This is a genomic window from Rhizobium sp. 05N430 (assembly GCF_056396985.1).
In genome coordinates this window covers 1-56,331 of record NZ_JBFTMO010000013.1, presented here as the reverse complement: position 1 = coordinate 56,331, position 56,331 = coordinate 1, and the positions used below count along the sequence as shown (strand labels likewise).

Here is a 56,331-nt window from a genome sequence, read left to right as displayed (position 1 = left end):
CTATGCCTTCTGGACCTATCTCGCCCGCTTCTACCCACATGTGACGACGGTGGCGGCGCGCACCGCCCTGCTCTGCATCATGGCGCTCGGCTGCGCGATGATCATCGCCATGGCGAGCTGGCTGAACGCGGCGGCGCTTGCAGGCTCGGCAGCGCTCGAACAGCATCTGGCCGAAACGCTGGAGGACTACACCGGCGATCTCGACCGGGCGCACCAGAATGCGCTGGCAGCACAAAGCCTGCTACCCGATATCCAGCGCACGCAGGAACGCTTCCAGCGGCTTGCCGACCAGGAGCGCGAGACCGGCGCGCTGACCGGCACCACGGGTGCGGGCAGCGTCGTACAGCTGCTGTCGCAGATGGCCTCGCAGCTGACCGAGCTGCAGAACAACATCAATGCCTCGCGTGAACGCGTCACCACCCTTTTCGATGACGGGCGCAAGCATCTGGAAACGATGCGCACGCTGGTTTCGGCGCCGGGTGCCATCGACCAGCGCGCCGACCAGTTCGCAGCCGAGGTCGTGACGCTGACCGGCGTCATCACCTCCCTGGAGCAGACCTCGATCGCGCCATCAGTCAAGCGTGCCGCCGAAGATCTGTCGCTCGGCTTCATCGCCCCTGTCGCCGATGGCCGCGAGGTCGATCTCGCCAACCGGCAGGACCAGGTGATGGAGACGATCCGCTCCTCGGTCGCGGCGCAATCGAAAGTGCTGTCGCAGGCAGCCGACCAGATTCTGGCGCGCGAACCTGTTGGCGAGCGGCGCTTCGTGCCGCTGTCTTCGGCCGAGGCGGTGCTGCGCTACGCCTCGGACTTCATCCCCAGTTGGGCGGGCGCAATCTCGATCGACCTTCTGCCCGGCGTGCTGGTGCTGATGCTGTCGGTCGCCCACGGTGCCCTGCGGCGGCAGGAGCAGAGCATGCCTTTCGCCGAGCGGATCACCGCCGCCGAGCTTCTTGAGGCAATTGAGGTGCAGCGGGCACTGCAGGCGCGCGGCATCGATATCGAGGCGGTCGTTGCCCGGGCGGACGCCAAGGCCGCGGCGAAGGCGGATGGGCATGCCGAAGCGGCGTCCGAGGTGCAGGCCGCCGGGGAACATGAGCCCGAACCCTCCAACGTCACCAGCCTCGATTTGCCCGGTAAGCCGCCGCGCAAGGGACCGCAGACATGAAGATCGAAGCGGCAGGCGAGCATCTGAAGCGACGATTGCTGCAAGTCGATGACTCGACGCTGCCGCGGCTGGTGCTGCATGCGCTGATCGCCGCCGCCGTCGCCTTTCTGGTGATCGATTTCCGCGATCTCAGCATCGCCAATGCCAAGCTGCCGGTCTTCGATCCGGCCACGCCCGACAGCATGCCCGTTCTGCCGCCAGCGCTGACCGATGGCGAGCCTGAAAACCCGCCTGCCGAGATCACCACCAGCGCCGAGCTGCTGAAGCAGCCGATGACATTCGAGCTTCAACCAGGCGGCATTCTGCTGGCGCGCGGCGCGATCGAATACGGCGCCGCCGGCCGTTTCCAGAAGGAGATCGAGGCGCGCGGCGAATATGTGAAGACGGTATCGCTGGATTCGCCAGGCGGCGCGGTCGGCGATGCGCTCGCCATGTCGAAACTGATCCGGGAAAGGAAGATCGGCACCACGGTGGCGAAAGGCGCGCTCTGCGCCTCTTCCTGCCCGATCATTCTTTCCGGTGGCGTCAGCCGCAGCGCCGATGACGGCGCGGTGATCGGCGTGCATCAGGTCTTCAACGGCACGAAAGAAAAGCTGTCGCCCGAGCGCGCCATGTCGGATGCACAGCGCACCACCGCCGATGTCACCCGCCATCTCGACGCCATGGGCATCAAGCCCGGCCTCTGGATCCACGCGATGGAAACCCCGCCGGACCGGCTCTATTACCTGAAGCCCGCCGAGATGAAGGAATTCGCGCTGGTGACAACACCTGAAAAGGTCAGCGCGGCGGCCGCGAAGGTGAAGTGACGTCGAGGCCGCGGCCCGCCGGAATATCCCGGCGCTAGTAGAGCGTCCTCTTGTAGTCGGCTTCGAGATCGTCATCGATCTTGCGCATTGCCGATGCGTCGGCAGGAGCCCCGGTCGTTTCGTCCAGAATGATCTTCACCAGCGACGGCATTCCGCTGCGGTCCTGGAAGTTTTCAGGGTTCCACAGATGGGATCGCCGGAACGCCTTTGCGCAATGCATGAAGGCTTCGCTGACGGTGACCACGATTGCGAGTTTCGGCGCACGATCGTTGACGCGCATGCTCTCGAGCAGGCCGGGGTCCCGCGCCAGAGTGGCAGTCCCGTTCACCCGCAAAGTGTCGTCAAACCCCGGGATGATGAACAGCAATCCGACATTTGGATTGGCCAGAATGTTGACCAGCGTATCGAGGCGATTGTTGCCCGGACGGTCCGGTATCGCCAAGGTGCGCTCATCCAGGATCTTGACGAAACCGGCAGGGTCGCCGCGCGGGCTGACATCGGCGCTGCCATTCGAACTCTGTGTGCCGATGCAGAGGAACGGCGAGCGGCGGATAAATTCCTGCGCGTGCCTGCCCAGCGTGTTCTGGCACTTCTGTATGGCGAGAGCATGGGTCGGCTCGAACAGGCCCCGAAGTGCCTCCTCGTCTCTGATGGCAAATTCCGGCTTTGGATTGAATGCTTCCACTGTCCTGCCTCCCCACGTTCCAGTTGATGCCCGAAATGATGTACGTACCTCATTCATGAGATACACCAAACGCCGGTTGTCATCAACAGAGATCAATCGCCGAAGCGTCGCTGAGCTACGAAAACAAAAAACCGGGGCCTCTGCCCCGGTTTGCTATTCGCTTTACTATCGCTCAGTAGCGGTCGTAACGGCCGCCGCCATCCCAGCCGCGATCACGGTCGCGGTAATAGGGACGCGGGCGTTCCCAGCCGCCGCCCCAGCCCCAGCGCGGTGGCGGAGGACGGTGCCAGTAGCGGACCGGCGGTGCATAGCGGCGATAGTCGTTGCGGCGGCATTCGCCCCAGCGGGTCATGTGCCAGCCGCGGCCGCAGGCGTAATCCACCTTGGTCACATCGGATGCGGCGGCGTTGTCCACGGCAAGCGGCGCAACCGGCATCGCTTCGGCTGACAGTGCCGAAAGGCCTCCGATAACGAGCGCTGCTGCCAGCGTGATGATCTTCATCGCGGTTCTCCAAAAATCCAGCCAGGCGAGAGATTTAGCCCCCTGCCCTGAACCGGCGATGAACCCGCCGTTCATGCAAAATGTGGCGGATCAGGGCCGGTGCGCCTGCACCAGTCTGGAGGTCTTTTCCGGGTGGATTTCCGGCCACTTGCTGTTTGGCGCCGGCGCCGTGCCGATCGCCGAAATCGACACCACGATCGCCGTCACGGCCGAGAAGAGCACAAGTGCATAGGTCATAGCTTCCGATCCTTCGAGGTTGGTTCCCAGCCACCCCGGCCGCAAACTGCTCTGGGAGGATGAATCAAAGGCTAAGCAACATGGTTAAACCCACGTATTTTTCCCGTTAATGGACAGGATGAGGATGGCACGGCGGCCCTGGCGCTTTCGGAACCGGTCCTGGCCGCCGTGAATTGTCCCCAGGCAAGATCTGAAAAGCGGCCGGCGATCGCAGCATTCGTCGTCATCGATCATTGGCCTCACGCCCGAAATAAACATCGACCGAGACGATCTTCCCGCCCTTGAAGCGGAAGCTTTCCATGTTGCGGAAGGCGGAGCCGTCGTTTTTGACGGCGCGATAGCGGATGGCGGCTTCGTCGCCGGAGATGGTGAGGTACTCGATCTCGATACTGCGGAAGGGTGGCGGCTCTGGCCAGCAGCGGTCGAAATAGGCCTCACGGCCGATGTGGTCGTCTCGCGGGCTGGAAAAGGTGAAATCATCCGACAGCATTGCGCTGACGATATCCTTGCGGCCTTCGAGATAGGCGGCGAACAGGGCGCGGATCATCTGCTCTCGATCGTCCGTCACACTCATCGCAAACCTCCTCCTCTTTTCCGATTGCGATTTGCAATCAGTCATACCGGAAACCACTGAAAGCCGCAAATGAGCCGACGGTTCGGGCGCTATCCGTCCTTGGCACCGGGATAAGCCAGGCGTAGGCTGCCCGCTCCCCAAGGCTCCCGAAGACGCATAGAGAACCCCTGATATGGCCGACACCCCGATGAACGCAGCCGACGCCGCGGCCGGGTCCGTTTACTGGAAACGCAACCTCGCCGTCTCGCTGATCGGCTCGTTCACGACGATCGTGGCGATGACGCTGCTGCTTCCCTTCCTGCCGCTCTATGTCGAGGAGCTTGGCGTCCGCGATCATGCGGCGATCGTCCAATGGTCGGGTATTGCCTATGGCGCGACCTTCTTTGCCGCCGCTTTCGTGGCGCCGCTGTGGGGCAGGCTCGGCGATATCTATGGGCGCAAGCTGATGCTGGTGCGCGCCAGCCTTGGCATGACGATCGCCATTTCGCTGATGGGCATGGCGGGAGACGTCTGGCAGCTGGTGGCGCTCAGGCTGTTCGTCGGCCTGGCCGGCGGCTATTCCTCCGGTTCGATGGTGCTGGTGGCGACGCAGACGCCGAAGGACCGTTCGGCCTGGGCGCTCGGCATGCTGTCATCCGGCATCATGGCCGGCAATCTCGTCGGCCCACTGATCGGCGGGGCGCTGCCGCCGCTGATCGGCATCCGCGGCACGTTTCTGGCCGCTGGCGCCTTCATCTTCCTGGCGTTCCTCGGCACCGCTTTTCTGATCAAGGAGGAAAAGTCTCCCGCCCGAAAGCAGGCCGCCAAGGCCAGCGGCGGCTGGCGCTCGATCCCGGACAAGGGGCCTGTCATCGCCATGCTTTTGACCGGCATGCTGCTGATGCTCGCCAACATGTCGATCGAGCCGATCATCACCGTCTATGTCGCCGATGTCGTCACGGATCAGGCAAGCGTGACGATGATCGCCGGTGTGGTCATGTCGGCAGCGGCGCTCGGCAGCATTCTCTCTGCCTCGCGGCTCGGAAAGCTTGCCGACCGCATCGGCCACTGGCCTGTGATTGCAGGCGCGCTGGCGGTGGCCGCGGTTCTGCTGATCCCGCAGGCATTCGTCACCAGCGCCTGGCAGCTGATCATCCTGCGATTCCTGATGGGGATCGCGCTCGGCGGGCTGCTACCCTGCATCTCGGCGGTGATCCGCCACAGCGTGCCCGACAGCGCGGCAGGCAGCATTCTCGGCCTCTCGGTCTCATCGCAATATGTCGGCCAGGTGGCCGGGCCGGTGCTCGGCGGTTTCGTCGGCGGCCATATCGGCATGCCTTCGGTGTTCCTGGGAACCTGTGTCCTGCTTGCCGCTGGTGCGGTCTTCACGTGGATTGTAAAGCCAAAAGACCAAGAGCTGCACTAGAAGCAAAAGGTGTGCTGCCCTCGCTTTTGGCGTGTATTTCTTGATCCGGAATTTCCCTCGCCGGGATCGCCCCCCCTGACCAAACCATCCCGAATCATGGAACTGACGCTTCGATATTTGCTGGTTTTCTGACCGGTCACGTTCGCCGATATTTGACAGACAGCTCGTTGAAGCGCGCCAGATATCGAGGAATAGCTCCAATGCCTATTTTCACCGTCACAATGAAATCAAGCCGGTCAGCCCATGAGAAAGATCGGCTTTCCAGAGCCATCCATGCCGCGTCCATCGCCGCCGGGTATCCGGAAGACGATTTCTTTCAGCGCTTTCTTGCTCTCGACCCTGGTGATTTGAGAGTCGATCCACATTATCCAGATCTGCCCAAACCACGCACCAATCAGCTGCTGTTGATCGAGGTTCTCCTGTCGACGGGAACGCAGATCTCCAGAAAAAAGAAGCTGGTGGGGGACTTGGTTGAGAAACTCGCGGAAGCAGGCGTCGATGCCAACGATGTCATGGTGTTCTTCGTCGAGACCGACCGGACGAGGGGGTCGTTTGGCGGGGGACTGTTCGCGCCACCCATTGCTTTCGATGCTCACTAGTAGCGCGCCTCGCAACAACCCAATTAAGACTATCGCCGATCGTGAGTGTCGATTGGCCCTAGCCCTCGCAACTTCTGCCGCTATGATTGCGTTTACGTGAGAGTACCGAGCGACAGGGAGAAGCGCTTGCAGCAGATATTCGTCACCGACCGTCTCATTTTGCGTCCGCGGACGCTGGCCGATCTCGATGACTGTATGGCGATGGACCGCGACCCCGAGGTGACGCGCTATATTCCCGGCCCCTGGGCCGATCCGGAGGCGCACCGGCGCTTCGTCATCAACCGCATGGAAAGCGATTTCGGCGAAGGCCTCGGCTACTGGTCGATCTTTGCCAAGACCGCGCCCAAGCAGTTTCTCGGCTGGGTGATGCTGATCCCCTACGACACGATCGGCCCCGACATCGAAATCGGCTGGCGGCTGAACCGCCACGCCTGGGGCCAGGGCTACGCGACGGAGGCCGCCCGCCCCGTGCTCGACCATGGCTTCGAAACGCTGAATCTGCCACGCATCGTCGCTAACATCTTTGCGGGCAACGATGCATCGATCAAGGTGGCCGAAAAACTCGGGATGACGTTTCTGAGCGACGAGGTGTCGGACGGCCTGCCCTGCAAGGATTATGGAATCACGCAGGACGAGCGTGCACGGATGCTGACGGTGTGACAGAGCGCCGTTGAGGGTGGAGCGGGCTTACTCCCCGCTCGCCGTCCGCCCATAGGCCCAGTTCATATACAGCTCCAGCGCCTTGCGCGTGACCGGGCCTTCCTGGAAATCGCGGCCATCGAGCCTGACGACACCGACGACCTTCGAGTAGTTGCCCGAGGTGAATATCTCGTCGGCATTCATGAAGTCTTCGACCGAGAGCGTTGCCTCGCGGACGTCGAAACCCGCCTGGCGGAGCAGGCCGATGACGCGGGCGCGGGTGATGCCGGCGAGGAAGGTGCGGTTAGCGACCGGGGTGAAGACCACGCCATCCTTGACCATGAAGACGTTCGAGGAAGCCGTCTCGACGACATTGCCGTTTGTGTCGCGCATCAGCGCGTTGTCGAAGCCGCGCGAGCGGGCTTCGGCGATGGCGCGGCCGGAATTCGGGTAGAGCGAGCCAGCCTTGGCCTCGGTCATCGCCGTCTCCGGCGTCGGGCGGCGGAAGGGCGAGACGGTGATCGACGAGCCGCCATGGCCGCCCATCGGCGCTTCGAAGAGGCAGAGCACGAAACGGGTCGATTCGGGATCGGCGGTGACGACGCTGAAGGGCGCGCCGTGCTCGGCCCAGTACATCGGCTTGATATAGATCGGCGTCTTGCCGTCGAACTTCTTGATGCCTTCCCAGGCGAGCGCCTCGATTTCCTCGGGCGTCTTGGTCGGCTTGAGGCCCATGTTGACGGCCGAGCGGTTGATGCGCTGGCAGTGCTGGTCGAGATCGGGCGCGATGCCATCAAACCAGCGGGCGCCGTCGAAGACGGTGGAGCCGAGCCACATGGCATGCGAGGTCGGGCCGATCAGCGGCGGATTTCCGGTCAGCCACTCGCCATCGACATAGGTCCAGGTGGTGGAACGGGGCGCTGTGTTGACGGCCATTTTTCTTCTCCTCAAACAAGTTGCAGAAGCAAAATCCTTCCAAACTGGCGGGGTCAAGGAGAAACTATCGCTCAAAAACCGGACGCAAGAAAATGGCGCGTGCGCTTTCCCCGCCGCAACAATCCGTCTTCGCCCTTCACGCCGATGCGATGGATCGATCAGCAAAAATGATGGAAAGCGAGGCGCGCGCCGTGCCATCATAGGGCCGGATTCGAACGCGGGAGAGCACCATGAAAGCCATGTATTACGACGCCTTCGGCAAGCTGCCGGAGATCCGCACCGTGGCCGATCCCTCGCCCTCGGAAGACGGCGTCGTCATCGCCGTCGGCGCCACCGGGCTTTGCCGCAGCGACTGGCATGGGTGGATGGGGCACGACCCCGATATCCGCCTGCCGCATGTGCCGGGACACGAACTGGCTGGCAAGATCGTCGCCACAGGCAAGGGCGTGATGCGTTTCAAGGTCGGCGACCGGGTGACCGTGCCCTTCGTCTCGGGCTGCGGCCATTGCGGCGAGTGCCATTCCGGCAACCAGCAGGTCTGCCCCAACCAGTTCCAGCCGGGCTTTACCCATTGGGGCTCGTTCGCCGAATATGTGGCGATCGACTATGCCGAGACCAACCTCGTGCATCTGCCTGAAACGATCGACGATGCGACGGCCGCCAGCCTCGGCTGCCGCTTCGCCACCTCCTTCCGCGCCGTGGCCGATCAGGCCCGCACCGGACCCGGCGAGTGGATCGCCATCCACGGCTGCGGCGGCGTCGGCCTTTCGGCCATCATGATCGCGGCGGCCCTCGGCGCCAATCCGATCGCTATCGATATCTCGGACGAGAAGCTCGCCTTTGCGCGCGAATGCGGCGCGGTGGCGACGGTCAATGCGGCCACGGTGGGCGACGTGCCCGAGGCGGTGCGCGAGATCACAAAAGGCGGCGCGCATGTCTCCATCGATGCGCTTGGCCATCCTGTCACCTGCTTCAACTCAATCAAGAACCTTCGGCGGCGCGGGCGGCATGTGCAGATCGGCCTGATGCTCGGCGACCATTCGACGCCTCAAATCCCGATGGCGCAGGTGATCGGCCACGAGCTGGAGATCTACGGCAGCCACGGCATGCAGGCCTGGCGGTACGACGCGATGCTGGCGATGCTTTCGGCCGGCAAGATCGCACCGCAGAAGCTGATCGGCAAGCGGATCAGCCTGGCCGATGCCGTGCCCGCCCTTGCCGCGATGGAACGATCTGAGGGGCTCGGTATCAGCGTGATCACGCAATTCTAGGCGTGCCGCAACGGCACAGTCGAAGCGCAATCGTTAACTATTTATTGGTGTATTTAGTCGAGTTGCAATTTATAATACATGAAGCATAATCCCTTCCGCCCGGAATGATTTCGGAGCGGAGGGGAACATGACGGTTCGTTTTATTCTATCGATCGATGGCGGCGGTATCCGCGGCCTCATTCCTGCACTTGTGATCGCCGAGCTTGCCAAGCGCCTGAAGGACCTTGCCATGCACGAGGCCTTCGACCTGATCGGCGGCACCTCGACCGGCGCCATCATCGCCGCCGGGCTGACCTGCCCGAACCCCAAGAACAAGAAGATCGCCGCCTGCACGCCTGCCGATCTCGTCAAGCTCTATGCCGACGAAGGCCAGGATATCTTCTATTCCAAGATCATCGCCCGCATCCTCAATATCGGCGGATGGCAGGAGGAGCGTTACGATGCGACGGCGCTGGAGGAGAAGCTCCAGGCCCGTCTCGGTGACAACACGCTGATTGCCGACGGACTGACGAAGGTGCTGATCACCGGCTATGACATTCACCAGCGCGAAGCCGTGTTCATGACCAATTGCGATATGGAGAACGCCAAGTTCCGTTTCTGGGAAGCGGCGCGCGGCTCCTCTGCCGCACCCACCTATTTCGAGCCGGCGCTGGTCGAGAACCTCGGCAAGCCGGCCGGCGACGCGCAAAGAAAGATCCCGCTGATCGATGGCGGCGTGTTTGCCAACGATCCGGTGCTGGCAGCCTATGTCGAAGCGCGAAAACTCTGGCAGGCAGCGGATGACAGCTTCGTCGTGCTGTCGCTCGGCACCGGGCGGCAGAACCGCAAGATCCCCTATCAGCAGGCCAAGAACTGGGGTGCCTTCGGCTGGATCAACCCGCAGAACGGCACGCCGCTGATCTCTGTGCTGATGCAGGGACAGGCAAGTACGGCAGCCTATCAGGCGAACAAGCTGCTGAACCCCAAGGGCGCCAGGCTGAATACCGAAGGCTCGACAGACATGAGCTTTGCGAAACCCGAGACGCTCGCCTATTTCCGCATCGACGGCGCGCTTCAAGGCGCCAACGACGATCTGGACGATGCCAGCACGACGAATATCGAGCAGCTGAAGGTGGTGGCCGAGCGGTTCATTGCCGGCAACAGTGCGGTGCTGGATATGGTGGTGAAGCGGATCAAGGCAGAGAAGAAGCGCTAGAGATCGCCAAGGCCCGCAAACAGGATGGCCAGACGCTCCCAGATGGCGCTGACCCTTGGCACGCCCATGAGGCCCGATGGCGCCAGCATCCAGAGTTCGCGGCCCGGCATGACAGCGCCGAAATCAATCTCGGCGAGCGACGGATATTCCCTAGCCTGAAAGCGTTGCAGCATGACGACGCCCATGCCGTTTGCGGCGGCAACCGCCTGTGTGATTGTGCTGCCGGAGCGCACAGAATAGGAATGATGCGCATAGTGCGTTTCGAGAAAACGCGCCTCGGCGATCAACTGCTCGCTGTCGAGATCGAAGCCAATCAAGGGCACGGCCTCGCCTGCCCGCCAGCGGGCAGCCATCGCCGCACTGGCGTAGAAGCCGTGCGTGATGGTGGCAACGCGCTTGCCGGTCAGGTCGCTGTCCTTCGGGCGGCCGAGACGCAACGCGATATCGGCCTCGCGATGCGCCAGACTGTGGATACGGACATCCGTCAGGATTTCGAGCTCGATGCCGGGAAGGCCATCGAGGATCTGGCCGAGATGTGGCGCGAGAAGCAGATCGGCAACCGAACGGATGGTCGTCAGCCGCACGCGTCCGCCCGGCCCCTCCGGCGAGACGACGCGGTCACGGATCGCAGAGGCGGCCGACGCCATCGCCGCAGCCTCCGCCGCTATCGATTGCCCCTGCGCCGTCAGCACATATCCATCGGGGCGGCGTTCGAAGAGCTGCGCGCCGAGGCTGAACTCGAGCGCCGATATCCGGCGCGCAACGGTAGCATGGTTGACCTTCAGTGCACGGGCCGCCGCAGACAGGCTGCGATATCTGGCGAGCGCCGCGAAGAAGCGGAGATCTTCCCAATCGATATCTGTGCGTTTTTGCTCAGCCATTGCGAGTAATTAGCGAATATTCGATCACACGGAAAGGCGTTACATCATTCTCCATCTGTAAAACAGGAGATGAACGCATGGCTCCCTTCACCCTTCTTCAGCGCTCCGGCGTCACCGCGAAAGCCGCCGACTGGACGAAAGCGGTTCTCGTCATCATCGATGCGCAAAATGACTATGCAGACGGCAGCCTGCCGCTTTCAGGGGTTGCCGGTGCCACCAAGGAAATCCAGAGCCTGCTTGGCAAGGCCCGCGCTGACGGCGTTCCGGTTGTCCATGTCATCCACCTGTCAGGAGCCGACAGCTGGCTGTTTGCGGCCGGTTCGCATGGCGCCGGTATCATGCCTGCGCTGACGCCTGCCGGCGGTGAGCCGATCATTTCGAAGACGCTGCCCAACGCCTTTGCCGGAACCGAACTCCAGGCGACCCTAGCCGCGATTGCTGCGGATACCGGCCGAACGGAACTGATCCTCGTGGGCTTCATGACGCATATGTGCATCGGGGCCACCGCACGGGCTGCCCTCGACCTCGGGCTGCAGGCGACCGTCGTCGCATCGGCCACGGCGACCCGCGATCTGCCGGATCCGCTGGGCGGCGTCATCCCGGCCGAAACGGTTCAGCGCACAGCGCTGGCAGAGATCGCCGATCGCTTCGCGACTGTTGTCCGCGACATCTCGGAGGTTGCCAAACCGGCTGCGAAGGTCTAACGGGCTGCCGCAAGAAAAAGAATGAAAGGGACGTTAATGTCCAACTCCAGTGTCAAAACCTTTGCCCAGACGGGCTCCAAGGTGTTTTTCGTCGCTGCCGAGCGCATCGAGCGCACGGTGCGCCTGCAGGGCGCATGGCTGAGCATCGTCGATGTCAGCCTGCCCGCAGGTGTTTCCGGCACCGCGCAAACGATCGGCAGCGAACAGGTGCTGCGCATCATTGAGGGCCGGTTGACGGTTTGGCGGATGACGGATCAGGGCCGCGAGGAGATCGTGGTTTCTGCAGGCGACATCCTGCATATTTCGGCCGGCCAGGCGCATGGCTATTGCAACGACGGGGCCACGGCAGCGGCGTTTTCGGCGATCATCGACAGCGATGCGGCAAGTCAGCTTGCGGCTCCGGCCGAAGCCTCCGGCTCGCCGGTGGCAGCACAGCGGATGGGCGCTGCAGCCAATAGCGGAAGCACGCGGATCCGGGCTGCCTGAGCATTTCGAAAGGCGCCGGTAAAGGGCGCCTTTTTTGACTGATGTTCACTGGTTTGTCATCGCAGCGCGCGTATAAGCGGCTCCGGATTGCTGATAGAGATGGCCCGCGGCGCACTGATCGGCGCTCCGAGCACAGGACATATCAGCAGGAGGTTCCGCCATGGCATGGTCTGCCAGCCAATACGTCAAATTCGAGGATGAACGGACGCGCCCGGCGCGCGATCTCCTGGCGCAGGTGCCGCTGGCATCCGTCAAAAACGCCATCGACCTCGGCTGCGGACCCGGCAATTCCACCGAACTGATCGTCGATCGTTATGGTGCGAACAACGTCTCCGGCCTCGACAGCGACGACAACATGCTGGAGGCGGCGCGCAAGCGCCTGCCGCAGACGCACTTTGAAAAGGCAGATCTGTCCACCTGGCAGCCTTCGGCCGAGACCGATCTGCTGTTTGCCAATGCTGTCTTCCAGTGGCTGCCCGACCATCTCGACATCTTCGACCGGCTGATGGACGGCCTGGCGCCGGGCGGCGTGCTGGCCGTACAGATGCCCGACAATCTATCCGAGCCGACGCATCTGGCAATGGAAGAAACCGCCCATGCCGGGCCGTGGAAGGCTAATTTCGAGAAGAAGAGCGTGCGCCGCAAGCCGCTGCCGCCGGCTTCGACCTATTACAGCCGGCTTTCGGCCAAGGCTGCTCGCGTTGATATCTGGCACACGATCTACAACCACCCGATGGCGGATGCGGCTGCGATCGTCGAATGGCTGAAGGGCACCGGACTGATGCCCTATCTCGCCCAGGCCGGCGAAGATAACCGCGAGGCGTTTCTGGCCGATTACCTGGAACGCATCGAAAAGGCCCATCCGAAAATGGCCGATGGCCGGGTGCTGTTGCGCTTCCCGCGGATTTTCATGGTGGCGGTGAAGGGCTAACGGCTGCTTGCCCGGCGGCTGGTCTCGTCTATACTCGGAACCAGCCGGCAGGAGAAGTCGATGGCGAAGCGCAACGTATTTCAATTCGAGCTGGATACGGATCTTTCCGATGCATTTCTGCATGCCGCAAAGTCGGCCCGGCGAGAGCCGGAAGAGCTGATCGCGGCGCTGGTGCGCGACTTCGTCGACCAGCAGGGCGAGGAAGCCGGCTACGGCGATTTCGTGAAGAGGAAGGTCGAGGCCGCACGGAAATCCGTAACGGCTGGCCAGGGAAGGCCGTCCACCGAAGTTGACGCCGTCTTCGAAGACATGCGCAAGGCCATTCAAAAAGCCGGGCGATGAAAATCCTTTGGACGCCGCAGGCGGAACTCGATCGCCTGACGATTTTCCAGCATCTTGCGGCCGAACATATGGACGCCGCCGTCGCCATCGATGAACGGTTCGCCGAGGCGATCGCGCGGCTCGCGGACTTCCCGCACTCAGGAAAACCCGGCCTTGTCGGCGGGACACGGGAACTCATTCCTCATCGGAGCTACCGTATCGTCTACGAAGTCTCGCGGGACAGCGTGTGGATTCTTGCATTGGTCCATACCGCCAGACAGTGGCCGCCTCTGACTGGCGAATAGCCCCTACCCCCGCCGCGCGGCCTCGATCGCCGCAATGTCGATCTTCCGCATGGTCATCATCGCGTCGAAGGCGCGCTTGGCTTCGGCGGGAGAGGCTTTCAGAGCCTCGCTCAGCACGCGTGGGGTGATCTGCCAGGAGAGGCCCCACTTGTCCTTGCACCAGCCGCATTCGCTTTCCTTGCCGCCATTACCGACGATCGCGTTCCAGTAGCGGTCGGTTTCTTCCTGGGTTTCGGTCGAGATCTGGAAGGAAAAGGCTTCGCTCTGCGGGAAGGCCGGGCCGCCGTTGAGGCCGATGCAGGCGACGCCAGCGACGGTGAATTCGACCACCAGCACATCGCCCTGCTTGCCATCGGGATAATCGCCCGGCGCCCGGACGACAGCGGTCACGGCGCTGTCGGGAAAGGTCGCGGCGTAGAAGCCTGCGGCCTCCTCGGCATCGCCGTTATACCAGAGGCAGATGGTGTTCTTGGCCATGTTGCGTTTCCTCCCCGCTTGTTGCCGTCGGGAATGACATAAGGAGCGCTGCGGATTTCTCCAGTCCTGACATCGCGATATGGCGCTTGCCGGGGTTCGATGCTACGCCACCGGCGGCCTGGGCTACTGGCTTTGCCGTCTCGCAGCATGAGGAGTTTGACATGCGCCAACAGATCACCGCCGATTATCTCGAAGGCTTTCTCGGCAATCGCCGTCTGATGGAGCAACTGGCCTTCATTCTTGAGGTCGAGAAGCTGAAGACGGTGCTGCGCAGGACGCCGCTTCTGGATCGCTCGCGGGTCGAGAACGATGCCGAGCACACCTGGCAGCTGGCGCTGATGGCCATGGTGCTTTCGGAGCATTCGCGCGAGAAGGTCGAGCTTCTGCGCGTCCTGAAGATGCTGCTGATCCACGATATCGTCGAGATCGATGCGGGCGATACCTTTGCTTATGACACGGTGCTTGCCGCCAGCCAGACGGAGCGGGAGCTGAAGGCCGCCGAGCGTATTTTTGCGCTGTTGCCGGATGATCAGGCGAAGGAATTCCGGGCGCTCTGGGACGAATTCGAGGCGAAGGCCACAGCGGAGTCGCGCTTTGCCAATGCCATGGACCGGCTGCAGCCGCTGCTGCACAATTTCTTCACCGAGGGCGGCACCTGGGGTTCGGCCGGGGTGACGGCCGCAAGCGTCGAACGGCGGATGCAGCCGATCGGCGTGGCATCCGATACGCTGGGCGAACTCAGCGCCCGGCTGATCACGCTGGCTGTCGAGCAGGGCATCCTGGCGCCGGCGCCGCAGGACACCTGACATGCCAGGCGGCCGGCGCACTCTGCGTCGCGCCGTCCCGCTTGCTCCCGGCGCCCCCTCGCTTATATTCGCTGCCATATGCAAGGAGCGAGACCGCCATGACCGATGCCGTGCCCACCCCGCCCGCCACGCTTGTGATCTTCGGCGCCACGGGCGACCTCACGCGGCGCCTGCTCATCCCGGCGATCATCAACCTGACGCGCAGCCGCCTGGTCGGCGACGATCTCCATATTCTCGGCATCGGCATCGATCCCGGCGATGACGAGATGCTGCGCGGCAAGCTGGACGAATTTCTGTCCGGCCTCGGCGGCGACCAGCCGCTGTCGAAGGACGAGGCCTGGCTGAAGCTGCGCGGCCGCATTTCCTATCTGGCGGGCGATTTCACCAAGGATGAAATCTATGGCGAAATCGGCAAGCGGCTTGGTGGCAATGCCGCCTTCTATCTGGCGGTGCCGCCGCGTTTCTTCGGCGAGATCGTCGAGCGTCTTGCCGCCAACAAGCTGACCACGGAAGGCGACAACAGCTTCCGGCGCATCGCCATCGAAAAGCCCTTCGGCACCGACCTTGCCTCGGCGAAGGCGCTGAATGCGCAGATCCTTGCCAAGGTCTCGGAAAACCAGGTTTACCGGCTCGACCATTTCCTCGGCAAGGAAACGGTGCAGAACCTGATGACGGCGCGCTTTGCCAACATGATGATCGAGGCGCTGTGGAACAACCGCTATATCGACAATGTGCAGATCACCGCCGCCGAGATCGTCGATGTCGGCAGCCGCGGCGCCTTCTACGACGCGACGGGCGCGCTGCGCGACATGGTGCCGAACCATCTCTTCCAGCTGCTCGCGATGATCGCCATGGAGCCGCCGAACAGCTTTGACGCCGAGGCGATCCGTAACGAAAAGAGCAAGGTCTTGAAGGCGCTGCGGGTCTATACGCCGGAGGAAGCCAAGACCCATGGCGTGCGCGGTGTCTATACCGCGGGCAAGCTCAACGGTGCCGATGTCACCGCCTATCACGACACGCCGCAGGTGGCGCCAGACAGCAAGACCGAGACCTTCGTGGCGCTGAAACTCTATGCCGATACCTGGCGCTGGGCGGGCGTGCCCTTCTATCTTCGCACCGGCAAGGCGATGACGGCGCGCGATACCGAGATCGTCGTCACCTTCCAGCCGGTTCCCTTCGCGCAGTTCCGCGAGACCGACGTGACGCGCCGCCTGCCGCCGAACCGGCTTGTCATCCAGGTGCAGCCGGATGAGGGCATGAGCATGGAAATCTCCATCAAGTCCCCCGGCCTTTCGGTCGATACCGTGCCCGTCTCACTCGATTTCCGCTACGCCGACAAGTTCGATATCGGCAAGATGACCGGCTATGAATCGCTGATCTACGACCTGATGATCGGCGACCAGACGCTGTTCCAGCGCGCCGACGGCATCGAGGCCGGATGGGCGGCCGTCCAGCCCTTCCTCGACCTCTGGGCCAAGGAGGGCGCGCCGGAAGCCTATGCGCCGGGAACGATGGGGCCTGCCTGCGCCGACGAGCTGATCGAGCGCGATAACCGCCACTGGCACCAGATCGGCGCCGTGGCGAAGCCTTCATAACCGGATGGTTCAACGGCGGCCGTAAAAATGCTAGGTTGTGCCCGGCCACAGGGCCGGGAGTTCGGCTGACGCCCCCTCTGCACGATCTCCGCAAGGCGCATCCACGCGCATAAGGGAGGCTCTCGCATGGAAAAATCCGTCCTGTTCTGGCGCCGTACCGATATCGAAGGTTTCGAGCGGCTCACCCTGTCGATCGGCGCCGAAAGCGTCACGGCATCCTCCGCTGTCCTCTGTCTCGAAGACGGCGGCTTCCGGCTCGACCATCACTGGCGGCTGGACGCCAGCTGGAGCGCGCAATCGGTGGCCGTCGAGCGCTGGAACGGCCGCGACCACCGGAGGCTGACGCTGGAGCGCGTGCCCGGCGGCTGGACGGTAGACGGCCTGCGCCGCCCCGATCTCGACGGCGCCGACGAACCCGACCTCTCCGTCACCCCCTTCTGCAACACCTTCCCGATCCGCCGCACCCCGGAAACCTCAGGCGCCAGCCTGACCCTCGACACCGCCTTCATCGACGGCCCGGCGATGATGGTGCACCGCTCCAGGCAGCGATACGACCGGCAGGGGCCGGGGCGGGTTCGCTATGTCGATCTTGGCAATTCGATCGGGTTCGAGGCGGATCTCAGGGTGGATGAGCGGGGGCTGGTGGTGGTGTATGAGCACTTGTTTGAGAGGGTGACGGGGTGACGGCTGGCTGGTCCCAAGGAGGATGACCTGTCGGCTCAAATCACAACGACGAGCCGCCGCGCCGCTGATTTAACCCGTAAATTTACCGTAACGTACTTACGCCTCTGCATTCCCGCGTGTCATCTCGACGGGTCCGGCGGTTCACCGATCTGCAGAGGTTTCCCATGCACGCAATGCGCAAATTCGTCCTCGCCTCACTCTTGGCAGGGACCATCGTTGCGCCAGCCGCGAACGTGGTTGCGCAATCTTCCGACAACGACGAGCTTCTAAACCTCCCAACGACCAAGGAGAACATAGAGGCCGGTCTTGCGGCAGACGCCTACCAGACGGGACTTGCGGCCTATGTCTGGGGTTACCCGCTTGTCCGGATGGAACGCGTTGCGCGGCAATATAGCGATGTACCCGATCCCAAACCCGCGACCAGTTACAGAGCACCGCTCAACCAGATTGGCTGGGCGACGCTGCTGGCAACGCCGGATGCGAAGGACATGCCGACTGCGAACAACGACACGCTGTATCTCAGTGCGGTCGTTGATCTCGGCAAAGAGCCGTCGATCCTGCACGTCCCCGATACTAACGACCGCTACTATGTCGTCGATGTTTTCGATATGTGGCAGAACCTCGAACACTACATCGGCCGCAGGACGACCGGCACAAAGGCGGGAGATTTCGCGATCGTGCCGCCGGGATGGAAGGGCAAGCTGCCGAAAGGCGTCACGCGACTGGACGTTGCGACCGACAAAGTCTGGCTGTGGGGCCGCCTCAGGGTGAACCAGGGCGAGGCGATGGAACCGCTGGTCAAGCTGCAGCAGCAGTTCACGCTTCGTCCGTTGAGCGAATGGAAGAATTCCAAATACGTCGCCGCTGCAGCCAAGCTGCCGGATATGCCCGACACTGGCTCCGATCCTTTGGGTTTTTACAAGCAGCTGGCGTTCGCCCTGAAGTCGAACGCGGTGCCGCCGCAAGACAAGGCGCTGTTCGGGCAATTCGCGCGTTTCGGGCTCACCAAGGACGGCTTCGATGACTCAAAGCTCACCCAGCAGCAACGTGATGCTCTCGTCCGCGCTCTGAAGGACGGTCCGAAAGTGGCTGTTTCTGCGCTGTCGAGTTCGGGTACAGAACGCAACGGCTGGAGTTGGGTGCGTGGCCTTGACGACTTCGGCTACATGTACCCGCTGCGTGCACTCATCGCAGGGCCTTATCTCGGCGGCCAAGGCGAGAAGGAAGCGATGTATCCGCTACGCGCCACGGATTCCAAGGGCGGGCAGCTCGACGGCAGCAAGAAATACGTTATTCACTTCAGCAAAGCGCCGCCGGTCAATGCCTTCTGGTCCCTGACCGTCTACAACGCAGCCGACAAGATGCTCGTTGACAACCCGATCCAGCGGTACAAGCTCGGCACGGATACCAAGGGCTTGAAGGTCAACGCCGACGGTACCTTCGATGTACCGCTGCAGTCGGCAAAGCCCGACGGGGAGTTCGCCGCCAACTGGCTTCCGACGCCATCGGGACCGTTTTACATGATCCTCCGCCTCTACCAGCCTAAGGATGAGGTGCTCGCCGGGAAGTACGAGCTTCCTCAAGTTGATCCGGTCCAGTGAGTGGAGTTTTTCGATGCACGACAACGAACTCGGCGCGGCATGGCTCGTCAACCGGCGTGGTCTTTTGATTCAAGGGGCGGCCACAGTCTCGGTCGCCGCAATGGCCGTCGCGGTTCCAGCATTGAGCGTGCCGACACAAGCCGTCGCGCAAGATGGACAGGACCCGCTCGGCGGACAGCCCGCGAAAGGAGCGACGCCGTCGATCAAGGATTTCGACTATCAGATCAAATATCAGCGGGCGTTCGAGGCAGTCCTCTGGAATATGCCCGCGATTGCTATCTATTCGTTCCGTCGCGCTGCCTTCACGGACCTCGGGATGAAGGACAACGACATCATCGCCTATTCAGCGGTGGCGACGCCAAAGCTTGAGGCCATCACCGCCAACAGCACGACGCCCTACATTTCCGCGTTCACGGACCTGAAGAAGGGGCCCGTGGTATTGGAAGTGCCCGTTGCTGGGGCTGAGGGCAGTCTCTACGGCCAGGTTGTCGACGCATGGCAATTCACCATCGCCGATGTCGGACCGGCCGGAGTCGATCATGGCAAGGGCGGGAAGCTGCTCTTTACGCCACCTGGCTACAGTGGCAAGATTCCGAAAGGCTACATCCACATCCCGTCACCGAACTATCGCATCGCCTTCGCTTTCCGTTCGGTGCCCGCTGCGGGCAAGTCCACAGCCGACGCCTATGCCTATGCCAAGCGGTTGCGGATGTACTATCTCAGCGAGGCGAAAAATCCGCCGGAACAGAAGTTCGTCGATCCGATCAATCAGCGTTACCCGACCTTGCCGTTCTACGATGAGCGCCATTTCGAGGACATGCACGAGATCATGAGCGTCGAGCCTGTCAGGGAGCATGACAAGGTCATGATGGGCATGTTGAAGTCGCTTGGCATCGAGAAGGGCAAACCATTTGCCCCGGATGAAACAGCCAAGCGCGCGATGCATCAGGCGGCGATTGACGTGTGGTTTTATCTTCAGGACTGGTTTGACCACGTTCCGGAATCGATGCGTTACTGGCCGGATCGGCACTACGCCTCACTTCTACAGGCCGATGACAACAAGACCTTCTCGTTCATTTACGACGACTACATTGACCTGATCCCGCGCGCAGCTGAATACTTCTGGTGCACCTACATGCCGAAGGTTCTAAGCGATACGCCCGCCACTCAATATATGATGGCCATGGCCGACAAAGCCGGTCACCTGCTTGAGGCGGGGAAGCTTTACAAGGTCGATCTGCCCGCCAAGATGCCGGTCAAACAGTTCTGGGCGCTTACCGTCTATGACCGCGCCACTATGTCGTTTATCTATAGCGATCTGGATCGGACAACGCTCTCGACCTACGACCTCGATAAGATGACGAAGAATGCCGATGGCGGCGTGACCCTTTACGTCGGACCGAAAGCGCCTGAGGGGCTGGAGGCGAACTGGATACCGACGGCGGGGAAGCGGCCGCTGCCAGCAGTTCGCTTCTACGGACCGACCGAGGCATTCAACAGCAAGACGTTCAAACTGCCGGACTTCGAGCTGGTTGGATGACCGAACAGCGCCAGGCAGCCAACCGACGACGATGGGTTCCGGGGGAGGCCTTGCGCGCGCCAGCAGCGCCTAGCTTGGCGTCTTACATCCGCCTCATATCCTTCACCGGCGGTTCATCTCCGGCGGTTCATCTCCGCCGCCCCAAAACCCCCAGCCCTAAAAATCACGCAGTTTATTCAACCCATCCTTTACGTATCGATGGCTACCTCATGGGGCACCGCGACCGCCATGAGGATACATGTTGTTTAAATTCGCTCGGGCAGGCACCCTGTTTGTAATTTTACTCGGCTCACTGGTCTTCCTGCCGCCATTCAGCGGCTATGTGCGCGACGCCGCCGATGTCTTTGATAAGCGGCCGCAGGAGACGGCGCTGTTCATCGGCAACAGCCGGACCTTTTATCACCACATGCCTGACATGGTGCGTTCGATCGCCGATTCCGCGGGCTATCCCAACAAGCTCGAGATCGTCATGGATGCCGAGCCCGGCGTCAGCCTCAAGACCCATATGGACGACCCGAATACCCAGGCTCTGCTGGCGCAGCGCTGGGATCATGTCGTGTTGCAGGTGCTGAGCAGCGATCAATACAGCGCCGAGCGCGCCGGCGACACCTGGGATGTCGCCGCCGATCTGATCCGGGAAGCGCAGGGCAAAGGGTCCAGGCCTGCGATGTTCGTGACTTGGCGCTACACCGATCAGTGCAAGGAAAACGAGGGCATGCCGAAATCGGCAACCGGGATTTCGCCTGCCGGCTATGCCAACATGCACCGCAATATTCAGGAACAGCATGCCCGCCTTGCGGCATCGACCGGGGTCGATCTGGTGAATGTCGGGCTCGTATGGGAAGACCTGCAGAGCCGCCCTCAGCCTTTCACCCTTTACGACGACTGCAACCATCCATCGATCTATGGCAGCTATCTCTCGGCGCTGATGTTCTACGGCTATTTTTCGAAACGCGACGTGGCCGATGTCACCTACGAACCGCATGGAATTTCAGCTGACGATGCCAGGGTACTGCGTCTGACGGTTTCCCAGTATTTCAAGGAAGCGGCGCGAAATACCACGCCATCCACCGATGGTGTCAGCGGGAAGTCTGGATCGACCTGAAGCGATGACGGCTGCCCTATAGAACGATCGCGAAGTTCGGATGACTGGCGAAGCCGAATTTCGGGTGCACATATCTCAGGTTGCCGCAAAAAATTGCGATTTGCGGGCGCTCGATGCAACCTGAGAAGAAAAATTAAGATCTAATAAACAGTCCTATGATTGCATTGCCTGGGTTGGGGCAAACAATCATGACGGACATCAAATCGGGCGGGCGGCGCCACGATCTCGACGCGTTGCGCGTCCTGTGTTTCGGCACGCTGATTATCTATCATACAAGTCTCGCCTATGGGACGAGAACATGGCTGCTCAATTCTATCGACGGCAGCCGGCTGGTCGATCTGATTGCTGCCGCCTCTCATCCGTGGCGGATGAGCCTGCTTTTCTTCATCTCGGGGCTTGTCACACGGTCGCTTCTGCGCAGCCGATCTGTCAGTGACATCCGCGGGACGCGAACGCGGCAATTGCTGCTGCCCTTCACGCTCGGCGTTCTGCTCGTTGTCCCACCGCAGATCTATCTTTCGGAGTTCAATCCTTTTCCCGGCCTATCCTATTGGGAATTCTGGAAAGCTTTCATGGTGTCCGGGCTAACGCTCGAGCACCTCTGGTTCCTGGCCTATCTCTGGATCTACGTCTTCGCCTGGTCGTTTCTCTGGCCATATCTGCAGAGGGTCTGGCCGAACCTCCCGTCTGCACTCGCAAATTCGCTCCGGGGCGTAAACCTCTTCCTGATCCCGATCATTCTGCTTTCCGCCTCGAGACTCTGGCTATACCCGATCTTCGGCGAGACGCGGGCGATACACACCGACGTCTATGCCCATCTCGTCTATTTCTCGATGTTCATGGCCGGCTCGCTGCTGATGGAGGAGTCGCCGTTCTGGCGTGAAGTCGACCGGCAGAGATGGCTTGGCGGCGCTCTTGCCATCATCTCTTTTCTGGTCGTCGCGGCAGCCGTCGTTGCCGTTCCGCGGGAAGATTGGCCGGATACCGTCGTGGTCCTGGTGCGGATTGCCAGATCGATATTCCAATGGTGCGCCATCATCGCATTGCTGGGCTTTGCCGGCAGGATCGCCAACCGCCCCAACCGGGTGATCGCATTCCTGAACAGATCGATGATGACCTACTATGTGGCCCACCAGACCGTCATCATCATCGTTGCCCATCAGATTTCGAAAATGGGCCCGTTGGATATTCGCTCGTTTATCCCGGTGGTCCTTTTGAGCACACTCGGCTGCGGACTGATCGGCGAGGCGCAGAGGCTGATAAAGTCCTTCCTTTCGCCTCTTATCGCAAGGGTGATGGCCTTGATAAAACCGCCTCTGAAAACAGCGCCATCGGGGGCCACGGCGGATTGACCCTCAATCCCATCTGACTTCCCTGACCAGTTCGACAAACGCCCTGAGCTTGGCCGGAATATGCCGCCGTCCGGGATAATAGAGGCACAGCCCCGGATAGGGCGCCGTCCAGTCTTCCAGCACGCGGACCAGGCGGCCGGCCGCCAGGTCTTCGCCGACCTGCCATTCGTTGAGGTACGCAAGGCCTGCGCCTTCGCGCGCGGCGCGCAGGATGAGGTCGCTTTCGTCGAGCATCAGCGTGCCGGGCACATCCATGGTGAATGCCTCGCCGCGCCGCTCGAACTCCCAGCGGTAGATGGTGCCGCTTGCCATGCGGGCGCGGATGCAGCGGTGGGTTTCGAGGTCGGCGGGGGTCTTGGGGATGCCCTTCTCTTTGAAATAGCCGGGTGAGCCGGCGATGACAGGGCGGATGAAGCGGTTTATCGGCACGGAGATCATATCCGGCGGCACGGATTCCAGGATGCGGATGCCGGCGTCGAAGCCCTGGGCGTTGATATCGACAAGCGCGCCTTCGGTGACGATTTCCAGCTGCATGGCCGGGTAGCGCCTAAGATATTCGACGGCGAGCGGCGCGAGGATCATCCGGGCGGCGCCGATGGAGGTGTTGATCCTCAGTGTGCCCGAAGGCTCGGAGCGGTGCTCGTCGGCCTGGTCGATGGCGCGGCGGATGGCCGATAGCGCCGGGGTCACCTCGGCCACGAACTGCTCGCCCGCCGAGGAGAGCGTAACGCTGCGGGTGGTGCGGTTGAAGAGGCGGACGCCCAGCCTTGCTTCCAGCGTGGCGATCTGCTGGCTGAGGGCCGAGGAGGAAATCGAGAGGTCGCGGGCAGCAGCGCGGAATCCGCCTTTGGCAGCGACGGCGATGACCGCTTCCAGTTCCGCCAGCGTGCCGCGCATCATTGTCCTGCTCTCCTTATCAGCTCGTCCGTTATTGAGCAGCTTATCAGATCAATCGGCCGGTGCCAGATACGGCGTATCGCACAAAGGAGAAAAGCGATGCGCAACATTACTCAGGTCTATATCGACGGCGCCTTCGTGACGCCTCAGGGCGAGGAAACCGCCGAACTCTTCAATCCCTCGACCGAGGAGAAGATCGGCACCGTCAGGCTCGGCAACCGCGAGGATGCGCGCGCCGCGATCGCCGCCGCCAAGCGCGCCTTCCCAGCTTTCTCGCGCACCAGCAAGGAAGAGCGGATCGAGATGCTGCAGCGTCTGGCCGCTGCGGTTTCGGCCCGCGCCGAGGAAATGACCGCGGCGATGGCCGAAGAATACGGCGCCCCGCAATATTTCACCGGGTTTTCGGTGCCCTACGCTGCCTCGGCATTCCTGAAGATGGCGGAAGTGCTGGAGACTTACGACTTCACCCGCACGATCGGCCGCGCCGCGGTGACCATGCAGCCGTTGGGCGTCGTGGCGGCGATCACGCCGTGGAACAGCAATTATGGCTTCATCTGCGCCAAGCTGGCCACCGCGCTGGCTGCGGGCTCCACCGTCGTCATCAAGCCGAGCGAGATGAGCGCTATCCAGACGCAGCTGATCACCGAATGCCTGCATGAGGCAGGGCTGCCCAAAGGCGTGTTCAACATCGTCAACGGCCGCGGCGATGTCGTCGGCGCCGAGTTCAGCAGCCATCCGGATATCGCCAAGGTGAGCTTCACCGGCTCGACCGCCGTCGGCAAACAGATCCTGCGTTCCGGCGCCGAGACGATGAAGCGGGTGACGCTGGAACTCGGCGGCAAGGGACCGAACATCATTCTCGATGATGCCGACCTCGATACCGCCATTCCGGCCGTGCTGATGATGGGGCTCATGAACAGCGGCCAGGCCTGCGTCGCCGGTACCCGCATTCTTGTCCCGGAAAGCCTGATGCCCGAGATCCTGCCGCGGCTGAAATCGGGCATCGAAGCGATCAAGACTGGCAACCCCGATGATCCCACAGTCCAGATCGGGCCGATGGTGAGCCAGAAGCAATATGACCGGGTGCAATCCTATATCCGGCTTGGCGAGGAGGAAGGTGCCGAGATCCTCACCGGCGGCAGCGGGCGGCCTGAAGGCATCGAGCGCGGCTGGTTCGTGCGCCCGACGATCTTTGCCAATGTGCATAACGGCATGCGCATCGCCCGGGAGGAAATCTTCGGGCCGGTGCTCTCGGTCATCCCCTACAAGGACGAGGCGGATGCCATCCGCATTGCCAACGACACGAGCTATGGGCTGCAGGCCTATATCCATTCCAGCGACATCGATCGCGCCAGGCGGGTCGCCGAGCAGATGGAATCAGGCCGCGTGGTGATCAACGGCGCGCCGCACGAGCCGCTTGCGCCCTTCGGCGGCTTCAAGCAATCGGGCATGGGCCGCGAGTTCGGAACCTTCGGGCTTGAGGCGTTCCTGGAGCCACGGGCGATTTTGGCTTAGGCGCAAACGCAATCATTCAGCCCGCAAAGCTGCGGGCGGGTGCTGAACAATCGGGCCGCCAGCCTTAGTTTGTACGGTCCGGGCAGGCCGCGTTGACTGTGCCGTCGCCGCGCGTCTGATGCGTGCTGTCGCGCTCGCACGGCGCTCTCCAGCTCGACGGGCGCAGGATGGTGATGCCGCCGGTTTCGATCGGGTCGAGCGGTATTTCCAGGCCGCTCTGCTGCGCGTCATAGGCCGGCGACGTGCCGGGAGGCGGGCTGCCGTCGAAACGGCCGTTGGTATCGACACCCATGCTCGACTGGGCAAAGGCCGGGGCTGCAATGAGAAGCACTATGGATGTGATTGAAATGAGCCTGCGCATGATCGTTATCCTTCCGGTGTGATCATCGCGGCTGAAACAGCCGACGGGGCGGTTTTGTTCCCGGCGTCAGCGGCGTCTGGCGATCAATATTTGGCGATTGGAAATGCGGGGTTAAGCGAGCCTGCACCTGTGTCATTCCGAGGCTTGGCGCGGGCGGATGCGGGTGTTGTGAAGAAAGTGATTCAACACGTTTGAGCCGGATGCGATGAAGAGCAGGGATGCGCTTGAAAATACATTGCTTTCTCTGAGCGTTGACGGTGGAAGCTGCGGCCCGTGGCCCCTCATCCGGCCCTACCGGGCCACCTTCTCCCCGTTGGGGCGAAGGGAAGGTTGGCGCGACCTCTGCGATCCCCTTCTCCTCTCGGGGAGAAGGTGGCCTGACAAGGCCGGATAAGGGGGCTACGGATACAGGCTGTCACCATCCAAAAGCCTGCCGCTGCACACCACGCTGCGCTCCCTCAAAACGGCACCGTTCGCCAAACGCTTGCGCCGCCCACGGAAAACGGTATGCGATACCCCCGACCTGCCGCAAATCCCACCACATGGAGACGCCTTGACCTCACCTCTCAAAATTGCCGTCGGCGGCGCGCAGGGCCGGATGGGCCAGGCGATCGTTTCGGCGCTCTCTGGTGATCCCGCATTCCTGCATGCCGGCAGTTTCGGGCGTCAGGGCAGCAGCGGCGGCGGCCTGATCGACCGGTCGGCGGCGATCGAAGCGGCCGATGTGATCCTGGATTTCTCGACGGCAGCTGCTGCCGCCGAACTGGCGGAGCTGTGTGCCGCAAGAAACGGGCCGGCCCTGGTGATCGGGGCGACGGGCTTCGAAGCGGAGGAGCTTGCGCGGATCCGCAAGGCGGCAGACCGGATTGCGATCGTCCGCTCGGGCAATTTCTCGATCGGCCTCAACATGCTTCTCGGCCTCGTCGCACAGGCGGCCGCTGCCCTGCCTGCCGAAACCTGGGACATCGAGATTCTGGAAGCCCATCACCGGCGGAAGATCGACGCACCGTCAGGCACGGCGCTGATGCTGGGGGATGCTGCCGCAGAGGGTCGTGGCGTGCCGCTGGCATCGGTCGAGCGCCGCGGCCGGGACGGCATCACCGGCGAGCGTCCGGTTGGCGAGATCGGCTTTTCGGTCGTGAGAGGTGGTGGAATCGTCGGGGAACACAGCGTTCTCTTTGCCGCCGCCGAGGAAGTGGTGACGATCTCGCATTCCGCACTTGATCGCGGCATGTTTGCGCGCGGTGCGCTGGCTGCCGCCCGCTTTGCCGCCGGCCGGGCGCAGGGTGAATATGACATGCAGGACGTGCTGGGATTGCCGCGGCGATCCTGAGGCTGCAGCGCCAAACAAAAAGCCCCGCGCCAAGGCGCGAGGCTTCGATCTCCAGAATGACCTTCGTCTCAGACGAACTGGCTCAGGCCCGGAACGGAAGCGACGACCTGATCGACGACTTCCTCGCCGGCATATTGCTTGGCGATGGCGATCGTTTCCTTGGCGAGCGCGGTGATTTCGCCCATGCCGAGGCCCTCGCTCATCAGCTGCTGTCCGAGGCCCATGATGCCGCCACCGCCGCCGAGCGCGCTCATCAGCCCGCCGAGCAGACCGCCGCCGCTGGCACCTTCGCCGTTGAACTGGGCCACGAGATCGGACCCGCCGGGGATCGCTTCGATCATCTTGGCAACCGGCCCGTCATCGGCCTCGCGCTGCAGGAAACCGAGCATCATGCCGAGCGCCTTTTCGGCGAGGTCGGGCGAGATGCCCACGCGGTCAGCGATCTGGGTCACAACTTCATTCATCGTCAGGCCTCCTTTTATTTGACGTTAACGTCAACGTTAATCGACTTTCTCCGCCAACTCAAGCGGCCTTTCGCAAGGCGGCACTTTGTCCAGAATTGCTTTTAATGCAAACAGTTGCCGGTATCACACTCCCTGCTTATAACAGGTACACTATAGGAGAATGAATGCGGCTGATCTTCGCATTCCAGCTCTAGCGGCGGCCTTGGCCCAAGGGAGAATTCGCAATGCTCGAAGACGGCAAGATTTTCATCGGCGCCAGCCGCAATCCTGACGATAGCATCAACAAGCCGGAATATCTCGACCTGAAATTCGGCAACCGCCACGGCCTCGTCACCGGCGCCACCGGCACCGGCAAGACGGTGACGCTGCAGGTGCTGGCCGAAGGCTTCTCGAAGGCCGGCGTTCCCGTTTTCTGCGGCGACATCAAGGGCGACCTTTCGGGGATTGCCGCCAGGGGCGAGGCGAAGGACTTCCTCACCAAACGCGCCGAGCAGATCGGCTTTACCGATTACGAATACGACCTCTTCCCTGTCATCTTCTGGGATCTCTTCGGCGAGAAGGGCCATCGCGTCCGCACCACGATCGCCGAGATGGGGCCGCTGCTGCTGGCCCGCCTGATGGATGCCTCGGAGCCGCAGGAAGGCGTCATCAATATCGCCTTCAAGATCGCCGACAAGGCCGGGCTGCCGCTGCTCGACCTCAAGGATTTCTCGGCGCTGCTGAACTACATGGCCGAAAATGCCAGCGAGCTGTCCAATCAGTTCGGGCTGATTTCCAAGACCTCCGTCGGCTCGATCCAGCGCGCCATGCTGGTTCTCGAGCAGCAGGGTGCGGAGCATTTCTTCGGCGAACCGGCGCTGAAGATCTCCGATATCATGCGCACCGATAATCGCGGCTACGGCCAGATTTCGGTGCTTGCCGCCGACAAGCTGATGATGAACCCCAGGCTTTACGCCACCTTCCTGCTCTGGCTGCTCTCCGAGCTCTTCGAGGAGCTTCCTGAAGTCGGCGACCCCGACAAGCCGAAGCTGGTGTTCTTCTTCGACGAGGCGCATCTGCTCTTCAACGACGCACCGAAGGTGCTGACCGAGCGTGTCGAGCAGGTGGTCCGCCTGATCCGCTCCAAGGGCGTCGGCGTCTATTTCGTGACGCAGAACCCGCTCGACGTGCCGGAAACCGTGCTCGCCCAGCTCGGCAACCGCGTGCAGCATGCGCTGCGTGCCTATTCGCCGCGCGAGCAGAAGGCGGTGAAGACGGCGGCCGACACGTTCCGCCCCAACCCGGCCTTTGATTGCGCCACCGTGATCACCACGCTCGGCACCGGCGAGGCGCTGGTCTCGACGCTGGAGGCCAAGGGCGCGCCGTCGATCGTCGAACGCACGCTGATCCGCCCGCCCTCCGGCCGCGTCGGCCCGCTGACCGATGCCGAGCGTCAGCAGGTGATGGATCGCAGCCCGGTTCTCGGCGTCTATGACGAAGACCTCGACCGCGAATCCGCCTTCGAAATCCTCGCCGCCCGCGCCAAGAAGGCGGCCGAATCCGAGGCTGCCAAGCAGGCGCAGGAGGCACAGCCGACGGAAGCCGGCACCACCTCCGGCTGGAGCCTGCCGGGCTTCGGCGGCGGCGATGACGACAACAAGCAGAGCGGTCAGGGTCGTGGGCGCTCGGGATACCAGCGCGAGACGGTGGTGGAAGCGGCGATGAAGAGCGTGGCTCGGACGGTTGCAACGCAGGTCGGCCGGGCGCTGGTGCGGGGGATCTTGGGGAGTTTGAAGCGGTAGCTTCTTCGGCGTCTGCGGGTGGGGTTTACCCCCCTCTGCCCTGCCGGGCATCTCCCCCTCAAGGGGGGAGATCGGCTGGGGGCGGCCGCTCGCTTACAATGGCAAGGTTGGGCAATCGGATCCCACATTCTCCCTCATTCCTGTGGCCTTAGGGCTTTGCCCACGGGATGTCATAGGAATCCAGTGCGCCCCAGTCCTGGGGCGCGGGAGACTTCTTCAAGAGGCAAACGAGTCATTCACCGCGCGGACGCGCGGTGGCTGGATTCCCGTGACAGGCACAGGAATGAGGGATACGTGGTGGAAATCGCGCCTCTGAAGTCTCCGAGCATGAGCGCGGCTCCAGCCAATCTCCCCCCCTGAGGGGGAGATGTCCGGCAGGACAGAGGGGGGTGCCCACGCACTCCGTCGACAGCCCCTCACCGCTTCCGCACAAACTCCGTCCGCAGCACCAACCCCTTGATCGCATCATACTTGCAGTCAATCTCTTCTGGATTGTCCGTCAACCGGATCGAGCGGATCACCGTGCCCTGCTTCAGCGTCTGCCCGGCGCCCTTGACCTTCAGGTCCTTGATCAGCGTGACGCTGTCGCCATCCTGCAGCAGGTTACCGGCTGCGTCGCGGACCTCGGCAGCTTTTGCGGCAGCGGCGGCCATCTCGGATGCCGGGCGCCATTCGCCTGTAGCTTCGTCATAAAGGTAGTCGTCGTCGGCAGCCATCGGCGCGTCTCCTCAAAGGAATTTCAATATGAGACCGGCGCTTATAGCAGCAGGCCCGCCGCGGCAAGACCGGGGCCGCAGCGTGCGGTTGCGCCGCAGCCCGCTCGATGCTATCCAGTAAGCGTTCGCTCAAAGAGAAAGGAGGGTCACGTGCAGAATTTCTATTTCCGGTATTACCGGCAGCGTGGCCCCGTCAACGCCCTGCAGATGCGTTTGCAGGGCTGACCAGAGACCGTTTCTCGCGACACCTCTTCCTGGTCTGCCCTTCGTGGCCCGCAGCACCTGTCCCATGTGATCTGTGCTGCCGATATTCCTATCCGCTGCTACAGTGCGTTCATCGATGATGGCCGATGCCCACGATGAATGCGCTGTGCGGCAAAGACCAGAGACCGACCATGACACTGATCAATATCCGCAATCTCGGCATCGTCCTGTCGCAGCCGCTGTTTTCAAAGCTGAACCTCGTCGTCAATGCCGGCGACCGCATCGGCCTGGTGGCCGCCAACGGGCGCGGGAAATCGACGCTGTTCCGCTGCATCGCCGGTGCCCTGGAGGCGACCGAAGGCGAGATCACCAAGGCGCGCGGGCTGACCGTCGGCTATGTCGAGCAGAACGTGCCACCCGCCCTCTTCGGCCACAGCTTCTACGACGCCGTGCTCGATGCTCTCCCAGCCGAACAGGCGGAGAGCGAAAGCTGGCGCGTCGATGTGGTGCTTGAATCGCTCGACGTGCCGGAGGAATTCCGGCAGCGACCGCTCAACGCACTCAGCGGCGGCTGGCAGCGGCTGGCGATGCTAGCGCGCGTTTGGGTGACGGAACCCGACGTGCTGATGCTCGACGAGCCGACCAACCATCTCGATCTCGGCAAGATCGCGCTGATGGAAAACTGGCTGAACGCCCTGCCCCGCGACGTGCCCGTCATTCTGGCGAGCCACGACCGCGCCTTTCTGGATGCCGTCGCCAACCGGACGCTGTTTCTGCGGCCGGAGAATTCGCAGCTCTTCTCGCTCCCCTATTCGCAGGCGCGCGCCGCACTCGACGAGGCGGATGCCGCCGATGCGAAGCGCTACGAGCGCGACATGAAGACGGCCGAGCAGCTGCGCAAGCAGGCGGCCAAGCTCAACAATATCGGCATCAACTCCGGCAGCGACCTGCTGGTCGTCAAGACCAAGCAATTGAAGCAGCGGGCCGACAAGCTGGAGGATGCGGCAAAGCCTGCGCATCTGGAGCGCTCGGCCGGCGCCATCAAGCTCGGCAATCGCGGCACCCATGCCAAGGTGCTCGTTAGCCTCGATGATGCCGAGGTGCGCACGCCGGATGGCACGATGCTGTTCAAGACCGGCAAGCAGTTCATCTGCCAAGGCGACAGGATCGTGCTGCTTGGCGAAAACGGGGCCGGAAAATCACGGTTCATCGCCATGCTGCGCAAGGCGATCGGCAATCCGGATGCGACGCAAGACGGCATCAAGGCAACGCCTTCGCTGGTGCTGGGCTATGCCGATCAGGCGCTCGCCGATCTCCGGGATGCCGATACGCCGATGGAGACGATCATCCGCCGCTTCGATGTCGGCGACCAGCGCGCGCGCGCGCTGCTCGCCGGAGCCGGGATGACGATCGACATGCAGGCAAAGCCCGTCGGACGCCTTTCAGGCGGCCAGAAGGCGCGGCTCGGCATGCTGGTGCTGAGGCTGACCGAGCCGAATTTCTACCTCTTGGACGAGCCGACCAACCATTTGGATATCGACGGCCAGGAGGCGCTGGAAACAGAGCTGATGGCGCATCAGGCAAGCTGCCTGCTGGTCTCCCACGACCGCAGCTTCGTACGCGCCACCGGCAACCGCTTCTGGCAGATCGAGCGGAAGCGGCTGGTCGAGGTGGAGAGCCCCGAAGGGTTCTTTGCCGCTGCCGCGGAAGGCAGGAGCTAAGAGACAGCGCAGCCGCGGCGTATCGATGCCGCGGCTGTGCCAACTTCTACGTCAGCGCTTTGGCGCCCGGGCCGAAATACGGCTGGCGCTCCGTTTCGCTTGCCCGCAGCGAATGGCGCAGGCGCAGCAGATCCTTGCGGGCGATGAGGCCGACGAGCTGACCGCTCTCGGGATCGACGATCGGGATGCGGCCGGCATCGGTTGCCAGCATCAGATCGGCAACATAGCCGGCCGTGTCATCGGGGTGAGCGAGCGGCACGGAGCTGTCGGAGACCAGATCGGCGAGCGGCTGGCTGCGCTCGACGCGTTCCTGCTGCCAGCGCAGCGCATCGCCGCGCGACATCAGACCCTTGAGGATGCCGAGGTCATCGATGACAGGATAGACCCGGTGCGTCTTCGGCTGCGTGGTGAAGAGGTCGATCGCCTCCCCCGCGGTCATGCCGGCGTTCAGGCTATCGACCTTGGAGATCATGATGTCGCGGGCGCGGGCGAATTCGAAGGGATCGATGCCATATTCGCGGGTGATATGCTGGCCGCGGCGAGCGATCTTCTCGGTGAGGATCGAGCGGCGTAACAGAAGAACAGTCACCGCATAGGCCGCTACGGTTGCCGCGAGCAGCGGCAGCAGCGCCTGGACATCCCCCGTCAGCTCGACGGCGAAGAAGGTGCCGGTCAGCGGCGCGCGCATCGTGCCGCCCATCATCGCCGCCATGCCGAGCAGCGCCCAGAAGCCGGGATCGCCGGGCAGGACGAGTCCGACAAGCCAGCCGAGCGCGCCGCCGAAGATCAACAGCGGCGCCAGCACGCCGCCCGATGTACCCGATGACAGCGCCACGAGCCAGATGGCCGCCTTGACCAGCAGGACGGTCAGCACCGCCTGCGGCAGCAGGCTGCTGTTCAGGAGGCCATCGATGATGTCGTAGCCGACGCCGAGGACGCGCGGTTCGATCAAACCGCCCAGGCCGATGATCAGCCCACCGAGTGCCGGGCACCACATCCAGTGGATTGGCAGCGCTTCGAAGAGCTCCTCGATCTTGTAAAGCAGCGTCGTCAGGATGCCGGACTGCAGGCCGGAGAGAATGCCCATGCCGGCGCAGAGCAGGATGCCCCACCAGGGGAGATCCATGTGGAACTGCTTCGGAAACAACGGCCCTGCCTCGAACAGGAACGGGCGCCAGCAGACCGACACGCAGGCGGCGACGGCAACGGGAATGAAGCTGCGCGGCTTCCATTCGAACAGCAGCAGTTCGACGGCGAGCATGATGGCGGCGATCGGCGAACCGAAGATCGCGGTCATCCCCGCCGCGGCACCGGCCACCAGCAGCGTCTTGCGCTCGGCCGAACTCAGGTGAAAGCATTGGGCAAACAGCGAACCGATCGCCCCGCCGGTCATGATGATCGGGCCTTCGGCGCCAAACGGGCCGCCGGTTCCGATCGAGATCGCCGAGGAAATCGGCTTCAGGATCGCCACTTTCGGCGACATCCGGCTGCCGCCGATCAGGATCGCCTCGATCGCTTCGGGAATGCCGTGGCCGCGGATTTTCTCCGAGCCGAAACGGGCCATCAGGCCGATGACGAGACCACCGAGAACCGGGATCACGACCATCCAGACAGAGCGCGGGGCGGCGGCCAACGAGACGGCATGGATGCTGAAGCGGCCGAACCAGACGAGATTGGTGACCAGCGAGATGAGACTGACCAGCACCCAGGCCGCAAGGGCGCCGCCGGTGCCAACGATCAGCGCCATGCCGATCAGGGCGATGACGCGCTTGTCGGTGGTGAAGTCTCCGGCCTCGCGCCGGGAAAGGCCGCCCATGAAATCATGCGGCCGGTGGGTGTTTTGTGAGGACATAGGGGTTCCTGTTGACAGGCTGGCAATGAAGCGCGAAATATATCGTATTACGATATAAATCAAGTCGTGCTTTGAGGAGCAGGCCGATGCCCAAGGAAAGCCTTTCGGAGATCGAATATGAGGCGCTTGCCAACCTGAGATACCGGATCCGCAAATTCCGCCAGTTCAGCGCCGATGCGGCCACCCGTCTCGGTCTGGCGCCGCCGGAACACCAGGCGCTTCTCGCCATCAAGGGGCTGGGGATCGATGGCGAAATGAGCGTTTCCAGTCTGGCAGAGACGCTGTTTCTGGCGCCTGCCGCAGCCACGGAGCTGACCGAAGGATTGAGAGACCGCGGCTTTCTGACGATCGCCACCAAGCCGAAGCGCCGCACCGTTGTCCGATTGACAGATCAGGCGGAAGAGCTATTGCGTCGGCTGACGCCTGCCCATCTTTATGAGATCCGGGAAATGGCGCCGGAGCTGATGCAGGCGCTGCGGGCGCTGCAGGATCACCGGCGGATGGAGATGGCGGCATGGATGCAATGATCTTGCCGACGGCAAGCGAATGACGGCAGGGGATTGATGGCCAGGAAGCCGATAGATGATCTGACGGAAGCCGATTACGAGGCGCTGTCGAACCTGCGCTATACGCTGCGCCAGTTCATGGATTTCAGCGCCTCGGCTGCCCACGAGGAAGGATTGCCGGCACAGCAGCATCAGGCCCTGCTGGCCATCAAGGGCCACCGCGGCGAAGAGGCGATGTCGGTCGGCCTGCTTGCCGAGCGTCTGCTGATCGCGCCGCATTCGGCAACTGAACTGGTCGGCAGGCTGGTCGCCGCTGGCTATGTGTCGCGAAACGCCGACCCGAATGACAAGCGGCGCCAGACCCTGGCGCTGAGCGCAAAGGCGGAATCGGCGCTGAAGCGGCTGACCGCCATCCACCTGAGCGAGATCCGCGAACTGGCCCCACGGCTGATCGCCATCCTGCACAGCCTGCAGGACGGCGTGGCGCTGCAGGACGATCCCTGGGCGGATTAAGGGCAAGGGCCCGGGCGCTTCAAGCGTCTTCGCCAATCTCCTTCGCCACCTCCGATATCAGCGACCGCAGCCAGCGGTGGGCAGGGTCGTGACGGTAGCGGACATGCCAGGCGATCTCGACGGGGAAAGTGCCGAGATCGGCGGGTGCGGGCAAGATTTTCAGGCGGGGGTCGCGGGCGAGCCGCCGGCAGATCTGGCGCGGCAGCGTGGTGCAATAGTCGGCCGCCGCGATCATTTCGGGCACGGCGAGGAAATGAGTGACGGAGACGGCCACCTCGCGGCGCAGGCCGCGCTGTTCCAGCGCCTGGAAAAGGCCGGCGCGCAGGCGGCCGGGCGGCAGAACGTTGACGTGTTTCAGCCGCTCGTATTGTTCTTTCGAGATGCTGTCGCCGATATCGGGATGACCGGCGCGGACGACGCAGGCGAGGCCATCGTCCATCAGGTGCTGAACGACGATATTGTCGGGCGGATCGGTGATGCGGCCGATTACCATCTCGGTCGATCCTGATACCGCGCCGGTTTCGGCGAGATCGCTACCGAAGGGGATGAGGCGGAGCTTGATGCCGTCGGCGCGCTGGCGCAGGCGGGCAACCACCTCCGGCATCAGCACGAATTCGGCATAGCTGTTCGGCGCAAGCGTGAAGAGCCTTGAGGCTTCTGCCGGATCGAACTGCTGCTGGCCGAGGATCAGCTCGTCGAACTGGGCCAGCGCGGTGCGCACCACCGGCGCCATCTCTTCGGCAAGCTGCGTCGGGCGCATGCCGTAGCGCTCGCGGATGAACAGCGGATCGCGCAGCGTGTCACGCAGGCGGTTCAGCGCATTGGACAGCGCCGGCTGGGTGATGCCCAGCCGCTCGGCGGCGCGGGTGACGTTGCGCTCATCCATGAGCGCTAGGAACACCGGCATCAGGTTCAGGTCATATCGCATTCAGTTATAATGCCATGTGAATATCTGAAATAGAACAAATAAATTTCCGAAATACATTGCCAGAGAGCATCATCCAGTCATCGAAACGAGGCCAGAGGCCAAGGAGATGACAATGAGCAAGGGTAAAGTTCTCGTCGTGGGTTCGAACGCAACACGCATCGAAACCAAGGGCGGCCGCAGCGGCGCAACCGGTCAGTATCTGAATGAGACCGTGATCCCGGTGATGGCGGTGATCGCTGCAGGTTACGATGTCGTGCTTGCCACCCCCAACGGCACCAAGCCGCATATCGATGAGGTCTCCGACAAGGTGGATCACTTCGGTGGCGACGAGGCGGCATACCGCAAGGCCAAGACCTTCTATGCCGAGGATCGGTCGATGAACGAGGTGAAGACCTTGGCAGCGGTCATCGCCGAGGGTCTGGACGGCTATGCCGGCGTTTTCGTGCCCGGCGGCCAGGCACCTGGGGTCGATCTGATGCAGGATGCCGATCTCGGCGAAATCCTGCACCACTTCCACGAGAAGGCCAAGCCGACCGCCCTGCTCTGCCATGGTCCGATCGCTGTCGCCTCGGCCATGCCGAATGCCCGCGAATTCCGCGCGGCATTGATTGCCGGTGCGCCTGAAAAGGCGGCAGAATGGGCCAAGGGCTGGCAATATGCCGGGTACAACATGACCGTCTTCTCCAATAGCGAAGAAAAGGTTGTCGAGGACTACATTTTGCACGCCAAGCTCTATTTCAACGTGGTCGATGCGCTGCAGATTGCCGGGGGCAACGTGACGACCGGTGACATCGATTTCGAACCGAATGTCGTTGTCGATCGCGAACTGATCACTGGCCAGAACCCGCGTTCGGACCATCCGCTTGCCGCCAAGCTGGTCGAGGCGCTGAACCGCGCAACGGCCGCCTGAAACGAAGGACGATAGCCATGCCGCATTCCGTGAAGATCATGGCAATCCTCGCCGCCCGGCCCGGCAAGGCAGGCGAACTCGAAGCGCTTCTGTCCGGCATGGCACCCGCCTGCCGGGCGGAACCGGGCAACCTGCGCTGGGATATCTGGCGCGACCAGGCAGATGCCACGCGTTTTGTGCTCGATGAACTCTATCTGGACAATGAAGCGGTGGCCGCCCACCGCCAGACCCCGCATTTCAAGGCCTATCTCGCGAAGATCAACGATCTCGCCGAACGCACCGCGCTCGTTCTCGACGCGGCCGATATCGGCTGACACCCAACACTGGAGAGGACAGATCAATGGCACTCAAGAACATCCTGCGGAGCAAGCTCGGCTTCGGCGCCGCCCCGCTCGGCAACATGTTTCGCGATATTCCGGAAGCCGAAGCGCTTTCGACCGTCGAAGCCGCCTGGAATGACGGTATCCGCTATTTCGACAATGCGCCCTTTTACGGCGCTGGTCTTGCGGAGATCCGCATGGGCGAGGCGCTGGCGGCCAAGCCACGCGATCAATATGTGATCAGCACCAAGGTTGGCCGGGTGATCCTCGACGAGATCGAGGATGTCAGCGCCCGCGATCTTGGCGAGAAGGGCGATGTCTTCAAGTACGGACGGCCGAACAAGATCGTCAACGACTACTCGGAAGATGCAACGTTGCGCTCGATCGAGGACAGCCTGAAGCGGCTGAAGACAGACCGCATCGATATCGCCTTCGTCCATGATGTCGCTCAGGATTTCTATGGCGACGAGTGGCTCGATGTGTTCGAGACCGCCCGCAAGGGCGCCTTCAGGGCGCTTGACCGGCTGCGCGACGAGGGCGTGATCAAGGCCTGGGGCCTCGGCGTCAACCGTGTCGAGCCGATCGAATTGCTGCTCGGTCTGGATACACCGCGGCCCGATGGCTTTCTGCTGGCCGGGCGCTACACGCTGCTCGACCATGACCGGGCACTGCAGCGGGTGATGCCTCTGGTCGCCGAGCGCGGTCTCGGCATCGTCGCCGGTGGCCCCTACAGCTCGGGCGCACTGGTCGGCGGGCCGAACTTCGAATATGCGCCGGCAACGCCCGTAATCCTCGACAAGGTGGCGCGGATCAAGGCGCTGGCTGACCGCCACGGCATCAGCATAAAGGCTGCAGGCCTGCAATTCTCGCTGGCACATCCGGCCGTCGCCGCCGTGATCCCCGGCGCCAGCAAGCCCGAACGCATCGCCGAGGACGGGGCGGCATTGAACGAGACGATCCCGGCGGAGTTCTGGCGTGATCTGCGCAAGGCGGGGCTGGTAAACCCCGCGGCGCCGCTGCCGCTCTAGGGAAGACGAGGCTCTCCCGCACGATCTGCCCTCCATCCTTAACTGTTGATGGGGGGCATATTTGATTGCGGTAGTCATATTTATTTCATAAAACCCTCTCCCTTGAAGAGGTACAGATGAGATGACTACCGCCCTGCCCTTCCGGCTCGTGGCCTTCGCCTTTTTCCTCCTGGCATATCCGCTGTCTTTCGTTCTGCCGGCCTGGTGGAGTTGGGAAAACGCACCGCTCGAGCTCCTCGACAATCTCGTTCTCGCCATCGGCACCGTTCAGGCGATCGTACTGGCGAGCCGCAGCCAAGCGCCATGGAAATGGCTCTGGCTGGCGCTCGTACCGGTCTGGATCATCTGCCTGGGACGTGAAATCAGCTGGGGTGCGGTGTTCTATCCGCCATCCGGCATGTCAGAGGACGGGCCGGAATTTTCCGGCAAGCTGCTCTGGTTCAACCCGGCCGTAAAGCCGCTCGTCATCCTGCTGGTGCTGGTGACGCTGACGGTGACGGCACGTTTCAAGCTCTGGCGATTGCTGGATCCGGTGATCAAGGCGCGGCAGTTTCCGGCGCTCGAACTGGTGATGGCCGGCCTGTCGCTGATCCTGATGACGGCCGCGGAGCGCCACATGGGAATGTCGCTTGACGCCTTTGTCGGCGTGCCCGAAGTGTTTGAGGAAACCGTCGAGCTCGCAGGCTACATGTTCCTGCTCGCCGCCCAGCAGCGCATCCTGATGGCCGCGGCGGCGGCCTTTGACACGTCCGACCTGGCACTCGCCAGGCACTGATTTATCGAGCCAGCGACCCGATGGCCTCAAAAGGCCTTCGGCGCCGCCACGAACAGGTTCGGCTTGCCGCCGGTGATGGTGAAGAGGCTGAGCTTGCGTTCGACGCCGCCTGAGACATTCAGGCGGAAGAGCCCGGTGATGCCGCGGAAGCCCGTCTTGCTGGTCAGGTTTTCGGCCGTCAGGGCCTTCGGATCCTTGGTGCGGATGATGCCCGAGGCGATTGCCACCGCATCATAGCCATAGGCCGCATTGGCGGTCAGTGGACGCCGGTAATGGCGCTGGTAGCGCTCCGATATCATTGAGGCACCTTCCGGATCAACCATCGCGATCAGCGCACCTGATACGGCCGGGCTGGTATAGGCCTGCTGCGGCCAGCCGCTGGTGCCGACAAGCGTGATATTGGTGAAGCCCGCGGCCTTGATCGCACCGGCAACCGTGGTGACGATAGTGGATTTGCCAAGCACGACGATCGTGTCGGCGCCCTGCATCTGCGCCTTGCTCTTGGTCACCGCATCGGCGGCCGAAGCATCGGAAAGGGCATAGCGGGCCGAACCGAGATAGGTACCGCCTGAAGCGCGCACCCCATCGGCAATGCGGGCTTCGCCGATCGCCGTCAGCTCCGTCGTGGCGAAAACGAAGACCTTCTTATGGCCGCCGGAGACGGATGTGCGGGCGCCTTCGACGGCACTGTCCACCTCGTCGGAGGTGAAGTTGTAGACATTGCCCGACGTTGCCGGGACCGGCGCACCGAGATTGATCAACGGCAGGCGTTCGGCCGAAGGAATAGCTGCGACGGCAGCGGTGGTCGCCTGCGGCGCGAAGCTGACGAGGAGGGCGGAATTGCGCGCCTTGGCAGCCGAAACGGCAGCGGCAACCGATGCCGGGCCGCCGGAGACGTCGACAACCTTGACGAAGACCTGCCCGTTGCCAACTTCGCCGACGCCGAGCGCTGCGCCATCGCGGACATCGCGCGCCTCGCCCTCATAAAGGCCGGTGGAGCCCTTCGGCAGCAGCAGAGTGATCTCCGTGCCGGTTTCGCCGAAGCTTTCCTCGACAGCGCTGGATGGCGCCTTGATATCGGTGTTCTTGACGCTGTTCGACAGACTGTCGCCATCCGCCTGGCAACCGGCCAGCAGGCCGCCGGCGATCAGCACAAGGGCGGGAACGACGCGACTGATGGCAGCAGGCGTCTTCAAGACCCCGTTGCGTAAACCATGCAGGCGCGCGATCTTCGAATTCAAATGCGGCGTCACTGTTTCCCCCGAGGATGCGATGTCGCGGCCGTTAGCGGCCTTTTTAGAATGCGCTCATTTCTGCACCGTGCGGGCGCGAAAATCAAACCATTCCCCCAAACTTGGTTGACGTGAACGCTAAAGTTTTACGCGTCTTTGACCGGAATATTTATACTTGCATTTTCCAAGCTTACACACGGCATATTTATAGCTCATCGGTACATTCCTCTCAAACAGAGAGAGAAAATCCGATGAAGCGCAGCACAAAATCAAAAATACTTGCAGCTTTTACTTTCGCATCCTTCGCATCGTTTCTTGGCACTGCACCGTCGAACGCCTCCGAAATCCCCACGGCGCAGATTTCACTGACGTCTTACGCGAGCGTGATCTCTGCCAATACTGCCCTTTCTCTTGCGGAGACCGCAAGTATATCCGGCCTTTATAGTCTGGCGAAGACGGCGTTTGCAGGCGTTGCGGGCACCGTTCAGCGCATTGATCTTGCCGCCATTGCACGGCCGCAACAGGTTGCCTCGCCGGAGATCACGGCGTCGATCAGGCCCGACAAGCCGGCAAAGCTTACCACCTCCAACGAAGCGGTGTTCGGCTCGGTCACCATTCCCTTCAAGCGGCTGGCGGCGCTTAAGCGCTTTGCGCCGTCGCTTGCCGAAATGCAAAGCGGCGCGGCCATCACCTGCGGCGCCAAGGGCTGCACCAATGCGGCGCAAGTCATCAAGACGGCGCTCGGCCAGACCGCGCAGTCGTCGATCCGCGACAAGCTGAACAGCGTCAACGCCGCCGTCAATCACGCCATCCGCTACCGCAAGGACATCGAGACCTATCAGGTGGCCGATTACTGGGCGACACCATCCGAGACGCTGTCACGACAGCAGGGCGACTGCGAAGATTTCGCGATCCTGAAAATGGCGGCGCTGAAGGCTGAAGGCGTCGACATGAAGGACATGTCGATCGTCGTTCTCTTCGACCAGAAGCGCCATTTCTACCACGCCGTTCTGTCGGTCGCGGTCAACGGCAACTTCTTCATCCTCGACAACATGCGCGACCAGGTTCTGACCGACAACCGCCTGCCCGACTACCAGCCGCTCTACTCGATCAACGCAGGCAAAGGCTATCTCCACGGCATCAAGGCCGGCAACAAACAGGTGGCATCCGCAATGCCGCTCGAAAAGGTCGCTCCAGGCGAAGGTGTCCCCTACTGAACCTGGCGATTTTCGAGTGGAGTATAAAAGCCGGCCGCGTAGGCCGGCTTTTTGTTTTGCTTCTGTAGCATTGGCGCCCGCTAAGCTCGTCGCACACAAGACGTTTCCCGATTGCACGCCGCCCCCACCCCCGTCATGATGCGCCGACACTCAATACATGCAGGCCGACATGCGCATCTTTCTTGTTCGACACGGCGAATCCCTCGGCAATATCAGCGAGAGTGCCTACCGGCAGTTCGGCGATCACAATGTTCCGCTGACGGAATGGGGATACCGGCAGGCGCTGGCGGCTGGGCGTGGGATTGCGGCCTATCTGGCAGCGCTGCCGGATGCCGCCCCACGGGCCAGCATCTGGTATTCGCCCTATCTGCGCACGCGCCAGACGATGGATGCGATCATCGAGGCGTTGCCAGCGGGCACGGTCGGCGAGGTGCATGAGGATTATCTGCTGCGCGAGCAGGATTTCGGGCTGTTTACCGAGATCTACGACCGTGCCGAGCAGCGACGGAAGTTTCCTGAGGAGTTCGAGAAATGGGCGCGGCTGCGCAACAATAGCGGCAAGTTCTATGCGCGGCCTCCCGATGGAGAAAGCCGCGCCGATGTGGCGCAGCGGCTGCGGCTTTTCCTTTTGACGGTGATGCACGATATCGGCGGCGGCAACGATACGGCCATCATCGTCGGCCATGGCGTCACCAACCGCGCCTTCGAGATGAACTTCCTGCATCACAGCGTCGAGTGGTTCGAACGTTCCGACAATCCGGGAAATGCCGACGTGACGCTGATCGAGGGCACGCATGCGGAGGGTTACAGCGCGACACTGCTGCACAAGGCCGACGACCGCAATCCGGCCGAAGCAACGGATATGCGCGGCGCCTACGGCTCAGCGCTGACGATCGCGCCGAAGACCGGCGGCTGAAATTTCTCAGTAGCGGGAGATATAGCCGACCAGCATCGGCTTTTCGTGGGTCGGCGCCAGCGCCAGATTGATCTGGCCCTTCATCGTCTGCGAACCCGCAGCGATGGTAAAGCCGGTATTCAGGGTCTTGCCCTTGTTCATGGCAAGCGTCGCCATGGCTTCCTCGATCTGCGTATCGATCGAAAAGCGCAGGCTTTTCGTCAATTGCGCCGCATCGCCCATTGGCAGGCGGTGGCGCAGCATCGACAGGAAGGCGTCGTTGAACAGCTGGATCTTCTTCTCCAGCGTGAGAAGGATGGTCGGCGACGGCGAAGCCTGGATTAACGCATTCAGATTGGCCATCGAGGACACATCCTCGACCGTATCAAGCCGCTTCAGCGCCCATTTGAAGCTGAGGACGCGCAGCAGAGAGGCGAGATTGCCGGTCTCCGGCATCTGGGCGGCCGTATGATGCACCAGATCAGCCGTCGTCATCTTGCCGGCCGACGACATGCGGCCGAGACCATCCCAATAGATGCGTTCCAGACGGATCCCGCGGCGCTCCCCGCCCCGGCCGGCAACGGCACGGAACTTTGGCTCGATCTCGTCGGCGCCGATGACAGGCAGCGCATCGTCGAGCGGCTCAGCGCTCGTCAGATCGGTTGCGGCAGCCTTGCTGATCAGCATTCTCAGCGCTCCGTCAGCGCTTCCGAGCGCGCCTTGTTGATCGGCTTCAGAAGGTAGCTCAGAACAGTCTTGTTGCCGGTCATGATTTCGACCGAGGCGACCATACCCGGCATGATCGGATAGGCCTTGCCGTTGCGCTCCAGCTCCGACTTGTCAGTCTTGACCTGTACCAGGTAGTAGGTGTCGCCCTTTTCCTTCTCGACCAGGCTGTCTGCCGAGATGTTCTCGACGACGCCTTCGAGGCCGCCGAAGATCGAGAAGTCGTAGGCGGTGACCTTGACGACGGCAGGCTGGCCGCGGCGCACGAATGCGACGTCCCGTGGCGAGATCTTGGCTTCGATCAGCAGCGTATCGGCAGTCGGAACGACGCCGGCAATGACGCGGCCCGGATCGACATAGGCGCCGATCGTATTGACCTCGAGCGTATTGACGATGCCGTCGACGGGCGAGCGGATATCGGTGCGCTTGACCCGATCGGACGCGCCGCGGATGGTTTCATCGACGACCGAGAGTTCGGCGAGTGTCGTCGCCTTCTCAGTCAGCGCCTGCTGACGCAGTTCCAGCGCCAGATCGCCGACCTGCAGCTTGGCTTCCTGAACGGCGGCTTCGAGGCGATCGATGCTTTCCTGATAAACCTTGAGCTGGCCCTGCTGATCCGTCAGGTCGCGTTCGACCTTCAGCATCTCGGTCTGAGCGACGAGCTTCTTGTCGCTCAGCGGCTTAATCAGGTTGTACTGGCGCTGGGCGCCGTCGATATTGTCGGTCAGACGGGCGATATTGGCATGCGCCTCGTTCAGCTCGTTCTCGCGCTGCTTGACCCGCTCCTGGAGAACGCCGAGCTTGTTTTCGTAGCTGGCGCGATCGGCGGCGAACAGGCTTTCCTCGTTATCGCAGACCGGCTTGGCGACGGTCAGAATCTCGTCCGGGCAGATGAACTTGGTGTCGTAGAGACCGGCTTCCTCAAGCTTCAGGCGGGCAACCTTGGCGCCAAGCGCGCGAGCCTTCGCAACGGATTCGCCGAGCGTCGAAGTGGTCGTCGTATTGTCGAGCTGCACCAGAAGGTCGCCCTTGCGAACGATCTGGCCGAGGGTGACGGCGATCTGCTGGACGACGCCGGGTTCCGACGACTGGATGATCTGCGTCTTCGAGACCGGAATGACCTTGCCCTCGCCGCGGGCGATCTCATCGATGCTGGCAAAGGCCGCCCAGGCCAGGAAGCTGGCGATCAAAAGAGCGCAGAGGGCCAGGATGGCGCGGGCGAAGAGCGGCGGATTGTCGATGTGCGTGCGGCTCATGTTCATGCTCCCGGCCGGCGCTGCTGCATGGCCTGGATGACGGCCTGCTTCGGGCCATCGGCGATGATCTTGCCCTTGTCGATGACGATCAGGCGGTCGACCAGCTCCAGCATGCTATGGCGATGCGTGGCGATCAGCAGCGTGGTTTCGGCACCGAAGGCGCTCGACAGCCGCGAAATCAGGTGGCGTTCAGTTGCCAGATCCATGGCGCCCGACGGCTCGTCGAGGAAGACGATCTTCGGCTTGGTGAGCAGCAGGCGGGCAATCGTCAGCGCCTGCTTCTGGCCGCTGGACAGATTGGTACCGCGCTCTCCGACCGGCATGTCGAAACCGCGCGGATGATTGCCGACGAATTCATCGACGCCGGTAATGCGGGCGACTTCGAGCAGCTCTTCATCCGTCGCGTCGGCCCGGCCGATCAACAGGTTTTCCTTGACCGTGCCGGAGAACAGATCCGACGACTGGCCGGCAACGGCAACCGCCGAGCGGACTTCGGCCATGTGATACTGGCGGACATCGACGCCATCGATCAGCACGCGGCCGGAAGCCGGGGCAAACAGACCGTCGAGCAGGCGCCCGAGCGTCGTCTTGCCGGAGCCGATGCGGCCGATGATGCCGATCTTTTCGCCCGGGCGGACATTGAAGGACAGGCCGTTGATAACAGGGTGATCCGAGCCCGGATACTGGAATGCGACATTCTGGAAGCTGAAGCTGCCCTGAGTGATCTGGCGATTGACGAAACCAACGGTCGAGGGCCGGTCGTCCGGCTGTTCCATGATCTTGTCGAGGATGCGCAGCGACATCGTCGCCTGGCGGAAGCGCGCCAGCGTCATGGCGATCTGGCCGAGCGGCGCACCGGCGCGGCTCGCCAGCATCACGGTGGCGACAATGGCGCCCATGGCGATGCGGCCCTCGGAGAATTCATAGGTGCCGGCAATGACGATCAGGACGCTGACCATCTGCTGGATCAGCATCGTCAGGTTGATGGCATTGGTCGAGACGTGCTTGATCTCTTCGCTGGTGCGGCTCGAATATTTCGTCAGCTCCTGCCAGCGGCGCAGCATGGTGGCTTCGGCACGCAGGCTCTTCAGCGTCTCGATGGTCGAGATGGTTTCGACCAGCAGCGACTGGCGGCGCGATGCCTCGTTGGCGGCGGTTGCCATGCGCTTGCCGATCGCCGCCTGCGCCCAGAGGCCGATGACAACGGAGGCGACGAAGGCGACAGCCGGAATGACGACGAGCCAGCCGGAGATGAGGTAGATAACGAACAGGAAGATGAACACGAACAGGCTGTCGATCAGGACGCCGATGGTGTTCGAGGTGAAGAATTCGCGAACGAACTCATATTGCGTGACACGGTTGGCATATTCGCCCGTCGACATCGGCCGCGAGGCGAGCGTCGAGTTCAGCACCTTGTCGAAGATCATCTGCGACAGACGCAGGTCGGCCTTGCGGCCGGCATAATCGATCAGTGATGAACGGGCGGTCTTCAACAGGAAATCGAAGAGATAGGCGAGCGAAATGCCAGCCGAAAGAACCCAGAGCGTCGGTATCGCCTTGTTCGGCAGGACCCGGTCATAAACGTTCATCGTGAACAGCGGCGAGCCGAGCGCGATGAGATTGATGAACAGCGCTGCGACCATGACGCGGACATAGGTGCGCCAGTACGGCGCCAGCGTGCTCGACAGCCAATGGCGTTTCTCGATCTCGACAGCATTGCCGACCAGCGCCTCTTCCGAGGCGTTCTGATAATAGAGCGTGAAGGCAAAGGCCGCTTGCGGCTGGAGGCTTGCAAGCTCCTGGCGCGTCAGACGGATCGGCTGACCGGCGATCGGCACGACGTCGGTGATATAGGAGCCGTCTTCGGCGACTTCGAGCAACGGCAGCACGCCGCCATCGGCAAAGGCGACGATCGCCGGACAATCGAAATTGCCCGAGCGGCAATCGCGCTCTTCATGCCTGATGACCTGCAGCCCGATCCGTTCGGCGATCTGCTCGATGTCGTCCAGCTCCAGCGACTCGGTGACTTCATCCGGAAGTCCGGAGAAGAGCACCGTATCGGAACTGGGACGGCCATAGAACGCAGCCACGGATTTAAAAGCGGCTTTGAATGTCTGCAGCGGGGTGCCGCTGGAAGTCTCGAGCGCTACGTTCAGCATTGTTCCATGGCCGTTTCGACTACTGCTGTCGAATTGGCGCCAGAAGATCCAGAGGCATGCCGGCCTTCTGCGTAGACTGCAGCTCGACATAACCCGGATTTGCGACGCCCGCGGGGACAACAAACTCTTCCCGCGCATAAGCCTTGGACTGCTCGACCGGCCGCAGCTTCATCGTCTGAAGCAGATTGCCGGAGGCAGCCAGGATCTTGTACTCGGCAAACAGCGAGGCAACGCGCGCCGTGTCTGCCAGAACTCTGGTGTTGAAATTGGTGTTCTGCGCGTCAAGCACGTCGAGCAGCGAACGCTGGCCGACACCGAACTGCTGACGGTAGGACGAAACGAGCTGGGCGTTGGTCTGTGCCTGCTTGCCGAGGATACCGGCAAGCGTGCCGCGGCTGACGCGCTCGTTCCAGGCGGAACGGACGGACTGCTCGACCTCGCGCTGCACCTGGGCCAGCGCATAACGCTGTTCGCCGGCGCGGCGGATCTGCTCCTGTTCGCGGGCGGTATCGATGCCGCCGCGATAAAGGTTCCAGCGGGCAACGACGCGGACCTGATAGTCGTTGGTGTTGCCGTCGTCGCCGTCGATGTCATCGCCGACGCGGGCGGTGCCTTCAAGATCGACCTTCGGCAGGTAGTTGGCACGGGCGCCACGCACGCTGGCGTCAGCTGCATCGATATCGGCATTGGCCGAGTAGATGCGCGGGCTGTTCTTGGCGGCGATGAAGACGGCGTCATTCAGCGTCTTCGGCAGGAACTTGGCAACCGACGGCGGGGTCGAGGCATTGGTGATCGGCTCGCCGACAGCCTGAAGGAAGCGGATGCGGGTCGCTTCCAGTTCTTCCTTGGCTTCCTGCAGACGGGCTGCAGCAGCCTGCTGACGCTCGACGCCCTGAAGACGGTCGGCATCGGTCAGGGTACCGCCCTTGATGCTCTGCTCGATATTGCCGAGGATCTGGCTGTGGAAGCCGACGTTATCCTGCGCGGCCTTCACGATCTGACCCTGCAGGATGTATTCGAGATAATCCTGAGTGACTTCGAGGGCCAGCGCTTCGGAACGCTCGAGAACGCGGAAGGAAGCGCCATCGACGCGGGCAGCCTGCTGCTCGACCTGCGAACGGCGGGCACCGCCGTCGAACAATGTCTGCGTAACGGTCAAACCAACTTCGCCCGGCGACAAGTAATCGTGGTCGGAGGTCAGCGTGCCTGTGCTGGAATTGGACAGTCTGCGGCGGCCGGCACCGGCCTCCAGATCGACCGACGGCAAGTAAAGACCCCGCGCCTGGCGGAGTTCGAACTCCACGGCTTCGCGATCTTTTGCAGCCTGCAAGATTTGCGGGTTCGTCTTCATCGTCTTCTCGACGGCCTGCTGCAAGGTCATTGCATCGGCATGCATCGAAAACGCGAAGCTGAAAGCAACGGTGGCGGACAGAGCCGCGAAAATTCTTTTGCCTTTAAACAAGACTGATGCCCCTCAACATCTGAGATTCTCCGGGCGAAACCCATATACCGAAGATGTTCTTCAGCAAACAAGTATCACCAACATTTCCACACTCCAACTGCAGTGCAGGACAATCTTCCGAAGACAGTTAATTCACAGAGATCAGCTACTAAAGGAACAATTTTACAGGATTTTTTAATCCCGGATTCTCCCGCAGCTGATTAGCTCATTGTACGTTTTTCAACGGACATTGCGCACCATGAATTTCCGAAAGAGTTACTCCCAAGCAACAGTAAGAGCTCTATGGACGGCCACGACCGGTGCATTGGGATGCCTCGCCGGGTCCGTTGGTGCTTTACTTATCTTAAACCTTCTTCTGCCGGACCAACCATTTTTGGTAGGTTTAATCAGTACATGCTCAATTTCTCTGTTTGTTGCATTTCCGCTGCTTGCCGCAATCGGGATCAAAAATGGTGAAATCCGGAAGCTACACGAACGGATTAATTACACCGCCCGCCACGACGCCACGACGGGGGCTCTGAACGGCACCGCCTTTGCCGCATCCGTCGAGCATTACATCGACCGGCGCAAGCGAATCTCGACCGATACGGGCGGTATCATGATCGCCGCCGTGGTCGATCCGCTGGATGCCATCAGCCGCCGCTACGGGCCGCAATGGGCCGATACGGTGATGCAGTCGCTGGCGGCGATCATCCAGTCCTCGGTGCGCAGCGGCGACCTGGTGGCCAGGCTTGCGACCAACGAGCTCGGCATCTTCCTGCCGGGTGCCGCGCCCGAAAGCGCCCTCGACATCGCCAACCGCATCCGCGAACGGGTGGCGGCGGCCGCCTTCGCCGCCGACGAGAACCCGCTCTCCATCGACCTGAAACTCGGCGGCGCAATCTTCGACGGCCCGGCAGAATTCAACCGTATCCGGCAGATGGCGGGCGAGCTCGCGATGGAGGCCGGCAGCGAGGACGAGCCGATCGCGATCGGGAGATTGCCGGCTGCCTGAAAGCAGAAAAGGCGCTTTCGCGCCTTTTCAATTGTTTGAGGTGAGGACGGCTTAAGCGTTGCCGTTCGTCTTCAGGGCGATCTCGTGATCATGATCATAGAGGAGACGGATCTGCGATCCCTGATCGACATGAACGCTCACAAGGTCGTGCCATCCGGTGTTGCCACCAAGGTTTACGCTGATGACGGTATTACCATTCGAATTGGTCGCCTTGAGCGCAGCGGTCGCTTCGCTCTCGCTAGCATCGTGACCCAGAAGATTATTCAAGAGATCTGATACGTCGAGCTTATCGCCGTTCACACCGTTGCTTCCATTATAGTCAGTGATGACGTCTCTTGCATCGAGCTTGTTCAAGGCTTCAGCGTCGATAAAGAAGGTATCACTGCCCGCCCCGCCAGTCATGGTGTTGAGGCCAGCTCCGCCGTGGAGCTGGTCGTTACCGTCGCCACCATAGAGCTTATCGTCACCAGCACCGCCGTAGAGTATATCGTTGCCGGCATCGCCGTACAGATTATCTGCACCGTCACGGCCGTACAGGGTGTCATTGCCTGCTCCACCGTAAATGTTGTCCGATGCGTTGGAACCGATCAATAGATCGGAACCACTGCCGGACGGCCAGTCACCGTACAGATTGCTGCCGCCTTGTGTATCGGCAATGAAGATCTGCGACCCGCCATCGCCGAAGATGTCCTGACCCTGTGCGTGATTGTCGACGTAGAAACCGCTGCTCGGCGAACCGATATCGACTGCGGACGTCACCTTAACCGCAGCGTTGTGGCCATCGGAGATGTAGTAATCAAAGGTAGTATGGTTGCCGGTCAATGTCACCGTTACCACACCATTGCTCAGCGAAGCATTCTGCGCCGCGTTTGTGACGGTCAGCTTGTCGCCATCGGCATCGGTGTCGTTCCACAGCAATGCTTCAACCGGAATATGGACCACGGCAGCATGACCGGCTGCATGTTCCCCATTGGTTGTGATCGTCTCGGAGAGCCCCTTCGGCGCAACGTTCGGGACCGTCACATCGAGATGGAACGTCTGTGCTACCGGCACCGAACCATCCTGGTTGCCATCCTCGACCTTCACATTGAACTGAGCAGTGTTCCCAGCCGAGTTGTCGTGGACGAAGGTGACGAGACCAGCCTGGAGCTGCTCTGATGTGAAGGACAGCGACGACACGCCACCAACCTTGATCAGGCCGCTCACCTGGTTCGAGACCTGGAACGCCACCGAGGTGTTGTCCGGATCCGTGAAGAACACGTCAGCCGTCGTCAGCGTATAGCTATGGCCCTTCTCGACCGATGCCGCGAGATCACCGGTCAATACCGGAGCGTCATTGATCGGGATGATATGGACGCTTGCCGTATGCGCAACGCTGTCTGCCTGGCCGTCGTTGGCAACGACCTGAACGATGCGGTCCGCAGTGCTCGGGTTGTCGCTGGTGTTCTCGTAGACGACACCCTTCAGGATCGTTTCGTAGACCGACGTCGCTGCAGTGCCCGTGATCGAAAGCGTGCCGTTTACAAATGCGACATTCAGATGCGCGGTGTTGGCCGCATTCTGTGCCGTGGTGTTCAGCGACAGCGTGTCGTTTGCACCGTCAGGCGAAGTCGTGAACTTCACCGTGAGCGACGCAAGCGTCGAGCTGTCGACATCCTTCAGGTTGGCCTGATCGAAGATCCACTGCGGCAACTGCTCGACCGCGGTACGGGCTGCATCATTGCCAGCCGTTGTCGTGTCCAGATCGATGGCCGGAGCGTCGTTGACCGGGTTGACGGTGATCGTGAAATCACCGCTGTCCGTCAGCGCCGTACCACCGAAATTGCCATGATCGTCGAGCGTGTAATGGACGCTGACCGGACCGTTGAAGTCCTGATCCGGCGTGAATGCGATGCCGTTGAGATTGCCGGCGCTGTGGTTATCACCGCGCAAGAGTGTGTTCAGGAGCGCATAAGCATCACGGGAGCCGTTCGAGTCAGCGGTCGTCGTGATCGAGATCGTGTGGCCGTTGTCCGAGGTCACGATGTTGAAGCCGCCGCTCAAACCGTCAGAGGACGCCGCAAACTTGCCACCTGCCTCGACATGGAGCGTCAACGTGACCGTCTGTGTCACGCCATCGCCCTGATCCGGATCGGAAGCAACCCAGTTCTTGGCGCCGGTTTCGGCGAAGTAGAGCGGGGTGTCTTCGTTGATCGTGAAGCCCGTCGTCTGGCCGAGAGCCAGATGCGGCGCGTCGTTGACCGGTGTGACGTTAACGGTCACGGTCTGGACAGCCGGGGCGCTCGCCGCCAGGCCGTCATCGCCCATGTCGTTGTAAGACAGGGTGATCGTGGCCGCGCCGTTGAAGTTGGCGTCCGGATTGAATGTGATGCCAGTGCCGTGATCCGAGTCCGTCAAGGCGTCGATCGGACCGTTCTTGCCCGCAGCGCCTTCGACCACGATCGAGTGGCCGGTGTAGGAGCCATGGCCACCATCGGCAACGGCGACGCCGTCAACCGACAGAACCTTGAGATCAGGATACTGGGTCAGATTGACTGTGACCACACCATGGTTCGACGCGATCGTCAGCTGGCCCGGCGTGCCGCCGTTTACGCTGCTGTCGTCATCGAGGTTCTCGAATGTGATCTTCGTGTCGCCCACACTTTGCGGCGTGAAGGCGAAGGCATGGTCTTCGGTCGTCGTCACCGAGAAGTTGTTGTAGGCAGTCGGCGCATCGTTGGTGCCGGTAACATTGACGGTCATGCCGAGCGGAGCGCTAAGCCCGCCATCGGCATCCTCGACAACGATGGCAATGTGATGCGTCTCGCTGGCTCCAGTATGCTCATCCGTGTGGAAGATGATCTTCTGCAGGATAGCCTTCACCTCGGCTTCGGTCATCATGTGGCCGTCGGCCGCAGTGATAACCAGCGTGTTGGTCGACTTCTCGCTCTGGGTGATGATGATCTCACCGTTGTTGAGCTTGAGGCCGCCCTGATCCGACTGCCGGATGAACAGGCGATCGCCCTCGTCCGCTGTAACGGTGACCGACTTGTAGCCCGCATTGTGGACGTCGGCGTCGGAGACCGCAAAGCCGTTTGCAGACGAGAAGATCTTGTATCCGTCGAGCTTGCCGATGTTCGAACCGTTCGGCTCGACATAGTTCGCCGTCATCAGCGCGGCCGTGACGACCGGAGCGTCATTCGATCCGTGGACGGTAACCGTCACGGTCTGCGTGGCAGTCGCGCCATAGTCGTCCGTGACCGTCGCAGTGAAGGTCTGATCGACACTTTCGCCGGCGCCAAGACCCTGCGTTGCCGCCAATTTGTCGTTCAGCGTGTAGACCCACTTACCGGTGGCAGCATCGATCGACATCGTGCCGTAGGTGTTCGGGCCGCCGATCGACCACGTCAGCGTGTGGTTCAAGTCCACATCGGTTGCAACGAGTTGACCATGCGCCGCCGAGATGTAGCCGTGCTGCTGATCCCAAGTGCCGTCGTTGGTGCTGTCGTTACGGCCTTCGTAGTACGGACGATCGAGAAGGTCCGGGTCGGCCTGGGTTACAAGCGCCTTGTAGTGGTCGAACAGCGCCTGATCGGTTCCGTAGCGCTGGGTCAGCGCGTAGGTCGTCAGATTGCCGAGCAGGTTGTCATGCAGGGACTGCAGGCGATCGGGCAGCGTGTCCGCATCAGCACCGTCCGCCGTGTACTTGGCGACGATATCCGTCAGAGGTGCACCGCCGTCCTTCAGATACTGAACGTAGGCCAGACCAAGCTGAGTAAAGGCCTGGTTGATGTTGACCTGGTTTGCGCCTGCCGACGTATAGCGGTCATCCATCGCGTCCCAGAGAACGGTGATCGCCGCTGCCCGGTTTGCAAGAGCATCGCCGGCGGGAAGATCATGGCCGATCGCATTCAGCGCTGCATTGAAGTTTGCAGCCGTCGGCGCGGTGGTGACCAGGGTGATAGCTGCCGCGGCCGCGCTCGAGAGTGCGATGTGCGAGCTGAGGCCACCGCCATTACCGGCTTCGGAAATACCCGCGATATCGCCTGCTTCCGTCACAGAGGCCGTTGCCGGACCGCTGGTGATCACGGGGGCGTCGTTCGTGCCGGTCAGCTTGACCTGCACGACCTGGGTCGCGGTGCCGCCATGGCTATCGGTGACCTGCACTGTATAGCTGATGATCGATTCCCAGCCCTTCGGCAGAAAGTCGAATGCTTCGGTGCCGGAGTTGAAGTTCCAGTGGATGTCGCCGGAATGTGCGCCGCCGCTGATGACCGCGCCGCTATCGACGCTGAAGAAGCCCTTCAGCTGATCTGCGGTGAAGTGGCTCTCGATGCCCGAGCCCGTTGCCGAGACACCGGAAACCGAGACAGTGACGACATCATTGTTGTCGACGTCGGAGACGCTCAGCGTGCCGTTGGCAGAAAGACCGGCATTGCCTTCCGTCAGGCCCACGAAGTTCGTATCGCCGTTCTCCAGCGAGATAACCGGAGCGTCATTGGAGCCGTGGATCGTCAGCGTGATCTGCTGCGTATCCGTGGCGCCATGCTCGTCCGTAACCGTTGCGGTGAAGGTCTGCTGGACCGTTTCGCCTTCGTTCAGCCCCTGCGTGGCAGCAAGGCCGTCATTGAGGGCATAGACCCACTTGCCGGTCGCCGGATCGATCGAGATCGTACCGTAGGTGCTCGGACCAGCAATCGACCAGGTCAGCTGGGCGCCGTGATCGACGTCCGTCGCGACGAGCTGCCCGCCGGCAACCGGCACCAGACCGTGCGCCTGATCCCAAGCGAGGGCGTTGTTCGCCGTGCCTTCATAGCCACCGTAGATCGGGCGGCTCAGCAAGGCGTCGAGGCCGTTGTCGTGCAGCAGATCGAGGATTGCCTGATAGACGGCCGGAACCGGGTTAGAGTTGGAACCCTGGCCTGCACCGAGCAGCTTGTCGATCAACGACGGGCCGTCGAGGTTGCCGAGCAGATTGTCATGCAGAGACTGCAGGCGATCCGCAACAGTGCCGGCATCACCGCCATCGGCCGCGTACTTGGCGATGACGTCGAGCAGCGGCTTGCCGCCAGCTTCGAGGTACTTGGCATATTCGACGCCGAGGCGTGCCGACATTTCGTTCAGCACATTGTTATAGTAGCCGCCGTTGTCGTCGACATAATCCCAGACCGTGGCAATCGCGTCGGCGACGCTAGCCTTCGGACCGATCTGCTGCTGCACCTGCGCCAGCAGGTCGTGCATATCGACACCGCTGACCAGCTTGCTTGCTAGGAAGCTGTCGATATTGACGGTGGGCTCGAAGCGGCCGTTTGCAGCCTGGTCGGCGCCGATGGCGTCGAGGTTACCCTTTTCGAAGACGTCGGCGGTGACATCCGAGGCAGTAAGGTTGATGACGGGCGAGTCATTGGTGCCGACGAGCGTGACGGTGATATCGCGATACGTGGACGATCCATGGCCGTCATCGACGGTGACGCGGAAGGTTTCGATCTTGGTTTCACCAGCCGCGAGCGGGTTCAGAGCCGCATCGGTGACGTGGTAATTCCAGGTCACGAAGCCATTGCCGTCATTGATGGTTTCTTCGCTGACGGAGGCGGTCAGAGTGCCAAGATAGTTGCCACCCTGGGCCTGGACGCTGACCGTGTGCTTGTCGCCCTGATCGTCGTAGATCCAGAAGCCGCCGCCGTTATAGCCGGCATGGCCAGCCGGTGCGTCAAATTCCGTACGGTCGGCGGTAGAGCCGGCACGCGCGTCGTTCTCCTGATACTCGGTGATCGTGCCGGTATCCGGGAAGCCGACCGAGGTCGAGACAGCATCGTTCGAGCCGGTGATCGTTACCTGATAAACCGCCGACTTGCTGTCGCCGTCGCCGTCGGTGACCTTGAACGGTACCGTCAGCGTTGCGACTTCGCCTTCGCTGAGGCCGTTGAAGCCCCAGCCCGGATTGATCGTGAAGATGCCGGTCGCAGCGTCATAGTGATAGGCGCTGGAAGGCAGGTTGATCGTCGTACCGTTCGGCGTGGCGATCGTCACATGATCCGTATCGAAGCTTACAGTGCCCTTCTCGTCGTTGCCGAAGGAGAAGTCCGTCCCCTGCGCAAGATGGAAGGAAACAACGCCGCTGTCTTCGCCAGTCGTGGCGTGGAAGACCGGAACATCAGCGCCATGGGTCAGGCTGACATTGGCGAGATACGTGCCGGTGTTGTCGTTGCCGTTACCGACTTCCTTGAACGTCAGCGTGTTGGTGCCGCCGGCAGCCGTCAGGTTCAGCGTCTGGCCGACCATCGAGCCGGTCGGCTGGACCGTACCGACGAGCGTGCCATTCCAGTAGACTTCAAGCTTGGACGAACCTGCATCCGGCGAGCCGGCTTCGAAGGTCAGCTTGTAGGTATCGCCGGAGGTCAGGCCGGTGATATTCTGCGAGATCTGGATGTTGCCCGGCGAAGCGCCGAGATCGACCATCGGCGAGCCGCCTGTCGCATGCATGCCGAGATAGTTATCGACAACACGCTCAAGCTGGACGCCCTGCTGGCCAGGAACGGTACCTTCGATCTTCCAGCCGTTGGATTCCGTGGCCCACGCACCCCAGGATTCCGGGTGAGCCCAGGTGCCGCCGGCGAAGTTGCCGTTGGCAAGCAGGTTTGCAGGCTGCAGCGAGCCGGTGATCACAGGCACGTCGTCGGCAACGCTTACCGAGAAAGGCTGGTCGACATAGTCGCCGTCGCCGTCGAAGACGCGGGCGACGAGGTTGAGAACCAGCGGGCTGTCGCCTGCCGGATGGTCGAGGTTCTGGAACAGGGTGGTCGCGAAGCTGCCATCATGGAGCACAGCTACGATGAAGACCGGCGTGTCGGCGCTCTCGCCATGCTTGAAGGCCACGATTTCCTGATCGACGCCATTTGTCGTGCGGACGAGGTAGTCCAGAGCGACGCCATCAGAGGTCAGGCCGGCATTGATAATCGGATGCCCGAGAGAGTCGCGACCGATCTCGACATGCGTTCCCTTGTTGTCAGCGCCGATATTGACATGCAGCGAGCCGAAGTCGCTCGAGACGCGCGGCAGGCCGGTTTCCGAAAGATGGCCGGTGTCCGCAGCCGACATGATCGTCGGCTTGTCGTCGTTGATTTCGACGCGGATGATGCTGGTCGTGGTGTCGCCGTCGCCGTCACGGAAGGCGACCTGGGCGTCGACGCGCAGCTGATCGATCGCGGAGCCGTTGGCAAGCGCGACGTGGTCGACCGGGCCAAGCAGCTTCGCCGTGACCGTCGTGCCGTTCGCGGCAAGCTCGATGACGGTATGGCTGATGTCTCCAACATAGCCGACAATCTTTGTGCCATCTGCAGACAGCTGGAAGGTGATCTTGGCGCCATGCGAGGTCAGCGACGACAGATATGTTGCGCCCGGGCCGCTGAGCGTGAAGTCGACATTGCCGGCATCGCCAGCGCCGATATCGAGATGAACGCGGCCGGTGAAGCTGGTCTTGCCAGCGCCGTCGGCACCGTAGTCGATCGAGAAGCTCTTGGACTGCGTATCCGGCGTGGCGCCGTGGATGCTGCTTTCCTTGACGGTGATGTAGCGGTCGACGTCGAGAGCGACCGGTGCGTCGTCGCGGATATCGACCTGCACGGTACCGGTGTTCCAGGCCGTCTTGTCGCCGTCGCCATCGGTTGCGGCGAAGTCGAAGACCAGACGCAGAGCATCGGATGCACCGGTGCGGGCTGCATCGGGATGATCGATCGAGGCGAACTGGGTGAAGGTATAGGCGCCCGTTGCCTGGTTTGCCGA

The 56,331-nt window shown here is 62.1% G+C and carries 51 protein-coding genes (1 of these 51 only partly in view); 32 read left to right on the top strand and 19 right to left on the bottom strand.

What is annotated here, in order from left to right; genetic code table 11:
* Together AC1DJO_RS22695 and AC1DJO_RS22690 are read left to right on the top strand one after the other, a co-directional pair.
* On the top strand, positions 1–1,168 hold the 3' portion of the coding sequence (locus AC1DJO_RS22695; protein ID WP_477972943.1) for a hypothetical protein. The gene continues 194 nt to the left of window position 1, outside the view; 1,168 of the gene's 1,362 nt are visible here — the last part of the coding sequence; its start codon lies off the left edge, out of view; it ends in the stop codon at positions 1,166–1,168.
* A complete protein-coding gene (locus AC1DJO_RS22690; protein ID WP_477972941.1) occupies positions 1,165–1,974 on the top strand; it encodes a COG3904 family protein in 810 nt (269 codons plus the stop codon). The genes AC1DJO_RS22695 and AC1DJO_RS22690 overlap by 4 nt, the downstream gene beginning before the upstream one ends.
* Positions 1,975–2,008: 34 nt before the next feature.
* Here the strand turns inward: AC1DJO_RS22690 and AC1DJO_RS22685 are convergent, their stop codons facing one another.
* From AC1DJO_RS22685 to AC1DJO_RS22670, 4 genes are all read right to left on the bottom strand, one after another.
* Positions 2,009–2,659, bottom strand: coding sequence for a pyridoxamine 5'-phosphate oxidase family protein (locus AC1DJO_RS22685; protein ID WP_477972939.1), 651 nt, complete (start codon positions 2,657–2,659; stop codon positions 2,009–2,011).
* A gap of 172 nt (positions 2,660–2,831) precedes the next feature.
* Positions 2,832–3,161, bottom strand: a complete 330-nt coding sequence (locus AC1DJO_RS22680) for a GCG_CRPN prefix-to-repeats domain-containing protein (protein ID WP_112389808.1) — start codon at positions 3,159–3,161, stop codon at positions 2,832–2,834.
* A 90-nt stretch (positions 3,162–3,251) separates the two neighbouring features.
* Positions 3,252–3,398 carry a hypothetical protein gene (locus AC1DJO_RS22675; RefSeq protein ID WP_162698656.1) on the bottom strand — a complete coding sequence of 49 codons (147 nt, stop codon included), beginning with the start codon at positions 3,396–3,398 and terminating at the stop codon, positions 3,252–3,254.
* A 223-nt stretch (positions 3,399–3,621) separates the two neighbouring features.
* The gene (locus tag AC1DJO_RS22670; RefSeq protein ID WP_112537277.1) at positions 3,622–3,972 is read right to left on the bottom strand and encodes a nuclear transport factor 2 family protein; all 351 of its coding nucleotides are present in this window, start codon (positions 3,970–3,972) and stop codon (positions 3,622–3,624) included.
* 172 nt (positions 3,973–4,144) lie between these two features.
* On the opposite strand from AC1DJO_RS22670, the gene AC1DJO_RS22665 reads away from it, so the two are divergent.
* The 3 genes from AC1DJO_RS22665 to AC1DJO_RS22655 all read left to right on the top strand — a co-directional run bounded on the left by AC1DJO_RS22665 (position 4,145) and on the right by AC1DJO_RS22655 (position 6,636).
* Positions 4,145–5,377, top strand: coding sequence for an MFS transporter (locus AC1DJO_RS22665; protein ID WP_477972937.1), 1,233 nt, complete (start codon positions 4,145–4,147; stop codon positions 5,375–5,377).
* Positions 5,378–5,577: 200 nt separating this feature from the next.
* A complete protein-coding gene (locus AC1DJO_RS22660; RefSeq protein ID WP_477972935.1) occupies positions 5,578–5,976 on the top strand; it encodes a tautomerase family protein in 399 nt (132 codons plus the stop codon).
* Positions 5,977–6,102: 126 nt separating this feature from the next.
* Complete coding sequence (locus AC1DJO_RS22655; protein WP_477972933.1) at positions 6,103–6,636, top strand: GNAT family N-acetyltransferase; 534 nt, start codon at positions 6,103–6,105, stop codon at positions 6,634–6,636.
* Positions 6,637–6,663: 27 nt separating this feature from the next.
* Here the strand turns inward: AC1DJO_RS22655 and AC1DJO_RS22650 are convergent, their stop codons facing one another.
* On the bottom strand, positions 6,664–7,551 hold the full coding sequence (locus tag AC1DJO_RS22650; protein WP_477972931.1) for a branched-chain amino acid aminotransferase: 888 nt from the start codon (positions 7,549–7,551) through the stop codon (positions 6,664–6,666).
* Positions 7,552–7,781: 230 nt separating this feature from the next.
* Between AC1DJO_RS22650 and AC1DJO_RS22645 the strand changes: the two genes are divergently transcribed.
* Positions 7,782–8,822, top strand: coding sequence for a zinc-dependent alcohol dehydrogenase family protein (locus tag AC1DJO_RS22645; RefSeq protein ID WP_477951218.1), 1,041 nt, complete (start codon positions 7,782–7,784; stop codon positions 8,820–8,822).
* 127 nt (positions 8,823–8,949) lie between these two features.
* Positions 8,950–10,017: a patatin-like phospholipase family protein gene (locus AC1DJO_RS22640; RefSeq protein WP_477972929.1), complete on the top strand. Its 1,068-nt coding sequence runs from the start codon at positions 8,950–8,952 to the stop codon at positions 10,015–10,017.
* Here the strand turns inward: AC1DJO_RS22640 and AC1DJO_RS22635 are convergent.
* Positions 10,014–10,898 carry a LysR family transcriptional regulator gene (locus AC1DJO_RS22635; RefSeq protein WP_477972927.1) on the bottom strand — a complete coding sequence of 295 codons (885 nt, stop codon included), beginning with the start codon at positions 10,896–10,898 and terminating at the stop codon, positions 10,014–10,016. The genes AC1DJO_RS22640 and AC1DJO_RS22635 overlap by 4 nt on opposite strands.
* A gap of 77 nt (positions 10,899–10,975) precedes the next feature.
* Here AC1DJO_RS22635 and AC1DJO_RS22630 point away from each other — a divergent pair, with 77 nt between their 5' ends.
* The 5 genes from AC1DJO_RS22630 to AC1DJO_RS22610 all read left to right on the top strand — a co-directional run bounded on the left by AC1DJO_RS22630 (position 10,976) and on the right by AC1DJO_RS22610 (position 13,645).
* Positions 10,976–11,602 (top strand): cysteine hydrolase family protein, encoded by a 627-nt coding sequence (locus tag AC1DJO_RS22630; protein WP_477972925.1) that lies wholly within the window; start codon positions 10,976–10,978, stop codon positions 11,600–11,602.
* Positions 11,603–11,638: 36 nt separating this feature from the next.
* The gene (locus tag AC1DJO_RS22625; protein ID WP_477972923.1) at positions 11,639–12,088 is read left to right on the top strand and encodes a cupin domain-containing protein; all 450 of its coding nucleotides are present in this window, start codon (positions 11,639–11,641) and stop codon (positions 12,086–12,088) included.
* A 160-nt stretch (positions 12,089–12,248) separates the two neighbouring features.
* Positions 12,249–13,019, top strand: a complete 771-nt coding sequence (gene tam / locus AC1DJO_RS22620; RefSeq protein ID WP_477972922.1) for a trans-aconitate 2-methyltransferase — start codon at positions 12,249–12,251, stop codon at positions 13,017–13,019.
* Positions 13,020–13,079: 60 nt separating this feature from the next.
* On the top strand, positions 13,080–13,361 hold the full coding sequence (locus AC1DJO_RS22615) for a hypothetical protein (protein WP_477972920.1): 282 nt from the start codon (positions 13,080–13,082) through the stop codon (positions 13,359–13,361).
* On the top strand, positions 13,358–13,645 hold the full coding sequence (locus AC1DJO_RS22610) for a type II toxin-antitoxin system RelE/ParE family toxin (RefSeq protein WP_477972918.1): 288 nt from the start codon (positions 13,358–13,360) through the stop codon (positions 13,643–13,645). The genes AC1DJO_RS22615 and AC1DJO_RS22610 overlap by 4 nt, the downstream gene beginning before the upstream one ends.
* A gap of 3 nt (positions 13,646–13,648) precedes the next feature.
* Here the strand turns inward: AC1DJO_RS22610 and AC1DJO_RS22605 are convergent, their stop codons facing one another.
* A complete protein-coding gene (locus AC1DJO_RS22605; RefSeq protein WP_477972916.1) occupies positions 13,649–14,122 on the bottom strand; it encodes a VOC family protein in 474 nt (157 codons plus the stop codon).
* 161 nt (positions 14,123–14,283) lie between these two features.
* On the opposite strand from AC1DJO_RS22605, the gene AC1DJO_RS22600 reads away from it, so the two are divergent.
* The 7 genes from AC1DJO_RS22600 (at position 14,284) to AC1DJO_RS22570 (ending at position 22,805) form a co-directional block, all read left to right on the top strand.
* A complete protein-coding gene (locus AC1DJO_RS22600; RefSeq protein ID WP_477972914.1) occupies positions 14,284–14,928 on the top strand; it encodes an HD domain-containing protein in 645 nt (214 codons plus the stop codon).
* Between the two features lie 98 nt (positions 14,929–15,026).
* Complete coding sequence (gene zwf, locus AC1DJO_RS22595; protein ID WP_477972912.1) at positions 15,027–16,523, top strand: glucose-6-phosphate dehydrogenase; 1,497 nt, start codon at positions 15,027–15,029, stop codon at positions 16,521–16,523.
* Positions 16,524–16,649: 126 nt separating this feature from the next.
* Complete coding sequence (locus AC1DJO_RS22590) at positions 16,650–17,207, top strand: putative glycolipid-binding domain-containing protein (protein WP_477972910.1); 558 nt, start codon at positions 16,650–16,652, stop codon at positions 17,205–17,207.
* Positions 17,208–17,371: 164 nt separating this feature from the next.
* Complete coding sequence (locus tag AC1DJO_RS22585; protein ID WP_477972908.1) at positions 17,372–18,808, top strand: DUF1254 domain-containing protein; 1,437 nt, start codon at positions 17,372–17,374, stop codon at positions 18,806–18,808.
* Between the two features lie 13 nt (positions 18,809–18,821).
* A complete protein-coding gene (locus AC1DJO_RS22580) occupies positions 18,822–20,348 on the top strand; it encodes a DUF1254 domain-containing protein (RefSeq protein ID WP_112517290.1) in 1,527 nt (508 codons plus the stop codon).
* A gap of 241 nt (positions 20,349–20,589) precedes the next feature.
* The gene (locus tag AC1DJO_RS22575; RefSeq protein ID WP_477972906.1) at positions 20,590–21,453 is read left to right on the top strand and encodes a hypothetical protein; all 864 of its coding nucleotides are present in this window, start codon (positions 20,590–20,592) and stop codon (positions 21,451–21,453) included.
* A 188-nt stretch (positions 21,454–21,641) separates the two neighbouring features.
* Entirely contained in the window at positions 21,642–22,805 is a 1,164-nt protein-coding gene (locus tag AC1DJO_RS22570) for an acyltransferase family protein (protein ID WP_477972904.1), read from the top strand.
* A gap of 3 nt (positions 22,806–22,808) precedes the next feature.
* Here AC1DJO_RS22570 and AC1DJO_RS22565 read toward each other — a convergent pair whose 3' ends face one another.
* Entirely contained in the window at positions 22,809–23,702 is an 894-nt protein-coding gene (locus tag AC1DJO_RS22565; protein ID WP_477973088.1) for a LysR family transcriptional regulator, read from the bottom strand.
* 99 nt (positions 23,703–23,801) lie between these two features.
* On the opposite strand from AC1DJO_RS22565, the gene AC1DJO_RS22560 reads away from it, so the two are divergent.
* Positions 23,802–25,217, top strand: coding sequence for an aldehyde dehydrogenase family protein (locus AC1DJO_RS22560; protein ID WP_477972902.1), 1,416 nt, complete (start codon positions 23,802–23,804; stop codon positions 25,215–25,217).
* A 64-nt stretch (positions 25,218–25,281) separates the two neighbouring features.
* Here AC1DJO_RS22560 and AC1DJO_RS22555 read toward each other — a convergent pair whose 3' ends face one another.
* Positions 25,282–25,578 carry a hypothetical protein gene (locus AC1DJO_RS22555; RefSeq protein WP_310291597.1) on the bottom strand — a complete coding sequence of 99 codons (297 nt, stop codon included), beginning with the start codon at positions 25,576–25,578 and terminating at the stop codon, positions 25,282–25,284.
* A 553-nt stretch (positions 25,579–26,131) separates the two neighbouring features.
* Between AC1DJO_RS22555 and dapB the strand changes: the two genes are divergently transcribed.
* A complete protein-coding gene (dapB, locus tag AC1DJO_RS22550) occupies positions 26,132–26,911 on the top strand; it encodes a 4-hydroxy-tetrahydrodipicolinate reductase (protein ID WP_477972899.1) in 780 nt (259 codons plus the stop codon).
* 68 nt (positions 26,912–26,979) lie between these two features.
* On the opposite strand, the gene AC1DJO_RS22545 is transcribed toward dapB, so the two are convergent.
* On the bottom strand, positions 26,980–27,375 hold the full coding sequence (locus tag AC1DJO_RS22545; RefSeq protein WP_112517296.1) for a hypothetical protein: 396 nt from the start codon (positions 27,373–27,375) through the stop codon (positions 26,980–26,982).
* A gap of 224 nt (positions 27,376–27,599) precedes the next feature.
* Between AC1DJO_RS22545 and AC1DJO_RS22540 the strand changes: the two genes are divergently transcribed.
* Positions 27,600–29,156 (top strand): helicase HerA-like C-terminal domain-containing protein, encoded by a 1,557-nt coding sequence (locus AC1DJO_RS22540; RefSeq protein ID WP_477972897.1) that lies wholly within the window; start codon positions 27,600–27,602, stop codon positions 29,154–29,156.
* 416 nt (positions 29,157–29,572) lie between these two features.
* On the opposite strand, the gene AC1DJO_RS22535 is transcribed toward AC1DJO_RS22540, so the two are convergent.
* Positions 29,573–29,872, bottom strand: coding sequence for an alkylphosphonate utilization protein (locus tag AC1DJO_RS22535; protein ID WP_477972895.1), 300 nt, complete (start codon positions 29,870–29,872; stop codon positions 29,573–29,575).
* 395 nt (positions 29,873–30,267) lie between these two features.
* Here AC1DJO_RS22535 and AC1DJO_RS22530 point away from each other — a divergent pair, with 395 nt between their 5' ends.
* Positions 30,268–31,797, top strand: a complete 1,530-nt coding sequence (locus AC1DJO_RS22530; RefSeq protein WP_477972893.1) for an ABC-F family ATP-binding cassette domain-containing protein — start codon at positions 30,268–30,270, stop codon at positions 31,795–31,797.
* 46 nt (positions 31,798–31,843) lie between these two features.
* On the opposite strand, the gene AC1DJO_RS22525 is transcribed toward AC1DJO_RS22530, so the two are convergent.
* Positions 31,844–33,649, bottom strand: a complete 1,806-nt coding sequence (locus tag AC1DJO_RS22525) for a chloride channel protein (RefSeq protein WP_477972891.1) — start codon at positions 33,647–33,649, stop codon at positions 31,844–31,846.
* 86 nt (positions 33,650–33,735) lie between these two features.
* Here AC1DJO_RS22525 and AC1DJO_RS22520 point away from each other — a divergent pair, with 86 nt between their 5' ends.
* Both AC1DJO_RS22520 and AC1DJO_RS22515 read left to right on the top strand, forming a co-directional pair.
* Positions 33,736–34,176, top strand: a complete 441-nt coding sequence (locus AC1DJO_RS22520) for a MarR family winged helix-turn-helix transcriptional regulator (protein ID WP_477972889.1) — start codon at positions 33,736–33,738, stop codon at positions 34,174–34,176.
* A gap of 36 nt (positions 34,177–34,212) precedes the next feature.
* Positions 34,213–34,668 (top strand): MarR family winged helix-turn-helix transcriptional regulator, encoded by a 456-nt coding sequence (locus tag AC1DJO_RS22515; protein WP_477972887.1) that lies wholly within the window; start codon positions 34,213–34,215, stop codon positions 34,666–34,668.
* 19 nt (positions 34,669–34,687) lie between these two features.
* Here the strand turns inward: AC1DJO_RS22515 and AC1DJO_RS22510 are convergent, their stop codons facing one another.
* The gene (locus AC1DJO_RS22510; RefSeq protein ID WP_477972885.1) at positions 34,688–35,596 is read right to left on the bottom strand and encodes a LysR family transcriptional regulator; all 909 of its coding nucleotides are present in this window, start codon (positions 35,594–35,596) and stop codon (positions 34,688–34,690) included.
* Positions 35,597–35,708: 112 nt separating this feature from the next.
* Here AC1DJO_RS22510 and AC1DJO_RS22505 point away from each other — a divergent pair, with 112 nt between their 5' ends.
* The 4 genes from AC1DJO_RS22505 to AC1DJO_RS22490 all read left to right on the top strand — a co-directional run bounded on the left by AC1DJO_RS22505 (position 35,709) and on the right by AC1DJO_RS22490 (position 38,629).
* Positions 35,709–36,506, top strand: a complete 798-nt coding sequence (locus AC1DJO_RS22505; protein ID WP_477972883.1) for a type 1 glutamine amidotransferase domain-containing protein — start codon at positions 35,709–35,711, stop codon at positions 36,504–36,506.
* Positions 36,507–36,523: 17 nt separating this feature from the next.
* Positions 36,524–36,820: a putative quinol monooxygenase gene (locus AC1DJO_RS22500; protein ID WP_477972881.1), complete on the top strand. Its 297-nt coding sequence runs from the start codon at positions 36,524–36,526 to the stop codon at positions 36,818–36,820.
* 26 nt (positions 36,821–36,846) lie between these two features.
* Complete coding sequence (locus tag AC1DJO_RS22495; RefSeq protein WP_477972879.1) at positions 36,847–37,854, top strand: aldo/keto reductase; 1,008 nt, start codon at positions 36,847–36,849, stop codon at positions 37,852–37,854.
* Positions 37,855–37,975: 121 nt separating this feature from the next.
* Positions 37,976–38,629, top strand: a complete 654-nt coding sequence (locus AC1DJO_RS22490) for a hypothetical protein (RefSeq protein WP_477972877.1) — start codon at positions 37,976–37,978, stop codon at positions 38,627–38,629.
* A 26-nt stretch (positions 38,630–38,655) separates the two neighbouring features.
* Here AC1DJO_RS22490 and AC1DJO_RS22485 read toward each other — a convergent pair whose 3' ends face one another.
* Positions 38,656–39,882: a type 1 periplasmic-binding domain-containing protein gene (locus AC1DJO_RS22485; RefSeq protein WP_477972875.1), complete on the bottom strand. Its 1,227-nt coding sequence runs from the start codon at positions 39,880–39,882 to the stop codon at positions 38,656–38,658.
* Between the two features lie 230 nt (positions 39,883–40,112).
* Here AC1DJO_RS22485 and AC1DJO_RS22480 point away from each other — a divergent pair, with 230 nt between their 5' ends.
* Together AC1DJO_RS22480 and AC1DJO_RS22475 are read left to right on the top strand one after the other, a co-directional pair.
* Entirely contained in the window at positions 40,113–41,078 is a 966-nt protein-coding gene (locus AC1DJO_RS22480) for a transglutaminase-like cysteine peptidase (RefSeq protein ID WP_477972873.1), read from the top strand.
* Positions 41,079–41,247: 169 nt separating this feature from the next.
* Entirely contained in the window at positions 41,248–41,994 is a 747-nt protein-coding gene (locus AC1DJO_RS22475) for a phosphoglycerate mutase family protein (RefSeq protein ID WP_477972872.1), read from the top strand.
* A gap of 6 nt (positions 41,995–42,000) precedes the next feature.
* Here the strand turns inward: AC1DJO_RS22475 and AC1DJO_RS22470 are convergent, their stop codons facing one another.
* The 4 genes from AC1DJO_RS22470 to AC1DJO_RS22455 are packed head-to-tail and all read right to left on the bottom strand — an operon-like array spanning position 42,001 to position 47,495.
* Positions 42,001–42,660 (bottom strand): ribbon-helix-helix domain-containing protein, encoded by a 660-nt coding sequence (locus AC1DJO_RS22470; RefSeq protein WP_112386347.1) that lies wholly within the window; start codon positions 42,658–42,660, stop codon positions 42,001–42,003.
* A 2-nt stretch (positions 42,661–42,662) separates the two neighbouring features.
* On the bottom strand, positions 42,663–43,955 hold the full coding sequence (locus AC1DJO_RS22465; protein WP_442207969.1) for an HlyD family type I secretion periplasmic adaptor subunit: 1,293 nt from the start codon (positions 43,953–43,955) through the stop codon (positions 42,663–42,665).
* A 2-nt stretch (positions 43,956–43,957) separates the two neighbouring features.
* On the bottom strand, positions 43,958–46,114 hold the full coding sequence (locus tag AC1DJO_RS22460; protein ID WP_112386349.1) for a type I secretion system permease/ATPase: 2,157 nt from the start codon (positions 46,112–46,114) through the stop codon (positions 43,958–43,960).
* A 19-nt stretch (positions 46,115–46,133) separates the two neighbouring features.
* Complete coding sequence (locus AC1DJO_RS22455) at positions 46,134–47,495, bottom strand: TolC family outer membrane protein (protein ID WP_112386508.1); 1,362 nt, start codon at positions 47,493–47,495, stop codon at positions 46,134–46,136.
* 319 nt (positions 47,496–47,814) lie between these two features.
* On the opposite strand from AC1DJO_RS22455, the gene AC1DJO_RS22450 reads away from it, so the two are divergent.
* The gene (locus tag AC1DJO_RS22450; protein ID WP_477972869.1) at positions 47,815–48,570 is read left to right on the top strand and encodes a GGDEF domain-containing protein; all 756 of its coding nucleotides are present in this window, start codon (positions 47,815–47,817) and stop codon (positions 48,568–48,570) included.
* A gap of 51 nt (positions 48,571–48,621) precedes the next feature.
* Here AC1DJO_RS22450 and AC1DJO_RS22445 read toward each other — a convergent pair.
* A partial coding sequence (locus AC1DJO_RS22445) for a VCBS domain-containing protein (protein ID WP_477972867.1) occupies positions 48,622–56,331 on the bottom strand: 7,710 nt, incomplete at its 5' end.

What these genes read in the sequence shown, in the direction of transcription:
- AC1DJO_RS22570 (WP_477972904.1), top strand. Translation starts at nt 21,642, where the DNA reads ATGACGGACATCAAATCGGGCGGGCGGCGCCACGATCTCGACGCGTTG.
- AC1DJO_RS22535 (WP_477972895.1), bottom strand. Translation starts at nt 29,872, where the DNA reads ATGGCTGCCGACGACGACTACCTTTATGACGAAGCTACAGGCGAATGG.
- AC1DJO_RS22660 (WP_477972935.1), top strand. Translation starts at nt 5,578, where the DNA reads ATGCCTATTTTCACCGTCACAATGAAATCAAGCCGGTCAGCCCATGAG.
- AC1DJO_RS22510 (WP_477972885.1), bottom strand. Translation starts at nt 35,596, where the DNA reads ATGCGATATGACCTGAACCTGATGCCGGTGTTCCTAGCGCTCATGGAT.
- AC1DJO_RS22540 (WP_477972897.1), top strand. Translation starts at nt 27,600, where the DNA reads ATGCTCGAAGACGGCAAGATTTTCATCGGCGCCAGCCGCAATCCTGAC.
- AC1DJO_RS22450 (WP_477972869.1), top strand. Translation starts at nt 47,815, where the DNA reads ATGAATTTCCGAAAGAGTTACTCCCAAGCAACAGTAAGAGCTCTATGG.
- AC1DJO_RS22565 (WP_477973088.1), bottom strand. Translation starts at nt 23,702, where the DNA reads ATGCGCGGCACGCTGGCGGAACTGGAAGCGGTCATCGCCGTCGCTGCC.
- AC1DJO_RS22675 (WP_162698656.1), bottom strand. Translation starts at nt 3,398, where the DNA reads ATGACCTATGCACTTGTGCTCTTCTCGGCCGTGACGGCGATCGTGGTG.
- AC1DJO_RS22470 (WP_112386347.1), bottom strand. Translation starts at nt 42,660, where the DNA reads ATGCTGATCAGCAAGGCTGCCGCAACCGATCTGACGAGCGCTGAGCCG.
- AC1DJO_RS22650 (WP_477972931.1), bottom strand. Translation starts at nt 7,551, where the DNA reads ATGGCCGTCAACACAGCGCCCCGTTCCACCACCTGGACCTATGTCGAT.
- AC1DJO_RS22590 (WP_477972910.1), top strand. Translation starts at nt 16,650, where the DNA reads ATGGAAAAATCCGTCCTGTTCTGGCGCCGTACCGATATCGAAGGTTTC.
- AC1DJO_RS22690 (WP_477972941.1), top strand. Translation starts at nt 1,165, where the DNA reads ATGAAGATCGAAGCGGCAGGCGAGCATCTGAAGCGACGATTGCTGCAA.
- AC1DJO_RS22500 (WP_477972881.1), top strand. Translation starts at nt 36,524, where the DNA reads ATGCCGCATTCCGTGAAGATCATGGCAATCCTCGCCGCCCGGCCCGGC.
- AC1DJO_RS22640 (WP_477972929.1), top strand. Translation starts at nt 8,950, where the DNA reads ATGACGGTTCGTTTTATTCTATCGATCGATGGCGGCGGTATCCGCGGC.
- AC1DJO_RS22460 (WP_112386349.1), bottom strand. Translation starts at nt 46,114, where the DNA reads ATGCTGAACGTAGCGCTCGAGACTTCCAGCGGCACCCCGCTGCAGACA.
- AC1DJO_RS22605 (WP_477972916.1), bottom strand. Translation starts at nt 14,122, where the DNA reads ATGGCCAAGAACACCATCTGCCTCTGGTATAACGGCGATGCCGAGGAG.
- AC1DJO_RS22630 (WP_477972925.1), top strand. Translation starts at nt 10,976, where the DNA reads ATGGCTCCCTTCACCCTTCTTCAGCGCTCCGGCGTCACCGCGAAAGCC.
- AC1DJO_RS22455 (WP_112386508.1), bottom strand. Translation starts at nt 47,495, where the DNA reads ATGACCTTGCAGCAGGCCGTCGAGAAGACGATGAAGACGAACCCGCAA.
- tam (WP_477972922.1), top strand. Translation starts at nt 12,249, where the DNA reads ATGGCATGGTCTGCCAGCCAATACGTCAAATTCGAGGATGAACGGACG.
- AC1DJO_RS22480 (WP_477972873.1), top strand. Translation starts at nt 40,113, where the DNA reads ATGAAGCGCAGCACAAAATCAAAAATACTTGCAGCTTTTACTTTCGCA.
- AC1DJO_RS22645 (WP_477951218.1), top strand. Translation starts at nt 7,782, where the DNA reads ATGAAAGCCATGTATTACGACGCCTTCGGCAAGCTGCCGGAGATCCGC.
- AC1DJO_RS22670 (WP_112537277.1), bottom strand. Translation starts at nt 3,972, where the DNA reads ATGAGTGTGACGGACGATCGAGAGCAGATGATCCGCGCCCTGTTCGCC.
- AC1DJO_RS22560 (WP_477972902.1), top strand. Translation starts at nt 23,802, where the DNA reads ATGCGCAACATTACTCAGGTCTATATCGACGGCGCCTTCGTGACGCCT.
- AC1DJO_RS22665 (WP_477972937.1), top strand. Translation starts at nt 4,145, where the DNA reads ATGGCCGACACCCCGATGAACGCAGCCGACGCCGCGGCCGGGTCCGTT.
- AC1DJO_RS22495 (WP_477972879.1), top strand. Translation starts at nt 36,847, where the DNA reads ATGGCACTCAAGAACATCCTGCGGAGCAAGCTCGGCTTCGGCGCCGCC.
- AC1DJO_RS22580 (WP_112517290.1), top strand. Translation starts at nt 18,822, where the DNA reads ATGCACGACAACGAACTCGGCGCGGCATGGCTCGTCAACCGGCGTGGT.
- AC1DJO_RS22680 (WP_112389808.1), bottom strand. Translation starts at nt 3,161, where the DNA reads ATGAAGATCATCACGCTGGCAGCAGCGCTCGTTATCGGAGGCCTTTCG.
- AC1DJO_RS22475 (WP_477972872.1), top strand. Translation starts at nt 41,248, where the DNA reads ATGCGCATCTTTCTTGTTCGACACGGCGAATCCCTCGGCAATATCAGC.
- AC1DJO_RS22520 (WP_477972889.1), top strand. Translation starts at nt 33,736, where the DNA reads ATGCCCAAGGAAAGCCTTTCGGAGATCGAATATGAGGCGCTTGCCAAC.
- AC1DJO_RS22505 (WP_477972883.1), top strand. Translation starts at nt 35,709, where the DNA reads ATGAGCAAGGGTAAAGTTCTCGTCGTGGGTTCGAACGCAACACGCATC.
- AC1DJO_RS22635 (WP_477972927.1), bottom strand. Translation starts at nt 10,898, where the DNA reads ATGGCTGAGCAAAAACGCACAGATATCGATTGGGAAGATCTCCGCTTC.
- AC1DJO_RS22585 (WP_477972908.1), top strand. Translation starts at nt 17,372, where the DNA reads ATGCACGCAATGCGCAAATTCGTCCTCGCCTCACTCTTGGCAGGGACC.
- AC1DJO_RS22525 (WP_477972891.1), bottom strand. Translation starts at nt 33,649, where the DNA reads ATGTCCTCACAAAACACCCACCGGCCGCATGATTTCATGGGCGGCCTT.
- AC1DJO_RS22465 (WP_442207969.1), bottom strand. Translation starts at nt 43,955, where the DNA reads ATGAGCCGCACGCACATCGACAATCCGCCGCTCTTCGCCCGCGCCATC.
- AC1DJO_RS22625 (WP_477972923.1), top strand. Translation starts at nt 11,639, where the DNA reads ATGTCCAACTCCAGTGTCAAAACCTTTGCCCAGACGGGCTCCAAGGTG.
- AC1DJO_RS22545 (WP_112517296.1), bottom strand. Translation starts at nt 27,375, where the DNA reads ATGAATGAAGTTGTGACCCAGATCGCTGACCGCGTGGGCATCTCGCCC.
- AC1DJO_RS22515 (WP_477972887.1), top strand. Translation starts at nt 34,213, where the DNA reads ATGGCCAGGAAGCCGATAGATGATCTGACGGAAGCCGATTACGAGGCG.
- AC1DJO_RS22610 (WP_477972918.1), top strand. Translation starts at nt 13,358, where the DNA reads ATGAAAATCCTTTGGACGCCGCAGGCGGAACTCGATCGCCTGACGATT.
- AC1DJO_RS22555 (WP_310291597.1), bottom strand. Translation starts at nt 25,578, where the DNA reads ATGCGCAGGCTCATTTCAATCACATCCATAGTGCTTCTCATTGCAGCC.
- AC1DJO_RS22530 (WP_477972893.1), top strand. Translation starts at nt 30,268, where the DNA reads ATGACACTGATCAATATCCGCAATCTCGGCATCGTCCTGTCGCAGCCG.
- AC1DJO_RS22490 (WP_477972877.1), top strand. Translation starts at nt 37,976, where the DNA reads ATGACTACCGCCCTGCCCTTCCGGCTCGTGGCCTTCGCCTTTTTCCTC.
- AC1DJO_RS22615 (WP_477972920.1), top strand. Translation starts at nt 13,080, where the DNA reads ATGGCGAAGCGCAACGTATTTCAATTCGAGCTGGATACGGATCTTTCC.
- zwf (WP_477972912.1), top strand. Translation starts at nt 15,027, where the DNA reads ATGACCGATGCCGTGCCCACCCCGCCCGCCACGCTTGTGATCTTCGGC.
- AC1DJO_RS22600 (WP_477972914.1), top strand. Translation starts at nt 14,284, where the DNA reads ATGCGCCAACAGATCACCGCCGATTATCTCGAAGGCTTTCTCGGCAAT.